This is a genomic window from Pseudomonas sp. SG-MS2 (assembly GCF_009933855.1).
Taxonomy (GTDB): domain Bacteria; phylum Pseudomonadota; class Gammaproteobacteria; order Pseudomonadales; family Pseudomonadaceae; genus Aquipseudomonas; species Aquipseudomonas putida_E.
The window spans coordinates 1-57,671 of record NZ_MOMO01000087.1 but is presented as its reverse complement, the minus strand read 5'-3'; the positions used below and the strand labels follow the sequence as shown (position 1 = coordinate 57,671).

Here is a 57,671-nt window from a genome sequence, read left to right as displayed (position 1 = left end):
TGAGCGATGCGAACTGCAGATTCTGCCGAGCGGTCATCGACCTGCGGCAGGCCCTTGGAGCGGGCGGGGTGCTCTGTGACGAATGCGCGCACCAATCTGATTTGGCGAAGCATTTGCGCCGACCACCTGTCTGGTTTTTGCAACGTTTCTATCAGGGATCACGGTTTCCAAGGTGCTTTTATAACACCTGACGCAGTGGGGGTATTCCACCAATTGCTCGGGAAAAGACTGATTAGCCTCCACAGCCGCACTGCCCGGAGCATTCGTGCAATGAGTTCTGCCTCCCTTACCAAACCCCCCGCCGAGAGGGTACGGGTCAATCGCGTGGTGTTTTTCACTTCCGCGCTGATGATCCTCGTTCTGACTGCCTTGCTTATCGCTGTTCCCGAAACCGCCGGTCAGGTACTGGGCGTGGCCCAGAAGTGGCTGACGCGCACCTTCGGCTGGTACTACATGCTGGTGATCTGCGGTTACCTGCTGTTTGTCGTTTACCTGGCGTTCTCCGATTACGGCAAGCTCAAGCTTGGCGGCAAGGATGACCAGCCCGACTTCAGTTACGGCGCCTGGGCCGGCATGCTGTTTTCCTCCGGTATCGGCATCTCGCTGCTGTACTTCGGCGCCTCCGAGCCGCTGGACCACTACTTCAATCCGCCCCAGGGCACCCCTGCCAGCCTCGAGGCCGCGCGCCAGGGCCTGCAACTGACCTTCCTGCACTGGGGCCTGCATGGCTGGGCGATCTACGCCCTGGTCGGGTTGGCCGTAGGCTACTTTGCCTACCGGCACAACCAGCCGCTGGCACTGCGCTCGGCACTGTATCCGCTGGTCGGCGAGCGTTGGGTCAAGGGCGCTGCCGGCAATGCCGTGGACATCTTCGGCATGTTCGTCACCCTGCTCGGTCTGGTGACCAACCTGGGGATCGGTGCGATGCAGGTGTCTTCGGGCCTTGAATACCTGTTCGGCATGGACCACAGCCAGACCAACCTGCTGGTGGTGATTCTGGTCATGGCCGGCGTGGCTACGGTGGCTGCGGTGTCAGGTGTGGAAAACGGCATCCGCCGCCTGTCCAACCTGAACATCATGCTGTTCAGTGGTTTGCTGATCTTCGTGCTGCTGGGCGGCGAGACCCTGCACCTGCTCAACGGCCTGGTGCAGAACATCGGTGACTACCTCAATGGCATCGTGCTGAAGACTTTCGACCTTTATGTCTACGAAGGCGAGGCCGGCAACTCTGAGCGCTGGTTGGGCCTGTGGACCGTGTTCTACTGGGCGTGGTGGATCTCCTGGGGCCCGTTCGTCGGTATGTTCATTGCCCGTATCTCCAAGGGCCGTACCGTGCGCCAGCTGGTCTGCGGCGTACTGCTGATCCCGCTGGGCTTCACCCTGGCCTGGTTGTCGATCTTCGGTAATACCGCCCTTGACCTGGTGATCAACCAGGGCGCCGTGGAGCTGGGCAAGACCGCGCTGGAGCAGCCGTCGATGTCGATCTACCAGCTGCTGGAGTATTTCCCAGCCGCCAAGATCGTGATCGGTGTGGCGGTGTTCGTGGGCTTCGTGCTGTTCCTCACCCCGGCCGACTCCGGTGCGGTGATGATGGCCAACCTGTCGTGCAAAGGCGGCAAGGTCGACGAAGATGCCCCGCACTGGATGGTGGTGTTCTGGTCGGTGATCATCACCCTGGTCACCATTGGCCTGCTGTTCGCCGGTAACTTCGAAGCCATGCAGACCATGGTGGTGCTGGCGGGCCTGCCGTTCTCGGTGGTGCTGGTGCTGTTCATGTTCGGCCTGTACAAGGCCATGAAGCAGGACGTTGCCGTGGAGCAGGAGCGTGCCGAGCTGGCCGCCCGTGGCCGTCGCGGTTTCACCGAGCGCCTGAGCCAGCTGGAGCTGCAGCCGACCCAGGCCGTGGTGCAGCGCTTCATGGACAAGCAGGTCACCCCGGCCCTGAAAGAAGCTGCCGAGCAACTGCGCACCCTGGGCTTTGATGTCGAGAGCCGTGTTGGCCAGTCGCGCAACATGATGGGCCTGCGGGTGATGATGGAAGAGGGCAACCCCTTCGTTTACGAGGTGAGCCTGGACGGTTACATGGCCGCACCGAGCGATGCGCCGGTCGAGGGCGAGCCGCAGGTGCGCCAGCGCTTCTATCGCGCCGAAGTGTACCTGCACGATGGCAGCCAGGAGTACGACCTGATGGGCTTCGCGCCTGAGCAGATCGTGCGTGATGTACTCGACCAGTTCGAGAGCCATCGCCAGTTGCTGGGCCGCGTCTACAGCTGATCCGGTTAGCCCTTGGGCGGCCGGATGCCGGCCGCCCAAGGGCTCCAGCTTTATGTAACGCAGCGAACTTTGCCCCTTGGCACATCCTTGCGCTCCATTTGTCGCGAGGAAGCCGCCCCATGCCCATTCAGCCAAGTCCTGTGCCTGACTTTCGTCGGGCAGTTGCTACCGAGTTTTTCAGTCGTCCAACCCTGCGTAGTGTTCTGAGCCAGCAGATTCTCGAATTGCTGGTCCCCTGTCATGCCGCTTTGGCCGGCGCCAGGCTGCCCGATGCCGAACCGCTCATACTCAACATCCCTGCCCGCATTGCGTCCGGCCCGCAGACCTACGACGCGTGGACGCCCCGGCCATTGCTGGAGGTCATGCTTGAGGCATTTCACGCCCGCCAGCCCCTGGCATCGCTGGGGGCTGACGGTGGGGATTTCCTGCTGGCAGTCCGGGAACCCTGGTTCCTGCGCGACCAGGAAGGTAATGCGTTGCCATCCGGGACGATTTCGATCCGCGCCCAATTGGCTGAGCTGGATGACCTTCTGCTAATGCTTGCGGACAACTTCTGCCAAGCTCAGGTCGATTACTGGAAGGCGCCAGGCAGCCAGGGCGTGAGCCGGGACCTGTGGCTGCAGCACCTGCTCAAATCGGCTTTGTTGCAAAATTTGCCGTTGCAGGGGCTGGATGATCAGCAGCGTCAATGCATGCTCAGTGTGCTCAGGAATAGTGGCTCCACCCCTTCGGTGTTTCTGGTCCAGGTGCAACTTGATGCTGATGATCAGTGGCTGCCCAACCTGCTGGTCAGGGGCGAGTGGGACGAGCGCGAGGTGATTCTGTGGTGCGCCCCGTCCAGCCTCGTGAGGGCATTTTCATCGTTGGATGATTTCGCCGAGGTACTACGCGACGAGCTTGCCGGGCACCAGCGCTTCGAATCCATGACATGGCATCGCTACGAGCTGGAAGGCGACGTGTTTGCTCAGCAAAGCACCTTGATGCTCGAGATCATGCTCGACTCCATTGCTCGATTACGTTACGCACAGGTGTCAGGCATCACGCAGCTTGAGCAGTGCTTCGCTGCGCTGAGCGACCCGTCGCGCTGGTTCATCGACGGCTATGGCCAAGCCAGCGAGGCGCGCATTGCCTTGCCGCCTGGCCTGCTAAATGCCAATGCTGCCTTTGGTTTTGCCTACCAGCGGGGCATGTTCGAACTGGCCCTGGCGCAGGCTCACTCCGAAGGTAGCGGGGCGCTGGAGGATGTGCTCGACCTGCGCAGCTATACCCGCCAGATGCTGCGTGCGCAAATGCTTGCCGATTTTCCGAGCGAGGCTAATTATTTTTCGGATGACCTGATTCTCCAGGTCACCGTCAGTGCAGGCTGGCCGGGTGGTGCAGGCGTCGGGCCAGGCGATGCTGCGGTGGAGCACCGCAGCATGACGTTGACCGAGTTCGCCATCGGTAACCTCAGTTCACTCAAGGGCATGCAGCTCACGGCCATAACGCACCGTGAGAACCAGCTGATCATGGCTTGGATGAACGGCGATTATCTCAAGTCGCTGGTGCAGCGGGTCGATATCGGCAAGCACTATCCAGCCTATGTCGCGCTGAAACTCGACGATCCGGCGACTCGGCCTGAGCGGACCAGGCGCTTTGGGCGTGAGTGGCGGTGTTCGCTGCTGTTCAGCGCGCTATACGCCCGCTTGCAGGGTGAACTCAGTGACGCCGGCCTGCAGTGCGTGACAGATTACTGCCAAGGTCATGACTGCCCTGAACAGCCGTCACTGATGCTGATGCCTCTGGCGTTCAGGCGCGAAGCAAGCGCCAACGAGCAGGATGAGGTCAGCGGCATGTATGTCCTGTCCGGCACTGAACCGGCCGGGGTGCTGCTATACAGGCCTTTATACAAAGCCAAGCCGCTGCTCGAGTTCCATAGCCTGACGGTGATGATGGAAGCGATCCGCAGGCCTGGGCCATTGCAGGAGAGCATCCTCGACTGGATGACGCCTGTCGCCCGTGCCGTCTATGCCTATGGCGGCTTCCATGAACCGCATCACCCAGGCCCCATACTCGATAGTCAACTACTGCCCGAGCGAGCGCGCCCAGCCACGTTCGCTGCGCAGTTCTGGCGCCGTGATGTTGATGCGAAGCTGTACAGGGCCAATCGCAACTTGTTGGTCGAACTGGCCGACCGTGAGTCGGTTTCCAACGCTGAAAGTCGCTGGGCAATTCTTGTTCAGGGAGCCTGGTTGCTGTTCGATGTCGTGACGCTGCTGCTGCGTGGGCCTGTGGCCAGCGTGGCTTGGCTGGTGCAGGTGATTTCCGGGTTGCACGATGACGTGACGGCACTGCGCGAAGGCAGCACGTTCGAGCGCTGCCGTGCCGTGGTCGAACTGCTGCTCAACGCGTCAATGGCCCTGATGCACCTGCGCCTGCCGCAGTTGCCGGTAGACGTGCCTGTACTACTGCCCGATCAGGCCAGTGCCTCGGCGCAATGGCGTGGTGCTCAGGCATTGGCGGCTCCCGTGCAAGGCAAGGTCGGGGTGCCAGGCGGGTTGGCCCAACATGGCGCGACCCGCCTGGACTTTGCCTGGCGCGGTGCGCAGGGCTTCAATGTGCTGTCGCCGCAGCAACGCAGGGCAGTGTCCGATATGCGCGTCGCGCAATCACTACGAGGCATTGACCCGATCGAGGCAGGGCCGTGGCGCGGTTTGTATCCGGTGGGTGAGCATCACTTCCTGTACCTGGGGGACGGGGTGTACCGGGCCGTATTGGTTGATGGCGGTGTGCGCATTGTTGGCCCTGATGAGGGCATGGGGCCCTGGGTGACATTCGAGTATGGCCAGTGGCGGGTTGACCGTGGTTTGCGCCTGCGTGGCGGCATGCCCAAGAGCAGGCGTGAGGCCTTGAAAGAGGAGAACCGCAAGAAAAGCGAGCAACTCAAGCGCGAAGAAGCTGCCTTGGCTCACCAGCACAATGCCATGGCCGAAACCCTGAACAGGCATCGCGACCTGCTCAACGAAAAAGACAAGCGCATCGCAGCGCTCAAAACGGTTGCTGATCCGGACGAGCTGACGATTCGCGAGCTTGAGTTGACCCAGCGTCTGCGCAAGCAGATCAACTTGAAAATCATCTACGAAGTCAAAAGCCTGGCCGAGAACTCACTCAAGCATGAGCAAGTGGTCAACAGCCTGTTCAACATGCGCCACGAGGATTACGCCTACAGTGTTGTCCTCAAAGAGCAACGCAGCCTGATCCGCCAGAGCCTGATCGAGAATATTTCAGTCTTCTACAACGAGATGGCCAAGATCATCAATGCAGAGGACCTGGAAAACCTCGCCGAGCAGATTGTCATCCACCCTGAGAGCGAAGACGAAATCAGCCAGTACAAGCACTTTCGTTCTGTACTGGAAGAGGTCATCAAATGGGAAGTGGATCTGGTCGACATGTCCCGGTTGCTTGACGCGCTGCTCGAAGAAACCCTCAAAGACGACAATTTCGTGTTCAAGGATGATGACACGCACGCGCGCATCAACAAAGACAACGAGCTCAAGAGCACCATCGAGGCGCGGCGGTTGTCGGCCATCGACCTTGATTTCCGTCTGCTTCAAGACCTGGCCGAAGCCAGCCTGGAAAGACTGGCCGATGTTGAGGAGCGGGTGTTATCGCAATACCTCGACTACCTGGCAGGCGACAGCCTGAAAAGTGCAGGCAACGCGCATGGCGATCTGGCGGGCAGTGAGCTGTCGCTGGCCGAGCGGATCGAGGTGTTGAGCGGCATCCTGGAAGGCTACGAGGAGGCTGCGGCAATGGCCGACTATCTGGGCAGTGTAGGGGGCGCGGCGATCAGGCAGGAGGCGCTGCAACTGTACAAGAAAACCTTGCACGGATTGCAGCGCGCAGCTCAAGGCGACCTCGCCCAGGCAGTGCGAGAGCAGGAGTTCTGTGAGCCCGCCCCACCGCGTCCCACGGTCTATGCCCCGCGCGGTGGGCGGCGCAAGCTGGTCAGGACTCAGCGCGGGCGCAAGGTTCTCGCTCAGGAAGTCGAGGTGGATGGTGTCGCCATCGTCCAGCAGCGTGATGAGCGAACCCAGCATGTACTGAAGACCTTCCATCAGCGCGGCGGCGAGTGGGTCGAGGATGTGCCGCAACCCGCTGAGTCAGAGCCGCCATTCTCCCCGCTGGAACCCCGCCTTGCGCGAAAGCGGGCACAGGCCCTGCTTGCGGAGGTCGAGCGGATCAACAAGCTGGCCAGAAGTTTCTTTCAGGCAGAGCAGCCCAATGGTCTGGCCACGGTTGTCGACGGGCACCTGGAAAAACTGCGTAATGCCCTGAGCACGTTGCCAAGGATGAGCCCCGAAGATGCCTTGTTCGAAAATCTGGGTGAGGCCATCGAGCGTTTGCAGGCTACCCGCCGCGACCTGTTGACCGGCATCTATCTGTCCACCGACCACCCCGACGCACGAAGCCTGCAATTTCTGCTCGACAACCACCAGGTCACTGTCCAGCGCGCGGGGCCCCGCAAGGCATTGGCAGCAGGTGATTACCTGGATGTCTACGAGGTCAGGCGCCTGCCGCGGGCCGGTCAGGGGCAGGGCGATGGGCTGTGGGAGGCACACTTTCACTACCCGGACATCGACACTCCGGCGCGGCAGTTCAGCAAAGGGCACCTGAAGCTGTGGGCGCAGCGCAAACTGGGGCGCCTGGCGCAACTGCGGGCTGCAACCAGCGGCGAAGACCTGGTCGCCATTTACCGGGGGGATTTACGCCTGAACCAGGTGGAGGGGCTGATCCCCTTTGACTGAATGGCTCAGCGATTGCTGTAGCGGCCGTGCTTGCCATGGGCAGGCATGGCCTGATTACCGCGTTCTGCAATCATCTGTGTCAGTGTCACCAATTCGATGCCCTGGCTTCGCAGCCGGGGCATCTCCTGCTCCAGCACCTGCAGGGTTTGCGGATAAGGATGCCCGATCAGCACCGCCGAGCCTTGCCTGTGTGCCAGTGCCACGCCTTGCTGCAGCTGTGTGGTGATGGCCTCTGTGGTGCGTACGTCGTCCAGAAACACGTCGCGCGACACATGCCCAAGGGCCTGTGCCTGGGCCTCGGCGGCGGCGACGGTGGCAGCACTGGTACGGCTGTCTACGAAAAACAGATGCCGCCGCTGGAGTTCCCCCATCAGCCAGGTCATGGCGCCACGCTGGGCGGTCATGCGGCTGCCCATGTGGTTGTTGATGCCGGCGGCGTAGGGCACTTTGGCCAAGGCCGCGTCCAGTCGCCTGGCGAGCTCCGGCAAGGCGATGTCCGGGTGCCAGGCATAGGGCCCGGTGGCGGGGTCCATGGGCATATGCAGGATTACCGTCTTGCCCGCCTTGTGCGCCTGGCGGGCGAACTCGCTGGCGTGGGGGGTATCCGGCATGATCGCCATCGTCACAGGGCCAGGCAGCGCAAGCGTTCTGCTGTCGCGCTCGGTGCTCTGGCCCAGGTCGTCGATGATGATGCTCATGTAGGCCTTGTTGGCCGGCGCTGCATGGGCGAACGCGGCCGACAGGCATAACAGCACGGGCAGCAGATACCGCAACGGATGAATCATTTGCCGGAGGTGATATTCAGCCCCTTGAGCAGGCTGAGCGCCTGGCTCAGCTGGAAGTCATCGTCCTGCGGACGCTCCTTGCGCTTGCTGCTGCCGGTCGGGCGGTCAGCGCCACCGTTGCCGTTGCCCAGGTGGCCTTGCAGGTCGGCTTCCTTGAAGTTCTCGGTATCGACCTCTGCTGTGAGTTTGGCCGGGCGCACCTCGATGTCCGGCACGATGCCCTGGGCCTGGATCGAGCGGCCATTGGGGGTGAAGTACAGTGCGGTCGTGAGCTTCAGGGCACGGTCGTTGGCCAGTGGCAGCACGGTCTGCACCGAACCTTTGCCGAAGCTGTCGGTGCCCATCAGTACGGCGCGTTTCTGGTCTTGCAGGGCGCCGGCGACGATTTCCGAGGCCGAGGCGCTGCCGCCGTTGATCAGCACGACCAGTGGCACGGCTTCGCTGGCGTCGGCCGGGTCGGCGGAGAAGCGCAGTTCGGAGTTGGCGATACGCCCCTTGGTGTACACGATCAGGCCCTTGGTCAGGAAGTGGTCGGCCACTTCCACCGCTGACTGCAGCACGCCACCGGGGTTGTTGCGCAGGTCCAGAACAACGCCGCGCAGTTTCTTGCCGTTGTCTTTGCGCATCTTGGCCAATGCCTTGCCCACTTCGTCGCCGGTCTTGACCTGGAACTGGGTGATGCGGATGTAGCCGTAGTCGTTTTCCAGCAACTGGCTCTTCACGCTCTTGACCTGGATCACCGCGCGGACCAGGTTCACGTCGAACGGGGTGCCGCCGTCACGTACCAGGGTCAGGGTGATCTTCTCGCCGACCTTGCCGCGCATCTTGTCCACGGCTTCGGTCATGCTCTGGCCGCGGGTGGGCGCACCGTTGATCTTGACGATCAGGTCGCCTGCCTGCACGCCGGCGCGCGAAGCGGGGGTGTCATCGATGGGCGAGACCACCTTGATGAAGCCGTCTTCCTGGCCGACTTCGATACCCAGGCCACCGAACTCGCCACTGGTGCTTTCCTGCAGTTCCTGGAAGTCCTCGGGGCCAAGGTAGGCCGAATGCGGGTCGAGGTTGCTGAGCATGCCTTTGATGGCATTCTCCAGCAGCGTCTTGTCGTCTACCGGCTCGACATAGGCGGCCTTGATGCGGTCCATGACCTCGGCGAAGGTGCGCAGCTCTTCCAGTGGCAGCGGCGCCCTGGCGGTCACCTCGGTGGCTGGCACCGCGGCGGGCTTGGCGGGCGCCGGCTCGGCAGCGATGGCCAAAGGCATACCAGTCGCCAGGGCGATGGTCAGGGCCAGCTGGGTGAGACGAGGCGAGTGCAGCATGTCGAACGAACTCCTGATCCTGTAGGCGCTCCCTGGGGAGCATCGGCCCAGCGTGGGGCGCCGGGCCGTAAAAAAGTGACTAGGCTTTAACCTTAACCTCTGCACCACTGCGAAGGGTCGGTTGGCCTGCCCTGCTGGCGGATGGCGAAGTACAAGCCGGCGGCATCCTGGCCGCCGCTGTCGCCAACGGTGGAAATGGCCTCGCCGGCCTTGACGATGTCCCCGGCGCTCTTGAGCAGGCTCTGGTTGTGGCCGTACAGGCTCAGGTAACCATTACCATGGTCGAGAATGACCAGAAGTCCAGCACCGCGCAACCAGTCGGCGAACACCACGCGCCCGCCGTGCACGGCACGTACCTGGGTGCCGGGGTTGGCGCTGATCATCACGCCGTCCCACTTGGCTCGGGCATCGCTGCCACGGGCTTCACCGAAACGTGCCAGCAATCGACCATTGACGGGCCAGGGAAGTTTGCCCCGTGCGGCAGAAAAAGCACCGCCGTAGGTTGAGCTGCTGCTGGAAACCAACGGGCCTAGGGTGGTGCGCGCCTTTTTTGGCGGTTCGCTGTCTTGCTGTGCGGCCAGCGCTTCCTGCTGTCGGCGCTTTTGGGCCTCCTGCTCGGCCAGCAGGGCCTTCTTGCGCGCTTCTTCGGCCTCACGGGCCTGACGGGCCAGGGTTTCCTCAATGGTCTTGAGCACCTTGGCAAGGTCGGCCTGGTCTTGTTCACGGGCCTGCAGCTTCTTGTCGCGGTCTTTCATGTCACTGTTGAGCTTGGCCAGCACCTGCTGACGTTTGCCACGTTCGGCTTCCAGGGCCTGGCGGCGGCTGTCGAGATCGGCGCGCTGGGCCAGCAACTGTTCTTGCTGGCGGGAAATGTCCTGTTCGACATTGGCCAGCTGGCGCAAGGTCTCGTTGAAGGCACGCAGCTGCTCCATACGCGCCTTGCTCAGGTAGTCGTAGTAGCTGAGGGTGCGGGCGAACTTTTCTGGGTTCTGCTGGTTGAGCAGCAGCTTGAGGTATTCCTCACGGCCATTGTTCTGGTAGGCGGACCGCGCCTGAATGGCGATCAGTCGCTGTTGTTCAATGCGCGAGCTCTGGAGTTTTTTTTTCTCGGTATCAAGGCGCTCCAGCTCGCCCTCGGTCTTTTTTAGTTCTTGCTGCAGAGCCTCCACCTGCTTTTCGAGGTTGCCGATGTCGGTCTCGGTGGCTTTGAGGTCTTTCTGCACGCCGGATTTTTCTTCCTGGAGCTTGCCCAGCGTTTTCTTGAGCTCGGCGATGTCCTGGCGGGTGGCGTCCAGTTGTTGCTGGGTCTGTGCGCGCTCGTCGGCGAAGGCCGGGCTGAGCAGGCAAGACAGGGCTAGGAGAATCAGGGCGCGAAGCATGAGGTTGGGCGTACCAAGGATGGAGACTGGCCTAGTATGCCCGCCCGGGGCTGCAAAAAAAACGCCTCACGGCGTCAGCGGCAAGCTTCAAGCTACAAGCGGCAAGCAAAAGCAGGCGCCAGGCCAGGTTTCGCTTGCCGCTTGACGCTTAATCCTCGACCAGAATCGAGGTACCGGTCATTTCCGCAGGTTTTTCCAGCCCAAGCAGCTTGAGCATGGTCGGCGCCACGTCGGCCAGTACGCCGCCCTCGCGAACCTTGACCTGGCGCTTGCCGACATAGATGAACGGTACCGGCTCGGTGGTGTGGGCCGTATGCGCCTGGCCGGTGCATTCGTCTTCCATCTGCTCGACGTTGCCGTGGTCTGCGGTGATCAACGCTTCGCCGCCCACCTTGTCCAGTGCCTCGACGATGCGACCGACACAGCCGTCCAGGGCTTCGACGGCCTTGACTGCGGCATCGAACACGCCGGTATGGCCGACCATGTCACCGTTGGCGTAATTGACCACGATCACGTCGTAGCGCTGCTGCTCGATGGCCTCGACGATGCGATCGGTGACCTCTGGGGCGCTCATTTCCGGCTGCATGTCGTAGGTGGCGACTTTCGGCGACGGGATCAGGATGCGCTCTTCGCCTTCGAACGGTTCTTCGCGCCCCCCGGAGAAGAAGAAGGTGACGTGTGCGTATTTCTCGGTCTCGGCGATGCGCAGCTGGGTCTTGCCGTTTTTGGCCAGGTATTCACCCAGCACGTTGTTCAGGCTGGCCGGGGCAAACGCCGCCGGGGCCGGGATTTTCGCCGAGTACTGGGTCAGGCCGATGTAGGCGGCCAGCTTTGGCAGGCGTGCCCGTGGGAACTCGTTGAAATCGGCTTCGACGAACACGCGCGACAGCTCACGTGCGCGGTCGGCGCGGAAGTTCATGAAGATCACGGCATCGCCATCTTCGACCTTCACCGCTTCGCCAATACGCGTGGCCTTGACGAATTCGTCGCTCTCATCGCGCGCATAGGCCGCTTCGAGCCCGGCAACAGCGCTGTCTGCAGTGTGTTCGGCAACGCTGTCGACGATCAGGTTGTAGGCGGCACTGACGCGGTCCCAGCGGTTGTCGCGGTCCATCGCGTAGTAACGGCCGATCAGGCTGGCGATTCGGCCTTTGCCAAGCTTGGCAAAGGCCGAATCGAGCAGCTCGATGGACGATTGTGCGCTGCGCGGCGGGGTGTCACGACCGTCGAGGAACGCATGCAGGTAGATCTTCTCGGCGCCACGCTGCGCGGCCAGTTCGGCCATGGCAATCAGGTGGTCCTGGTGGCTGTGTACGCCGCCGTCGGAGAGCAGGCCGAGGATATGCACGGCCTTGCCGGCACCTGCAGCCTGGTCCACCGCGCCTGTCAGCACCGGGTTCCTGAAGAACTCGCCGTCGCGAATGGCCTTGGTGACGCGGGTGAAGTCCTGGTAGACGACACGGCCGGCGCCGAGGTTCATGTGACCGACTTCGGAGTTGCCCATCTGCCCGTCCGGCAGGCCGACGTCCATCCCTGAACCGGAAATCAGGCCATGCGGCGCGGTGGCACGCAGGCGGTCATAGACCGGAGTGTTGGCGGCATAGATGGCGTTGTATTCGGGGCTTTCGCTGTGGCCGAAGCCATCCAGGATGATCAGGACCAGGGGTTTGGGCGTACTCGTCATCAATCAAACTCACGGTTGTTCAAAGATGATAAAGACACGCATTTTAGGGCAAATGCGCCACCTGCGGCGAATATTCGTCCTGTTCCCTGACCAGCGCGGCGCCCGCGGCAACATGAAGGTACTTTCCCGGCCGGCCCGTCGGGCTTTGGCGGTGTTGGGGGGCTGTGTATACTGGCCGGCATTTTCAATCGCCTGGAACACCGCTGATGGTTGCTCACCTGATTCAATTCGCGACAGATCACTACATCCTGGTTGCGATCTTCGTTGTTCTGCTGGTCCTGCTGCTGCTCAATGAAATCCGCCGTGGCGGCCAGAGCCTGAGCAATGGCCAACTGACCGCCCTGGTCAATGCCGAGAAGGGCCTTGTCATCGATATCCGCCCTGCCAAGGAATACTCCGCCGGCCACATCGTCGGTGCGGTGAACATCCCGCAGGACAAGGTCGCCACCCGCATGACCGAACTGGACAAGCACAAAGAGAAGACCCTGATCGTCGTCGACGCAATGGGCCAGCAGTCCGGCACCATCTGCCGCGAACTGCTCAAGGCTGGTTACACCGCCGCCAAGCTGAGCGGTGGCGTTTCCAGCTGGAAAGCCGATAACCTGCCCCTGGTGAAGTGATATGAACGACGTCATCGTCTACTCCAGCGACTACTGCCCCTACTGCATGCGTGCCAAGTACCTGCTCGATAGCAAGGGCGTGGCCTTCGAGGAAATCAAGGTCGACGGCAAGCCGCAGGTACGCGCCGAGATGAGCCAGAAGGCCGGCCGGACTTCGGTGCCGCAGATCTGGATCGGCAGTACCCATGTCGGTGGCTGCGATGACCTCTACGCCCTGGAGCGCGCCGGCAAGCTCGACGCGCTGCTCAAGGCCTGATTTGCACTGCATTCAAAAACATTAGGATAAGGATCTGCCATGACTGACCAACAGACCAACGGCGCAGCAGCCGAAGACAACAGCCCTCAGTTCTCCATGCAGCGTATCTACGTGCGCGACCTGTCGTTCGAGGCCCCGAAAAGCCCGCAGATCTTCCGTCAGACCTGGGAGCCGAGCGTTGCCCTGGACCTGAACACCAAGCAGAAGGCTCTGGAAGGCGACTTCCACGAGGTGGTGCTGACCCTGTCGGTGACCGTCAAGAATGGTGACGAAGTCGCGTTCATCGCTGAAGTTCAGCAGGCTGGTATCTTCCTGATCAAGAACCTCGACGCCTCTTCCATGAGCCACACCCTCGGCGCGTTCTGCCCGAACATCCTGTTCCCGTACGCCCGCGAGACTCTGGATAGCCTGGTGACCCGTGGTTCGTTCCCGGCCCTGATGCTGTCGCCGGTCAACTTCGACGCCCTGTACGCGCAAGAGATGCAGCGCATGCAGGAAGCGGGCGAAGCACCGACCGTGCAGTAATTTTGCCCGGTAGCAAAGAGGCGACCTTCGAGGTCGCCTTTTTATTACCCGGCTGCCTGCTTCGGGCTTGTCAGCTCCCGGCAAACCCCTGCTGCCGCCATGCCTCATACACCGTCACCGCCACGGTGTTGGACAGGTTCAGGCTGCGGCACCCCGGCCGCATCGGCAGGCGCAGGCGTTGCTCGGCCGGCAGGCTGTCCAGCACCTCGGCCGGCAGGCCACGGCTTTCCGGCCCGAACAGGAAGGCGTCGCCCGGTTGGTAGGCAACCTCATGAAACGGGTGCGAACCCTTTGTGGTAAAGGCGAACAAGCGTGGGTTGCCCAGGCTCTCCAGGCATCCGGCCAGGCTTTCGTGGCGCTTGAGCGTGGCATACTCGTGGTAATCCAGCCCTGCACGGCGCAGCCGCTTGTCGTCGAGCTCGAAGCTGATCGGTTCGATCAGGTGCAGCGCGCAGCCGCTGTTGGCGCAGAGGCGAATGATATTGCCGGTATTGGGCGGAATTTCAGGTTGAAAGAGGATGACGTGAAACATGCACGGCTCCAAGCGTGAAGATGGCGAGCATTCTACCCCCGAACCTGATGTGCGTTCGAAGGGCTTGCCGAAGGTTTTGCTCTCGTTGGCGATCGTCGGCTTGATGGTCGGTTTGATGATCGGCCGTCTGACTGCACCCGAAGCGCTCGTGCTTGAGCGGGTGGAGGTGGTGCAGGACGGGCTGGACCTGTGGTTCAACGATGAACCGAAGCTGCATGGCGAGAATGTCCAGGGTACGGTCGCGTTGCTGTTCCAGGCCGAAGGCAAAGCCCAGCGTGGGCAACTGACCCTGCAGGGCAAGCCGGTGAGCTGGCGTTTGCAGAAAAGTGAGGAAGGGTTGCTGCTGAGCGTGATTGCCGCGCGCCCTCTGCGTGGCGAATGGGCCGGTGCAGAGGACGCGGGGCGCTGGCGGGTGCAGGTGAGGCTGCACGAATAAAAGAGGGGATGTCCCGGCCTGCCTGTACCAGGGTCCCCAAAGCTTGCGCTACTGCGTGTAAAAGAGGGGATTCCCGGCCTGCCTGTACCGAGGTCCCCAAAGCTTGTGCAACTGCGTATAAAAGAGGGGTTCACCCGGCCTGCCTGTACCGAGGCCCCCGAAACTGGAGATACATTAGGTATTGCAGGTGGCGTGCCAGTTTTGAAAAACCCGGAAACATTGGGTTTCAGGGCGATCTGGCCGGTTTTTGAGGGGATTTGTGCCTTGGCGCGGTGCAGCTGGCACAGCTTCGGTGCATGGGCCGGAAATGGTTGGGGCCGCAAAGCGGCCCCAACGGTGTTACTGATTCAGCAGGAAGTCAGTGATCATCGCCCTCATCGTCATCCCCGCCATCCACGTTCATCCCCAGTTCCTTGATCTTGCGGGTCAGGGTATTGCGCCCCCACCCCAGCAGCACCGCTGCATCCCGGCGGCGCCCGGCAGTATGCTTGAGCGCCGTCTCGATCATGATCCGTTCAAAGCTGGGCACGGCGCTGTCCAGCAGGTTGGATTGCCCGCGTGCCAAGGCTTGGTCGGCCCATTGGCGCAGCGCCTGCTCCCAGTTGGTCACCGGTGCAGCGTCCTGCGGCAGGTTGAGCAATTCGGGCGGCAGATCGCCGACCAGCACTTCGCGGCTGGACGCCATGACGGTGATCCAGCGGCAGGTGTTTTCCAGCTGGCGGACGTTGCCAGGCCAAGGCAGGTTGCGGATGAATTCTTCGGTTTCCGGCTTGAGCAGCTTCGGTTCGACGGCCAGCTCCTGAGCGGCACGGCCAAGGAAGTGGCGTGCCAGCGCGGGGATGTCCTCGCGGCGGTCGGCCAGGCGCGGGATATGAATACGGATCACGTTCAGGCGATGGAACAAGTCTTCACGGAACTTGCCAGCCTGTACCAGTGACTCGAGGTTTTGATGGGTCGCAGCGATGATTCGCACATCGACCTTTACGGGCACATGGCCGCCCACACGATAGAACTCCCCATCGGCCAGCACCCGCAGCAGGCGGGTCTGCGTATCGGCAGGCATGTCACCGATTTCGTCGAGGAACAAGGTGCCGCCGTCCGCTTGCTCGAAGCGGCCGCGTCGCAGGTTGGCCGCGCCGGTGAAGGCGCCTTTTTCGTGGCCGAACAGCTCCGACTCCATCAGGTCCTTGGGTATGGCGGCCATGTTCAGGGCAATGAACGGTGAGGCCGCCCGCGGGCTGTGGCGGTGCAGGGCGTGGGCCACCAGCTCCTTGCCGGTACCGGACTCGCCATTGATCAGTACGGTGATGTTGGAGTGGCTCAGCCGGCCAATGGCGCGGAACACCTCCTGCATCGCCGGGGCTTCACCGATGATTTCCGGCGTACGGGCCAGGGCCTGGGGCACATCGAGGCCTTGCTGCTCCTGCGCATGCTGGTTGGCGCGCTTTACCAGCGAGACCGCCTCATCGACATCGAACGGTTTGGGCAGGTACTCGAAAGCGCCCCCCTGGTACGACGCCACTGCGCTGTCCAGGTCGGAATGGGCGGTCATGATGATGACCGGCAGGCGCGGGTGTTGGTCGCGAATCTGTGCCAGCAGGTCGAGGCCGCTGGCGCCGGGCATGCGAATGTCGGAAATGATCACGTCCGGCTGCTGCCGGGCCAAGCGGCCCATCACGCCATCGGCGCTGTCGAAGCTCTGGGTGGTCATGCCCTCCTGTTGCAGGGCTTTTTCCAGGACCCAGCGGATGGAGCGATCATCGTCGACGATCCATACGGTTTCACTTCGGCTCATGAGGCGGTGGCTCCTTGTTCCAGCGGCAGGAAGATCGAAAAGGCGGTGTGGCCAGCGTGGCTTTCACACTCGATCAGGCCTTGGTGCTGACTGATGATGTTCTGGGTAATGGCCAGGCCCAACCCGGTACCGTCCGGGCGGCCACTGACCATGGGATAGAAGAGGGTGTCTTGCAGTTCACTGGGGATGCCGGGGCCGTTGTCGATGATCTCGACGCGGGCCACCAGTCGGTGGCGCACATGGCCGATGGTGAACTGGCGCATCGCGCGGCTGCGCAGGGTGATGCGGCCCAGGCGCAACTCGTTCTGTGAGCTGATCGCCTGCATCGCGTTGCGCACGATATTCAGTACTGCCTGGATCATCTGTTCGCGGTCGATCAGCACGTCCGGCAGGCTCGGGTCATAATCACGCACCAAAGTGATGCATCCCTGGCTTTCTGCGTCGACCAGGCTGCAGACCCGCTCAAGGACTTCGTGAATGTTGGTCATGGCCAGCGATGGCAGCTTGTTCGAACCGAGCATGCGATCGACCAGGTTGCGCAGGCGATCGGCCTCTTCGATGATCACGTTGGTGTAGTCGCGCAGGCCATCTTCGGGCAACTCCCGGGCCAGCAGTTGCGCCGCGCCACGGATGCCTCCCAGTGGGTTCTTGATCTCGTGGGCGAGGCCGCGGACCAGCATCTTGGTGGTTTCCTGCTTGCTCAGCTGGGCTTCTTCCTTGGTGATGCGCAGCAGGCGGTCACGCGGGTGTACCTCCAGCAACAGCAGGGTGTTGCCCTGGTGCAGGATGGGCGTCACGGCATAGTCAACGGTGATGGTCTGGCCGGTCAGCGAGGTCAATTGGGCTTCGCGCTTGGTGAACGGGTGCGCCTGCTCGACCGCCTGGCGCAGGGAGTTGAGCGCCTCGGACGATTCGGTGAACAGTTCGCTGATGAACTGCCCGTGGCTGCGCTGCCCACTCACGGCCAGGAGCATTTCCGCAGCCGGGTTCATGTATTCCAGGCGCAGCTCGGCGTTAAGCAAGAGCGTGGCGGTGGTCAGGTTGTCCAGAAGCAGACGGTGCTGTGCATCGCTGATGGTCATAAGGCGTCGTTGACCTCTTTTGGCGCTTGCCGGGCATGGCGGTGAGCGTGGCCGGCGCACTATGGATCTGCTCATGCCAGGCTCTTTGCGTAGAAAATGCAAGAAACAAACCAAGGCTCCGAAAAGAAGCGGGATTGCTTTATAAACCCCCGAAATTGCGCCTATTCGGACCAGAAAGCACTGATTTACCGTTCAACGTGACCTGTTTTGGGGTGCGGGGCGGGGCATGCAACGTTGCATTGCACCAATATAGAGCATCGGTGCGCGTGGCGTATGGCGCCAAGGTGTTGGGGCGCTTCCGATCGGGACGGCTGGAAAAACAAAAACGGCCTTCATGAGAAGGCCGTTTCCGGGATTTCATCGGCGCAATGCGCCAATCAAATCAGCAGCTGTAGTACAGCTCGTATTCCAGCGGGTGCACGAAGGTACGGACCTTGATCTCTTCTTCGCTCTTCAGTTCGATGAAGGCATCGATGAAGTCGTCGGAGAACACGCCGCCCTTGGTCAGGAACGCACGGCCTTTATCCAGCTCTTCCAGAGCTTCTTTCAGGCTGCCGCAAACTTGCGGGATATCTTTCGCCTCTTCAGGCGGCAGGTCGTACAGGTTCTTGTCGGCAGCATCGCCTGGGTGGATCTTGTTCTGGATGCCGTCCAGGCCAGCCATCAGCAGGGCCGCGAAAGCCAGGTACGGGTTGGCCGATGGGTCCGGGAAGCGCGCTTCGATACGGCGGGCTTTAGGGCTGCCGACGTAAGGGATACGGATCGAGGCGGAACGGTTGCGTGCCGAGTAGGCCAGCATTACCGGGGCTTCGAAGCCTGGAACCAGGCGCTTGTAGGAGTTGGTCGACGGGTTGGTGAAGCCGTTCAGGGCCTTACCGTGCTTGATGATGCCGCCGATGAAGTACAGGGCGGTTTCGGACAGGCCGGCATAGCCTTCACCCGCGAAGGTGTTCTTGCCGTCTTTCCAGATCGACATGTGCACGTGCATGCCCGAGCCGTTGTCGCCGTACAGCGGCTTTGGCATGAAGGTGGCGGTACGGCCGTAGGCGTCGGCAACGTTGTGCACGACATATTTCAGGGCCTGTACTTCGTCAGCTTTCTTCACCAGGGTGTTGAACTTGACGCCGATTTCGTTCTGGCCGGCAGTCGCCACTTCGTGGTGGTGAACTTCGACGGTCTGGCCCATCTCTTCCAGTGCGTTGCACATGGCAGTACGGATTTCGTGGTCGTGGTCGAACGGCGGAACCGGGAAGTAGCCGCCTTTGACGCCAGGACGGTGGCCTTTGTTGCCGCCTTCCACGTCAGCGCCAGTCATCCACGAGCCTTGCTCGGAGAAGATCTTGAACATCGAGCCGGAGATGTCCGACTGGAACTTCACTTCGTCGAAGATGAAGAACTCAGGCTCTGGGCCGGCGAAGACGGTGTCACCGATGCCGGTGCTCTTGAGGTACTCTTCAGCGCGCTTGGCGATCGCACGCGGGTCGCGATCGTAGCCCTGCATGCTCGACGGGTCGACGATGTCACAGGTGATGATCAGGGTCGGCTCTTCGGTGAACGGGTCCAGTACGGCGGTATCGTCGACCGGCATCAGGATCATGTCGGAGGCTTCGATGCCTTTCCAGCCAGCGATGGAGGAGCCGTCGAACATCTTGCCGACTTCGAAGAAGTCTTCGTCCAGGCCATCACGCGCTGGCATGGTCACGTGATGCTGAGTGCCTTTGGTGTCCGTGAAACGCAGATCAATCCACTTGACGTCATGATCTTTGATGAGTTGAACCGACTTCGACATGTTGTCCTCCGGATGGTCTAGAGCGCGGTGGGCCGCTGCCCTGGAAAAAAGGGTGTTGCCGGGCGCGGATAGTCGGCCAAGCTTACCTGCCTCACAAGGGAGCAAATTGCATGCCAGTGCCCGAAAATGGCGAGGCCGGGATAAAAGGGGGCGTTTGCGGGCATTTGGCGGCGGTTTGGCGGCGAAAAACGCACCCTTACGAGGCGGCTTTTGCTGTTGGTGCACCAATAGCGTGCACAGATCGGGTTGTGTGCTTCCTTTAAGGGCCTCATCGCTGGCAAGCCAGCCCCCACATCCTAAGCGCAGTCTTGAGGCCTACCGACGTCCTGTAGATGCTGGCTTGCCGGCGATGAGGCCAGTACAGGCAATATAAATCCAACCTTCTGTACAAAAGTTGGTCAAATCCTGAGCAATTTCCGATATAATTCGCGCCCCTCATTTTTCGGCAGGCCCTGCGCGCGCTGTTAACCAATGAAACTTATCGTCAAAGTCTTCCCAGAAATCACCATCAAGAGCCGGCCGGTACGCAAGCGCTTCATCCGCCAGCTCGGCAAGAACATCCGCAACGTGCTCAAGGACCTCGACCCTGAGCTCGCGGTCGATGGTGTCTGGGACAACCTCGAAGTGGTCACCCGCGTCGAAGACGAAAAAGTCCAGCGCGAGATGATCGAGCGCCTCACCTGCACCCCGGGCATTACCCACTTCCTGCAGGTGGAGGAATACCCGCTCGGTGACTTCGACGATATCGTCGCCAAGTGCAAGCAGCACTTCGGCCACCTGCTGGCCGGCAAGTATTTCGCCGTGCGCTGCAAGCGCGGGGGCCACCATGACTTCACCTCGATGGACGTCGACCGCTACGTTGGCAGCCAGTTGCGCCAGCAGTGCGGCGCCGCTGGCATCGAGCTGAAGCAACCTGAAGTGACGGTGCGCATCGAAATCCGCAACCAGCGCCTGTACGTGATCCACAACCAGCACCAAGGCATTGGCGGCTACCCGCTGGGCGCCCTGGAGCAGACCTTGGTACTGATGTCCGGCGGTTTCGACTCCACCGTGGCGGCCTACCAAATGATGCGTCGCGGCCTGATGACCCATTTCTGCTTCTTCAACCTCGGCGGCCGTGCCCACGAACTGGGCGTGATGGAAGTGGCCCACTACCTGTGGAAAAAGTACGGCAGCAGCCAGCGCGTATTGTTCATCAGCGTGCCGTTCGAAGAAGTGGTCGGCGAGATCCTCAACAAGGTCGACAACAGCTACATGGGCGTGACCCTCAAGCGCATGATGCTGCGCGGCGCTGCGCGCATGGCCGATCGTCTGGAAATCGATGCGCTGGTCACCGGCGAGGCGATTTCCCAGGTGTCCAGCCAGACGCTGCCGAACCTGTCGATCATCGACTCGGCCACCGACAAGCTGGTGCTGCGCCCATTGCTGGCCAGCCACAAGCAGGACATCATCGACCAGGCGACCGAAATCGGCACCGCCGACTTCGCCAAGCACATGCCTGAATATTGCGGCGTGATCTCGGTGAACCCGACCACCCATGCCAAGCGTCACCGCATGGAGCATGAAGAGAAGCAGTTCGACATGGCCGTGCTGGAGCGCGCCCTCGAACGTGCCAAGTTCATCTCGATCGACCACGTGATCGACGAGCTGGGCAAGGACGTGGAAATCGAGGAAGTAAGCGAAGCGCTGCCAGGCCAGATCGTGATCGACATCCGTCACCCTGACGCCCAGGAAGACGAGCCTTTGGTGCTCGAGGGTATCGAAGTTCAGGTGATGCCGTTCTACGCGATCAACAGCAAGTTCAAGCAGCTGGATGAAACCCGCCAGTACTTGCTGTATTGCGACAAAGGTGTGATGAGCCGATTGCACGCACACCACCTGCTCAGTGAGGGACATGCCAATGTGCGTGTTTATCGTCCGGCATAAGACCCCAGGGCTGTATGGCGGCAGCATCCGCCATCGCCCTCCCGACCGCCGGGCCCGCTGAGCCTTTTACCTTCATATTGGCCGCCTAGACTGGCGGCAACCGAATCCTCTGATCGAGATACAGTTGTGATCGAAAATCTGCGTAACATCGCCATCATCGCCCACGTTGACCATGGTAAAACCACCCTGGTCGACAAACTCCTGCGTCAGTCCGGCACCCTGGAACGTAACGAGCTCAACGACGAGCGCGTAATGGACTCCAACGACCAGGAAAAAGAGCGCGGCATTACCATTCTGGCGAAAAACACCGCCATCAACTGGAACGGCTACCACATCAACATCGTCGACACCCCCGGCCACGCCGACTTCGGTGGCGAGGTTGAGCGTGTAATGTCCATGGTCGACTCCGTGCTGCTGCTGGTCGACGCCCAGGACGGCCCTATGCCGCAAACCCGCTTCGTGACCAAGAAGGCCTTCGAAGCCGGCCTGAAGCCGATCGTCGTGATCAACAAGGTCGACCGTCCGGGCGCCCGTCCTGACTGGGTTCTGGACCAGATCTTCGACCTGTTCGACAACCTCGGTGCTACCGACGAGCAGCTGGACTTCAAAGTGGTCTACGCCTCGGCCCTGAACGGCATCGCCGGTCTGGATCACACCGCCATGGCCGAAGACATGACCCCGCTGTACCAGTCGATCGTCGACAACGTACCTGCGCCGGACGTTGACCGTGAAGGCCCGTTCCAGATGCAGATATCGGCACTGGACTACAACAGCTTCCTGGGTGTTATCGGCGTTGGCCGTATCGCCCGTGGCCGCGTGAAGCCGAACACTCCGGTGGTCGCCATCGACACCAACGGCAAGAAGCGTAACGGCCGTATCCTCAAGCTGATGGGCCACCACGGCCTGCACCGTATCGACGTCGAAGAAGCCCAGGCTGGCGACATCGTCTGCATCAGCGGTTTCGACGAGCTGTTCATCTCCGACACCCTGTGCGACCCGACAGCCGTCGAAGCGATGAAGCCGCTGACCGTTGACGAGCCAACCGTTTCGATGACCTTCCAGGTCAACGACTCGCCGTTCTGCGGCAAGGAAGGCAAGTTCGTCACCAGCCGTAACATCAAGGACCGTCTGGACAAAGAGCTGCTGTACAACGTTGCTCTGCGCGTTCAGGAAACCGATTCCCCTGACAAGTTCAAGGTATCGGGCCGTGGTGAGCTGCACCTGTCGGTACTGATCGAAACCATGCGCCGTGAAGGCTTCGAGATGGCCGTAGGCCGTCCTGAAGTGATCATCCGCGAAGTCGGTGGCGTCAAGCAGGAACCGTTCGAGAACGTCACCATCGACATCCCTGAAGAATCCCAGGGCAAGGTCATGGAAGAAATGGGCCTGCGTAAAGGCGACCTGACCAACATGGTTCCGGATGGCAAGGGCCGTGTTCGCCTGGAGTACAACATTCCAGCCCGTGGCCTGATCGGCTTCCGTAACCAGTTCCTGACCCTGACCAACGGCGCAGGCATCCTGACCTCGATCTTCGATCGCTACGACACCATGAAGTCGGGCCAGATGTCCGGCCGCCTCAACGGCGTACTGGTTTCGGTCGAGACCGGCAAGGCACTGACCTACTCCCTGGAAACCCTGCAGGCGCGCGGCAAGCTGTTCGTCGAGCACGGCCAGGAGATCTACAACGGTCAGATCATCGGTCTGAACAGCCGTGACAACGACCTGGGCGTGAACCCGACCAAGGGCAAGAAGCTCGACAACATGCGTGCTTCGGGCAAAGACGAAGTCATCGCCCTGGTTCCGCCGGTTCGTCACACCCTCGAGCAGGCTCTGGAATTCATCCAGGACGACGAGCTGTGCGAAGTCACGCCGAAGTCGATCCGTCTGCGCAAGAAGATCCTGGACGAAGGCGAGCGTACCCGCGCTGCCAAGAAAGCCAAGAACTGAGTTAGCTCAGGCTGAATGAAAACGCCCCCGGTCCAAAGGCCGGGGGCGTTTTTTTGTCTGGGCTTTTTGTATCAGCTGTACCGGCCTCATCGCCGGCAAGCCGGCTTCCACAGGTCCTTGCGCAACGATTTTGGGGCGGTGAGGCCAATGATCAGCGCGTGGCCACCTTGGGCTTGTAAGCGCAATACCCCGGCCGCGGCCCTACCTTCGGGTGGTTCCGGCAAGTATCCGGGCGCTTGTCATAAATGGTGCACAGCCGGCTCTTGCGGTCCAAATACATGCAATCATCGTTGCTCATCCGGGTCAGGGTGAAGATCCCCGACTTCTGGTTGAAGCGTTCGATGATGCCTTCCTTCTGCAGGCGTTTGGCCACGTTCTTCGGCGGTTCGTCCTTTTCGAACTCATCCACCACGCCGATGCGGATCAGGTCTTTGATCTTCACTTCCACAGGCAGGGTGCAGCAGGTCGAATGGCAGCCCCCGCACATGTGGCTGGCATAGCGCTGCCAGGTTTCCAGGCGGTCGACTTCGGCTGCGGCAATCAGGGTCGTTTTCATCGTTATAGGTGGCGGATCACGGTCTTGGGGCGCGCGATCATACCGGAGTTGTTCAATTTGTGAACAACCTTTTGCCGGATTGGCCAAGCCGGCATGAAAACTGCGAACCGAGGCTGTCACTCCCTGTCGAAGGGTCTAGTCTCAACACTCTCCCGCCGCTTTTGCCAATTTGCCCGAGGATGCCGCATGTCCCAGGAACCCAAAGCACGTGACGCCGAGGTGGCCGACTTTCGCGCCGCTGTACTGGACAAGCTGACCTACGCGGTCGGCAAGGACCCGGAGCACGCCTTTGACCACGACTGGTTCGAGGCCATTGCCCTGGCTGCCCGTGATCACATGGTCGATCACTGGATGGATCACACCCGTCAGGCCTACCGGCGCAGCCAGAAACGGGTCTACTACCTCTCTCTGGAGTTTCTCATCGGGCGCCTGCTCTACGACAGCCTGAGCAACCTTGGCCTGCTGGACATCGCCCGTGATGCGCTGGAGGGGTTGGACGTGGACCTGGAGCGCATCCGCCTGCTGGAACCGGACGCCGCACTGGGCAATGGTGGCCTGGGCCGTCTGGCCGCCTGTTTCATGGAGAGCATGTCGACGCTGGGCATCGCCGCCCACGGCTACGGCATCCGCTATGAGCACGGGCTGTTCCGCCAGGCCATGGTCGACGGATGGCAGCAGGAACAGACCGAAAATTGGCTGGATTTCGGCAACCCTTGGGAGTTCGAGCGCGCCGAGGTGATCTACCCGATCAGTTTCGGCGGCAGCGTCGAAACGGTGCAAGATACCCATGGTCAGCAACGTCAGGTGTGGTGGCCGGGCGAGACGGTACGTGCGGTGGCCTACGACACGCCAGTGGTCGGCTGGCGGGGCTCCAGCGTCAACACCTTGCGCCTGTGGCGTGCGCGGGCGCTGGAAGAGCTGCACCTGGAGCGCTTCAATGCCGGCGACCACCTTGGCGCGGTGGCCGAAGTGGCTCGCGCCGAGAGCATCTCGCGGGTGCTGTACCCGGCCGACAGCACAGAAGCGGGGCAGGAACTGCGCCTGCGCCAGGAATACTTCTTCGTCTCGGCGTCGCTGCAGGACCTGCTGCGACGCCACCTGAACATGCACAAGGACTTGCTCAACCTGCCGGATGCTGCGGCCATCCAGCTCAACGACACGCACCCGTCGATTGCCGTGGCCGAATTGATGCGGCTGTTGGTCGACCAGCATGAAATCCCGTGGGAAAAAGCCTGGGAGCTGACCGTCGGCACCCTGGCCTACACCAACCACACGCTGCTGCCAGAAGCGCTGGAGACGTGGCCGGTGGCCCTGATGGAGCGCATGCTGCCGCGGCACATGCAGATCATCTACCTGATCAATGCCTACCATATCGATGCCCTGCGCGCGAAAGGCCTGCATGACTTCGACGTGCTGCGGGCGGTGTCGCTGATCGAGGAAGACAACGGCCGCCGGGTGCGTATGGGCAACCTTGCGTTCCTCGGCTCGCACAGCGTCAACGGGGTATCGGCGCTGCACAGCAAGCTGATGAAAAGCACGGTGTTCTCCGAGTTGCACAAGCTCTACCCCGAGCGAATCAACAACAAGACCAACGGCATTACCTTCCGCCGCTGGCTGTACCAGTCCAACCCGCAGTTGACGGCGATGCTGGTGGATGCCCTGGGGCCAGAGTTGCTTGACGACCCGCAAGGGCGCCTGGCCAACCTGGTGCCGTTCGCCGACAAGGGCGGCTTCCTCAAGCAGTTCGCCGCGCAGCGCCTGCACAGCAAGCGCGCGTTGGCCAGCATCATCCAGGAGCGGGTGGGCGTTACGGTCAACCCTGAGGCGCTGTTCGATGTGCAGGTCAAGCGCATCCACGAGTACAAGCGCCAGCTGCTCAATCTGCTGCACACCGTGGCGCTGTACCAGGCCATCCGTAACGACCCGGGCACCAACTGGGTGCCGCGGGTGAAGATCTTTGCCGGCAAGGCCGCAGCCAGCTACCACCAGGCCAAGCTGATCATCAAGCTGGCCAATGACATCGCCCGGGTGGTCAACAACGACCCTACCGTGCGCGGCCTGCTAAAGGTGGTGTTCCTGCCCAACTACAACGTCAGCCTGGCCGAGAGCATCATCCCGGCGGCGGACCTGTCGGAGCAGATTTCCACGGCCGGCTACGAGGCGTCGGGCACCAGCAACATGAAGTTCGGGCTCAATGGTGCACTCACCATTGGTACCCTCGATGGCGCCAACGTCGAGATGTGCGAACAGGTGGGTGCCGACAACATGTTCATTTTCGGCCTGACCGCGCAGCAGGTGGAGGCGCGCAAGCGTGACGGTGATTTTGGTGCCGTGGCCGCGATAGCCGCCTCCCACCGCTTGAACGATGTGCTGCAGGCGATCCGCAGTGGCGTGTTCTCCCCCGATGATCCGTCGCGCTATGCCGGGCTGATCGACGGGCTGGTGGCTTACGACCGCTTCCTGGTCTGTGCCGACTTCGATGCTTACTGGGATGCCCAGCGGCGGGTGGAGGAGTTGTGGCATACGCCGCAGGCGTGGTGGCGGATGGCGGTGCTCAACACCGCGCGAATGGGGTGGTTCTCTTCGGACCGGACCATTCGCGAGTATGCGACCGAGATCTGGAAGGTGCTGGATTGAGGCTTGGGGCCGCACAGCGGCCCCACCTGACCATCGGCCTGGTGAGCGCTGAACTACCGACCTGTTGTGCCGTCTGACTGCCCAGGCGTGTCTCTTTACTCGCTAGCATTGAACTCTCCCTGTAAACTGCGGGGGTTTTTCTCCCCCATCCTTTCGGAGCCATACATGTCCCGCGTTACCTTGAGTCGCTATCTGATTGAGCAGACCCGCAGCAACAATACCCCTGCCGATCTGCGCTTCCTGATCGAAGTGGTGGCGCGTGCGTGCAAGGAAATCAGCCATCACGTGTCCAAGGGCGCCCTTGGCGGCGTGCTGGGCAGCATGGGCACTGAAAACGTGCAGGGCGAAGTGCAGAAGAAGCTCGACGTGATTTCCAACGATATCCTGCTCGAGGCCAACGAGTGGGGCGGCCACCTGGCCGGCATGGCGTCCGAGGAAATGGACAACGCCTACCAGATCCCGGGCCGATACCCCAAAGGTGCCTACCTGCTGGTCTTCGACCCGCTGGACGGCTCGTCGAACATCGACGTCAACGTTTCGGTCGGCACCATCTTCTCGGTACTGCGTTGCCCTAACGAATACCTGAGCCAGAACGAAACCCTGAACGAAAACGCCTTCCTGCAGCCAGGTACCGAGCAGGTCGCCGCCGGTTATGCCATCTATGGCCCGCAGACCATGCTGATCCTGACCCTGGGCAACGGCGTCAAGGGCTTCACCCTGGACCGTGAGCTGGGCAGCTTCGTCCTGACCCACGAAAACATCCAGGTCCCGGCAACCACCGCCGAGTTCGCCATCAACATGTCCAACCAGCGCCACTGGGAAGCCCCGGTCCAGCGCTACGTGGGCGAGCTGCTGGCCGGTGAGACCGGGCCGCTGAAAAAGAACTACAACATGCGCTGGATCGCCTCGATGGTGGCCGACGTGCACCGTATCCTGACCCGTGGCGGTCTGTTCATGTACCCGCGCGACGCCCGCGAGCCGAGCAAGCCGGGCAAGCTGCGCCTGATGTACGAAGCCAACCCGATGTCGTTCATCATCGAGCAGGCCGGCGGCGCTTCCACCAACGGTTACGAACGCATCCTCGACATCAAGCCAGAGAGCCTGCACCAGCGTGTATCGGTGATTCTCGGCTCGAAGGAAGAGGTCGAGCGCGTCACCGCCTATCACAAGGAGTAAATCATGCTCGCACCTTGGCAGCCGTTGCTGGAGTGGTGGTTCGGTTGGGGCACCAGTCCCCAGGCCGTGGCTGACGAGAAGAGCACGCTGTGGTTCGGCAAGCATCACGATGCCGAAGCCCAGGCGCTGTTTGGCGAGCTCGTCGAGCATGCCCTGGCGGGCGGGCTCGAGGAGTGGCAGCAAAGCCCTCAGGGCTGGCTCGGCCTGTTGATACTGCTGGACCAGCTGCCGCGCATGATCTACCGCGACACGCCGCGCGCTTTCGAGGGCGACCGGCGTGCCCAGGTGGTGGCCATGCAGGGGCTGCAGAAGGGCTGGGATTACCAGCTGCTGCCGATCCAGCGGGTATTCGTGCTGCTGGTGCTGGAGCATGCCGAGGTGCTGGACTGGCAGAACCTGTGCGTTGAGCGGTACCAGGTGCTGCTGGATGAGCAGCCCGAGGCCAACCGTCGGTTGTTCGAAGGGTTCCTCGACTATGCCGAGCAGCACCAGCGGGTGATTGCCCGGTTCGGGCGCTTCCCGCATCGCAATCTGTTGCTGGAGCGGCCGAGCACCAGTGAAGAGATGGACTTTTTGCTGGAGCCTGGCTCCAGGTTTTGAGTGATGAATGGGGCCGCAAAGCGGCCCCGTTCGTTTCAGATCCTGAAACTCCCTACCAGGTGCTTCAGCCGTTCGACCTGGTGTTCAAGGTCGGTGCAGGCACGCAAGGTGCTCTGCAGGTTCTGCACCCCTTCCTGGTTCAGCGTATTGATCTCGGTGATGTCGACATTGATCGACTCGACCACCGCCGTCTGCTCCTCGGTAGCGGTAGCCACTGACTGGTTCATGCCATCGATTTCGCCAATACGCTGGGTCACGCTGCCCAGGCGCTCACCGGCCTGGTTGGCAATCCCGACGCTCTGGTCGCTGTGCTCACGGCTCTGGTTCATGGTGCTGACGGCCATCTGGGCACCGGCCTGCAATTCCTCGATCAGGCGCTGGACCTGCTGCGCCGACTCCTGAGTGCGGTGCGCCAGGTTGCGGACTTCGTCGGCGACCACGGCAAAACCGCGCCCGGCTTCACCGGCACGAGCCGCCTCGATCGCGGCATTCAGGGCCAGCAGGTTGGTCTGCTGGGAAATGCCGCTGATCACATCGAGAATCTGCCCGATGTTGGCGGTGTGGGCATTGAGCGTTTCGATGTTGCCGCATGAATCGCTGATGCGCGCCGACAGCTGGTTCATCACATCGATGGTGCGCCCGACCACCTGCTGGCCGTCTTCGGCCAGGCCGCGTGCCTCACTGGAGTGTTGCGAAGCCAGCGCTGCGTTCTGGGCGATCTCCTGGGCTGCGGCACCCAGCTGGTTGATGGCCGCGGCCACGCTGTTGGTGCGGCTGGACTGCTGGTCGGCATTGTGGATCGAGGCATTCGAGGCGCTCACCACCTGCGTGGCCACCGCATTGACTTGGCCAGTGGCCGAGGCCACTTCGCGGATCGATTCGTGAATACGCTCGACGAAACGGTTGAACGACTGGCCAAGGCTGCCGAACTCGTCCTGCGCGTGGATGGCCACGCGCCGGGTCAGGTCACCTTCGCCTTCGGCAATGTCGTGCATGGCGCGACCCATCAGGTGCAAGGGCTCCATCAATACGCGGATCAGCAGGCCGAGCAGGGCGATGATGACCAGTATCGCGATCAGCGTCGCGACGATGGCCGAGGTACGCAGCTCGCTGAGCATGGCGAAGGCCGCGTCCTGGTCGACCACAAGGGCCACGTACCAGTCCGCTGAGGGCACGCCGTCGACGTGGGTGAAACTGATGAACTGCTTGCGCCCATCCAGCTCGACTTCCTTGAGGCCGCTGCTGATGTGCGGCGTGTTGCCTGGGTAGACATCCGCCAAGGTCTTGAGCGCCAGGTCGGCCTTGGGGTGGATCAGGATCTTGCCTTCGCCGTTGACGATGAAGGCGTGGCCGTGGCCATCGAAGTCGAGCGTGTTGATCAGATTGCTGATGGTTTGCAGGTCGGTGTCCACGCCGCTGACGCCAATCAGCCGGCCCCCTTGTTGCACCGGAGTGGCCAGGGTGATGACCAGCTTGCCGGCAGAAGCCGAAATGTACGGTTCGGTCACGATGGTCTGGCTGGCTGCGCTGGCTGCCTTGTACCAGTCGCGTGCACGAGGATCATAGTCGGCGGCGCGGTTGCCGACCGGCACCGACTGCATGCTGCCGTCCTGGCCGCCGAAATAGGTGAGCTGGAAATTGCTGGCGTATACCGGCAGTGCCAGGCTTCTGTCGAGGCTGGCCTTGCCCGGCCCATCGACGGCAATCTGCTGGGCCAGCGAGGCCAGCAACTGCTTGCGGCTGTCGAGCCAGGTGCGGATGTTGCCTGCAGTGAGGCGGCCGAGGTCCTGCAGGTTGGTCTGTGTATCGCTGCGCAGGGACTGGCGCTGGCGGTAGTCGTTGAACAGCACGAAACAGGTAAAGGCGACAGCCACCACCAGGGCGGCGGCCAGCAGGATCTTGTGGCTGAACTTGAGATTCTTGGTCATTTTTTTGTGGTCTGCACAAGGCAAGGCGGAGGAGGGCTGCGATCACGCGTCACAGCGTGTCCGCTGTGTCGACTCGGCACGGCAAAACATTAATCGTTTGCGCAGCGCCTGCCGACCAACGGTGTAGAACGAAAAAGGCCTGCCAGGGAACCAGGGACCGTTTTTCCCGTCGAAGGTCCCTGCAGGCCTCTCGCCTGCATCCACCTTTCAGGAGTGTTCCTTCATGTCGTTGCGTTCCCTCGCCCTGTTGTCCCTGTGCGTCATCCTGACTGCGTGCAGCAAGATCAATCAGGAAAACTATTCCAAGCTCAAGGCCGGCATGAACAAGGCCGAGGTCGAGCAACTGCTCGGCACGCCCACCGAGTGCTCCGGCGCACTGGGCATGAGCAGCTGTACCTGGGGGGACGAAAAGAGCTTCATCAGCGTGCAGTATGCGGCTGACAAAGTACTGATGTATTCAGGGCAGGGCCTCAAATGACGCGTCTGCACCTGCTGCTGGGGTTGTGCCTGGTGATGCTGCTGGGTGGCTGCGCCACGTCGGCCAACGACCCGTTGGCACCCAAGACCGCCGGCGATATCGACCTCAAGCGCTACCAGGGCAAATGGTACGAGCTGGCGCGCTTGCCCATGCCTTACCAGAGCGAATGCGCCCAGTCCGAGGCGCATTACAACCTCAAGCCTGATGGTTCGTACGGGGTGCTGAGCCGCTGCCGCACCATGGGTGACGAATGGCTGCGCGCCGAGGGGCATGCCAACATCCAGCAGCCGGGGCATACCGACAGGTTGTGGGTTGAGTTCGACAACTGGTTCACCCGCCTGGTACCGGGCCTGACCAAGGGCGAATACTGGATCCTGTACGTGGACGACCACTACCGCACGGCCATTGTCGGCAGCCCCGACCGCAAGTACCTGTGGATACTGTCGCGTACGCCGACCCTGCCGGCATGGGAGCGCGAGAGCCTGCTGGCCAAGGCCCGGCAGCAGGGCTACGACACCAGCCGCTTGATCTGGCGCATGGCGGACAAGCAGATCGTGCAGATGCATTGAGACCGTAGGGGGCCGCTTTGCGGCCCTTTTGTTGTCAGCCCAATAACTGTCGCAACACCTCGACATACGCCCGAGCGCTTTCCTCTTCTTGCCCGTGGCGCCCCTGGCGCACCACCCACTGCCCGTTGACCATCACATCGCGTACCTGCCGGTCGCTTCCGGCAAACAGCCAGCGGTTGAGAATTGCATCTTCGTCGGCCGTGGCGATATACGGGTCTTGCCCATCCAGCACCAGCCAGTCGGCACGTTTGCCCACGGCCAGCTCACCCACGGGCTGCCCCAATGCCTGAGCCCCACCCATCAGTGCCGCGTCATACAGGGTGCGGCCAACCATCGGCTGATCTTCGCGATAAAGCCGGTTGCGCCGCTGGTCACGAAGGCGCTGGCCATACTCGAGCCAACGCAGCTCTTCGACCACGCTCAGCGATACATGGCTGTCAGAGCCGATACCTATCCGGCCACCCTGGCTCAGGTAGTCCACTGCCGGGAAAATCCCGTCACCCAGGTTGGCTTCGGTGGTCAGGCACAAACCGGCCACCGCGCCACTGCCGGCCATTGCCGCCACTTCGTCAGCCTGCGCGTGGGTGGCATGCACCAAGCACCAGCGCGCATCCACCTGCACATGCTCATACAGCCACTGCAACGGGCGCAGGCCGCTCCAGGCCAGGCAGTCGTCCACTTCCTTCTGTTGCTCGGCGATATGAATATGGATCGGACATTGCTGATTGCCCGCTGCCAATACCTGGGCAATCTGCGCCGGCGTGACCGCCCGCAGCGAGTGGAAGCACAAACCCACCTGCTGCGCGGGTTGCGCGGCGATTGTCGCAGCGAGTTGTGCGTGCAGTTGCAGGTACTGCTCGGTGGAATTGATGAAGCGCCGCTGCCCCTCGTTGGGTGGCTGGCCACCGAAGCCGGCATGGCTGTACAGCACCGGCAGCAGGGTCAGGCCGATACCGCTGCTGGCCGCCGCCGCGCTGATGCGGCGGGACAGCTCGGCTGGGTCGGCATAGGCCTTGCCCGCCTGGTCATGGTGCACGTAGTGGAACTCGGCCACCGAGGTGTAACCGGCCTTGAGCATCTCGATGTACAGCTGGCGGGCGATGACCTGCAGTTGTTCCGGGGTGATCTTGCCGACCAGGCGATACATCAGTTCGCGCCAGGTCCAGAAACTGTCGTTGGGGTTGCCCGCCACTTCTGCCAGGCCGGCCATTGCGCGTTGAAAGGCATGCGAGTGCAGGTTGGGCATGCCGGGCAGAAGTGGCCCGGCCAGCCGTTCGGCGCCGTCGGCCGAAGCGCCGGAGTCGATATGGGTCATTGTGCCATCGCTGGCGACCTCGATTCGGACATCGCTGGCCCAACCATCGGGCAGCAGGGCGCATTCGGCGAAGTAGGCGGACATCTGTGAAATCCTGTTATGGCTGACTTGTATATACATATACAGTTGTTTGCCTGCCGGGTAAACTGCGGCAAGCTACCGCCCATTCAATCGCACAAGGATCCAACGCCGTGCCGACACCTCCTGTCTCCGCGCTGGTTGCCCAGATGGGCGAGGGCCCGGCGCCGCTGTACGCGCGGGTCAAACAGATGATCATCCAGCAGATCGACAACGGCAGCTGGCCGCCCCATCACCGGGTCCCTTCGGAGAGCGAACTGGTCAGCCAGCTGGGATTCAGCCGCATGACCATCAACCGCGCCCTGCGTGAGCTCACTGCCGAAGGCCTGCTGGTGCGCATGCAGGGGGTAGGGACATTCGTGGCCGAACCCAAGAGCCGCTCGGCGTTGTTCGAAGTCAACAACATCGCCGACGAGATTGCCGCGCGTGGCCACCAGCATAGCTGCCAGGTGATCACCCTTGCTGAAGAAGCGGCCGGTTCCGAGCGCGCTCTGGCACTGGACATGCGCGAAGGCCAGCGGGTGTTCCATTCGCTTATCGTGCATTACGAAAACGGCATCCCGGTGCAAATCGAGGACCGCTACGTCAACGCGGCGATCGCGCCCGACTACCTCAAGCAGGATTTCACTCGGCAGACGCCTTACGCCTACTTGTCCCAGGTCGCACCGCTGACCGAGGGTGAGCACGTGGTCGAGGCGATCCTGGCCGAGCCCCACGAGTGCCAACTGCTGCAGATCGAGCGGGGCGAGCCTTGCCTGCTGATTCGCCGCCGTACCTGGTCCGGTCGCCAGCCGGTGACGGCCGCGCGGTTGATCCACCCCGGCTCCCGTCATCGCCTGGAAGGACGTTTCAGCAAATGAACCCGTTGCAGTTGTTGCGTGCGCAGGACTACCCGCGGATGCCGTGGAAGAACGGCGGCGGCTTCACCGAGGAAATCACCCGCGACAGTGGCGAGGGCCTGGAGGGGTTCGGCTGGCGCCTGTCGATTGCGGATATCGAAGCGTCTGGTGGTTTCTCGATGTTTGCGGGCTACCAGCGGATCATCACGGTCTTGCAGGGGGATGGCATGCGCCTGCTGGTCGACGGGCAGGCCAGCCGGCCGCTGTTACCGTTCGACGCCTTCGCTTTCGCTGGCGAGAGCCAGGTCAGTTGCAAGCTGCTGGGTGAGAGGATTCGTGATTTCAACCTGATCTACTCGCCGCAGCGCTATCGCGCGCGCTTGCAGTGGTTCGATGGTACCAGCCGGTTGTTCAGTTCGGCGTCGACTGTGCTGCTGTTTTCGGGCAGTAACCAGGTTGAGGTGCAGTTGGCCGGGCATGGTTTGGAGCGGCTGGGCTTGTATGACTGCCTGCGGCTCGAGGGGAACGACACGCTGCTGGAGTTGCAGGTTCAGGGGCGGTTCTGCCTGATCGAGCTGATTCCAACCTGAGCTGGCTGAGGCTGCTGTGCAGCCCTTTCGCGACACAAGGCCGCTCCTGCACAGATCGCGTTTGCCCAGACGGGCGCAGCTCAGCCTTGTGTCGCGAAAGGGCCGCGCAGCGGCCCCGGTTTTCTCCAGGCTGTTCAAAAGCGGTCCCACTATTTTGGTTGTCCATGCTTGTACATACAAGTAAAGGTGTGTTTGTATATCCAACACGACACACCTGCCCGCGGACGACCGCAGAGGACCCTTCCCGTGACCGACAACAATAAATACCGTGACGTTGAAATCCGTGCCCCACGTGGCAACACGCTGACCGCCAAAAGCTGGCTGACCGAAGCGCCACTGCGCATGCTGATGAACAACCTCGACCCGCAGGTCGCGGAAAACCCCAAGGAACTGGTGGTTTACGGTGGTATCGGTCGCGCCGCCCGCAACTGGGCCTGCTACGACAAGATCGTCGAAACCCTGACCCGCCTGGAAGATGACGAAACCTTGCTGGTGCAGTCGGGCAAACCGGTCGGGGTATTCAAAACCCACAGCAACGCTCCACGCGTTCTGATCGCCAACTCCAACCTGGTGCCGCACTGGGCCAACTGGGAACACTTCAACGAACTGGACGCCAAGGGCCTGGCCATGTACGGCCAGATGACCGCCGGCAGCTGGATCTACATCGGCAGCCAAGGCATCGTCCAAGGCACCTATGAAACCTTCGTCGAGGCCGGCCGCCAGCACTACGGTGGCAGCCTCAAAGGCAAGTGGGTACTGACTGCAGGCCTCGGCGGCATGGGCGGCGCCCAGCCCCTGGCCGCGACCTTGGCCGGCGCCTGCTCGCTGAACATCGAATGCCAGCAGAGCCGTATCGATTTCCGCCTCGAAACCCGCTACGTCGACGAGCAGGCCAAAGACCTCGATGACGCCCTGGCGCGCATCGCCAAGTACACCGCCGAAGGCAAGGCCATCTCCATTGCCCTGCATGGCAACGCCGCAGAAGTCCTGCCGGAGCTGGTCAAGCGTGGCGTGCGCCCGGACATGGTCACCGATCAGACCAGCGCCCACGACCCGCTCAACGGCTACCTGCCGGCCGGCTGGACCTGGGAGCAGTACCGTGACCGCGCGCAGACCGAGCCGGCTGCCGTGGTCAAGGCTGCCAAGCAGTCCATGGCCGTGCACGTACAAGCCATGCTCGACTTCCAGAAGCAGGGCATTCCGACCTTCGACTACGGTAACAACATCCGCCAGATGGCCAAGGAAGAGGGCGTAGCCAACGCGTTCGATTTCCCAGGCTTCGTACCGGCATACATCCGCCCGCTGTTCTGCCGCGGTGTGGGGCCGTTCCGCTGGGCTGCGCTGTCCGGCGAAGCCGAGGATATCTACAAGACCGATGCCAAGGTCAAGGAACTGATCCCCGACGACGCCCACTTGCACCGCTGGCTGGACATGGCCCGTGAGCGCATCAGCTTCCAGGGCCTGCCAGCGCGCATCTGCTGGGTTGGCCTGGGCCTTCGCGCCAAGCTGGGCCTGGCCTTCAACGAAATGGTACGCAGCGGCGAGCTGTCGGCGCCGATCGTCATCGGCCGTGACCACCTGGACTCAGGCTCCGTATCGAGCCCCAACCGTGAAACCGAATCGATGCGTGACGGTTCTGACGCCGTCTCCGACTGGCCGCTGCTCAACGCCTTGCTCAACACTGCCAGCGGCGCTACCTGGGTTTCGCTGCACCACGGTGGGGGGGTAGGCATGGGCTTCTCGCAGCACTCGGGCATGGTCATCGTCTGCGACGGTACCGATGAAGCCGCCGCACGCATCGCCCGCGTGCTGACCAACGACCCGGGCACCGGTGTCATGCGCCACGCCGACGCCGGCTACGACATCGCCGTGGACTGCGCCAAGGAACAAGGCCTCGACCTGCCAATGATCACAGGCTGATCGCTGCACTTTGACCGATACTGAACAACAAGAAAGGGCCTGCGGGCCCTGACAGAATGGAGTAGCGAAGTGACCGAACTGACCCTCAAGCCTGGCACCCTGACCCTGGCCCAGCTGCGCGCAATCCACGCCGCACCCGTGCGCCTGCGCCTGGACGCCAGCGCCGATCAGCCGATCAACGACAGCGTCGCCTGCGTCGAACAGATCCTTGCCGAAGACCGCACGGCCTACGGTATCAACACCGGCTTCGGCCTGCTGGCTTCGACCCGTATTGCCAGCCATGACCTGGAAAACCTGCAGCGCTCGCTGGTGCTGTCCCACGCCGCCGGTATCGGCGCGCCGCTGGACGACGACCTGGTGCGGCTGATCATGGTGCTCAAGATAAACAGCCTCAGCCGTGGTTTCTCCGGCATCCGGCGCAGGGTGATCGATGCGCTGATCGCCTTGGTCAACGCTGAAGTCTATCCGCATATACCGCTTAAAGGCTCTGTCGGCGCCTCCGGCGACCTGGCACCGCTGGCGCACATGTCGCTGGTGCTGCTCGGCGAAGGCAAGGCACGGTACAAGGGCCAGTGGCTGTCGGCCACTGAAGCCCTGGCCGTCGCTGGCCTGGAGCCACTGACCCTGGCCGCCAAAGAGGGCCTGGCGCTGCTCAATGGCACCCAGGCGTCCTCGGCTTACGCCTTGCGCGGCCTGTTCTACGCCGAAGACCTGTACGCCGCCGCCATCGCCTGCGGTGGTCTGACCGTGGAAGCGGCACTGGGCTCGCGTGCGCCATTCGATGCACGGGTGCATGCCGTGCGTGGTCAGCGGGGCCAGATCGATACCGCCGCCTGTTTCCGCGACCTGCTGGGTGATACCAGCGAGATTTCCCAATCGCACAAGAACTGCGACAAGGTTCAGGACCCGTACTCGCTGCGTTGCCAGCCGCAGGTCATGGGCGCCTGCCTCACCCAGTTGCGCCAGGCCGCCGAAGTGCTCGGCATCGAGGCCAACGCGGTGTCGGACAACCCGCTGGTGTTCGCTGCCGAGGGCGATGTGATCTCGGGTGGCAACTTCCACGCAGAGCCTGTAGCCATGGCCGCTGACAACCTGGCCCTGGCCATCGCCGAAATCGGTTCGCTGAGCGAGCGCCGCATTTCGCTGATGATGGATAAGCACATGTCGCAGCTGCCGCCGTTCCTGGTGGAAAACGGTGGGGTCAACTCCGGCTTCATGATCGCTCAGGTCACGGCTGCGGCCCTGGCCAGCGAGAACAAGGCCCTGTCGCACCCCCACAGCGTCGACAGCCTGCCCACCTCGGCCAACCAGGAAGACCACGTGTCGATGGCCCCGGCTGCGGGCAAGCGCCTGTGGGAAATGGCCGAGAACACCCGCGGCGTGCTGGCCATCGAATGGCTGGGCGCCTGCCAGGGGCTGGACCTGCGCAAGGGGCTCAAGACCTCGGCCAAGCTGGAGCAGGCGCGCCAGGCGCTGCGCAGCGAAGTGCCGCACTACGACCGTGACCGTTTCTTTGCGCCGGATATCGAAAAGGCCGTCGAGCTGTTGGCCAAGGGCAGCCTGACCGGCCTGCTGCCGGCAGGCGTTCTGCCCAGCCTGTGATGCCTTTGGGGCCGCCATGCGGCCCATTCGATCTCACGACCACAAAAACAAGATCAGGACGTGACATGCAACAAGCTCAAGGTCTCAAGCGTGGGCTATCGGCCCGCCACATCCGTTTCATGGCGCTCGGTTCCGCAATCGGTACCGGGCTTTTCTACGGTTCGGCCTCTGCCATCCAGATGGCCGGGCCGGCCGTGCTGCTGGCCTACCTGATTGGCGGCGCCGCCGTGTTCATGGTCATGCGCGCCCTCGGCGAGATGGCCGTGCACAACCCGGTCGCCGGCTCCTTCGGCCATTACGCCACCACCTACCTCGGCCCCATGGCCGGCTTCATCCTCGGTTGGACCTACGCCTTCGAAATGGTCATCGTCGCCATCGCCGATGTCACCGCCTTTGGTATCTACATGGGCTTCTGGTTTCCTGAAGTGGCCCGCTGGATCTGGGTGCTGGGCATCGTCTTCCTGATCGGCGGCCTGAACCTGTGCAACGTCAAGGTGTTCGGCGAGATGGAGTTCTGGCTGTCGCTGCTCAAGGTCGGTGCCATCGTCGCGATGATCCTTGCCGGCCTTGGCATCATGGCCTTCGGCTTCAGCCAGGTTGGCACCGGGCATGCGGTCGGTTTGAGCAACCTGGTCGAGCACGGCGGCTTCATGCCCAATGGCGTCGGCGGCTTGATCGCGTCCTTCGCGGTGGTCATGTTCGCCTTCGGCGGCATCGAAATCATCGGCGTCACTGCCGGTGAGGCCAAGGACCCGCAACGGGTCATCCCCAGGGCCATCAATGCCGTGCCGTTGCGTATCCTGCTGTTCTACGTACTGACCCTGTTCGTGCTGATGTGCCTTTACCCGTGGCCGCAGATCGGCAGCGAAGGTAGCCCCTTCGTGCAGATATTCAGCAACCTGGGCATCGGATCGGCGGCGGCAGTGCTCAACGTCGTGGTGATTTCCGCTGCGGTTTCTGCCATCAACAGTGACATCTTCGGCGCGGGTCGCATGATGTACGGCCTGGCCCAGCAAGGCCATGCGCCACGCGGCTTCAGCCAGCTGTCCAGGCACGGAGTGCCGTGGATGACCGTGGTGGTGATGGGGGCTGCGCTGTTGATTGGCGTGGTGCTCAACTACCTGATCCCCGAGAACGTGTTTCTGCTGATCGCGTCCATCGCCACGTTCGCCACCGTGTGGGTGTGGTTGATGATCCTGGTTACCCAGGTTGCCATGCGCCGCAGCATGAGCCGCGAGGAAGCGGCCCGGCTCAAGTTTCCGGTACCGTTCTGGCCCTACGGCCCGGCCATGGCCATTGCGTTCATGGTGTTCATCTTTGGCGTGCTCGGTTACTTCCCCGATACACAGGCAGCGTTGCTTGTCGGTGTGATCTGGGTGGTGTTCCTGGTTGCGTCCTACCTGTTGTGGTGCAAGCCGCGAGCAGGGCAGGGCGAGGTGGCCCAGGCGGCGGCCGAGCTGCATCGCTAGTTCAGGAGATTGCATATGAGAACCCTCTGGCAGCACTGCCATGTGGCAACCATGGTGGACGGCCGTTACTCGATCATCGAGGACGCAGCGATCGTTACCAGCGGCGGCGTGATCGAATGGCTCGGCCCACGTGGCGAAATGCGGCCGGTCGAGGCGCAACGTACGGTTGACCTGGGCAATGCCTGGGTCACCCCCGGGCTGATCGACTGCCACACCCACGCCGTGTTCGGTGGCAACCGCAGTGGCGAGTTCGAGCAGCGCTTGCAGGGTGTGAGTTATGCCCAAATCGCTGCGCAAGGCGGGGGCATCGCCAGTACCGTGCGGGCCACCCGCGCGGCCAGCGAGGATGAGCTGTTCGCCAGTGCCCGCCAGCGGGTACAGGCGCTGATGCGCGATGGTGTAACCACAATCGAAATCAAGTCCGGCTACGGCCTGGACCTGGCCAACGAGCGCAAGATGCTCCGTGTGGCCAGGCGCCTGGCCGACGAATTGCCGGTTGCTGTGCGCGCTACCTGCCTGGCCGCCCACGCCTTGCCGCCGGAATATGCCGGTCGCGCCGACGACTACATTGCGCATATCTGCGACCAGATGCTGCCTGCACTCGCCGCCGAGGGGTTGGTGGACGCCGTGGACGCGTTCTGCGAGCACCTGGCGTTTTCCCCGGCGCAGGTCGAGCGGGTGTTCATCAAAGCCCGCGAACTGGGCTTGCCGGTCAAGCTGCACGCCGAGCAGCTCTCGTCGCTGCACGGCTCCAGCCTGGCAGCGCGCTACCAGGCGCTGTCGGCCGACCACCTGGAATTCATGACCGAGGAAGACGCCGTGGCCATGGCCGAGGCTGGCACTGTCGCCGTGCTGCTGCCCGGCGCGTTCTACTTCCTGCGCGAAACCCAACTGCCTCCAATGGACGCCTTGCGCCGCCACGGCGTGAGGATTGCCCTTGCCAGCGACCTCAACCCTGGCACATCGCCAGGTCTGTCGCTGCGGCTGATGCTGAACATGGGGTGCACGCTGTTTCGCATGACGCCGGAAGAAGCCCTGGCTGGCGTTACCATCCATGCCGCCACGGCGCTGGGCATGGGCGACACCCATGGTTCGCTGGAAGTCGGCAAGGTGGCGGACTTTGTCGCCTGGCAGATCGAGCGCCCCGCCGACCTGGCCTATTGGCTGGGCGGCGACCTGCCAAAGCGCGTGGTGCGCAAAGGCCATGAAATATCCCACTGAGCGAGGCGAGATGGACAAGGTACTGAGTTTCCACCAGGGCCGTTTGCCCCTGCTGATCAGCATGCCCCATGCGGGGCTCAAGCTGACCCCGGCCGTGCGCGACGGCCTGGTCGACGAGGCGCGCAGCCTGCCGGACACCGACTGGCATATCCCGCGCCTCTACGATTTCGCCCATGAGCTGGGGGCCAGTGTGGTGGCGGCAGAGTATTCGCGCTTCGTCATCGACCTTAACCGGCCGGATGACGACACGCCTTTGTACGCAGGTGCAACCACGGGCCTGTATCCGGCCACACTGTTCGACGGTGCGCCGCTGTTCAAGCAGGGGCAGGCACCCTCTGCCGACGAACGGGCCACTTACCTGGAGCAGATCTGGCGGCCATACCACGCCACCATCGAGCGCGAACTGGCCCGCCTGCGTGAGCAGTTCGGCTACGCCCTTTTATGGGACGCACACTCGATCCGTTCGCTGATCCCGCACCTGTTCGACGGCAAGCTGCCGGACTTCAACCTGGGGACCTTCAACGGTGCCAGTTGTGATCCTGAGCTGGCGCAGTGGCTGTCGGGCGTGTGTGCCGAGGCGCCGGGCTACAGCCATGTACTCAACGGGCGTTTCAAGGGCGGGCACATCACCCGCCACTATGGCGACCCTGCCCGGCAGATTCATGCTGTGCAGCTGGAGTTGGCGCAAAGCACGTACATGAATGAAACCGAGCCCTTCGCCTATCGTGAGGATCTGGCGCAACCGACCCGTCAGGTGCTTCAGCGCCTGCTGGAACAGGCGCTTGCCTGGGGCGAGCTACGCTACGGCAAGTAGCAAGCCCACCGGGCCTGTTTCAATGCAGGGCTCACGCTGTAGCGGCAGAGCATGCTCAAAGCGCAATTCAGGTTTATGATGCCCAACGGCAGACTAAATCCTCACACGGAGTGCGCAATGCAGACCCTCTACCCGCAGATCAAACCCTACGCCCGGCACGATCTGGCCGTGGAAGCGCCGCATGTGCTGTATGTCGATGAAAGCGGCTCGCCTGAAGGTCTGCCGGTGGTGTTCATCCACGGTGGCCCGGGCGCGGGTTGCGATGCCCAGAGCCGTTGCTATTTCGACCCCAACCTGTACCGCATCATCACGTTCGATCAGCGCGGTTGTGGCCGTTCCACCCCGCACGCAAGCCTGGAGAACAACACCACCTGGCACCTGGTCGAGGATCTGGAGCGCATTCGCGAGCACCTGGGCATCGACAAGTGGGTGCTGTTCGGCGGCTCCTGGGGCTCGACCCTGGCCCTGGCTTATGCCCAGACCCACCCCGAGCGGGTTCACGGCCTGATCCTGCGCGGCATCTTCCTGTGCCGCCCGCAAGAGATCGAGTGGTTCTATCAGGAGGGCGCCAGCCGCCTGTTCCCCGATTACTGGCAGGACTACATCGCGCCGATTCCGCCGGATGAGCGTAATGACCTGGTCAAGGCATTCCACAAGCGCCTGACCGGCAACGATCAGATCGCCCAGATGCATGCCGCCAAGGCCTGGTCCACCTGGGAGGGCCGCACTGCCACCCTGCGCCCCAATCCGCTGGTGATCGACCGCTTCTCCGAGCCGCAGCGGGCCTTGTCCATCGCTCGCATCGAATGCCACTACTTCATGAACAACGCGTTCCTTGCACCCGACCAGTTGATCCGCGACATGCCCAAGATCGCCCACCTGCCGGCCGTGATCGTGCATGGCCGCTATGATGTGATCTGCCCGCTGGATAACGCCTGGGCATTGCATCAGGCATGGCCCAACAGTGAGCTGAAGGTGATCCGCGACGCGGGCCATGCGGCGTCCGAGCCTGGGATCACCGATGCGCTGGTACGGGCAGCCGATCAGATGGCCCGTCGCCTGCTCGATTTGCCGCTGGAAGAAGCATGAAGGGGCTGCTGCAGCGTGTGCGCGGCGCGCGGGTAGAGGTGGCGGGTGAAATTGTCGGCGCCATCGACCAAGGCTTGTTGGTGCTGGTGGCGGTAGAGCCTGAAGATACCCGTGAACAGGCCGATAAGCTGTTGCACAAGTTGCTCAACTACCGCGTTTTCAGCGATGAGCAGGGCAAGATGAACCTGTCCCTCAAGGATGTGGGCGGCGGTTTGCTGCTGGTGTCCCAGTTCACCTTGGCTGCGGACACCCGCAGTGGCATGCGTCCGAGCTTTTCGACGGCTGCGCCGCCAGCGCTCGGTGCCGAACTGTTCGACTATCTTTTGCAGCAAGCCCAGGGCCAGCATGCAGATGTGGCAAGCGGCCGATTCGGTGCTGACATGCAGGTGCACCTGGTCAATGATGGCCCTGTGACTTTTCTGTTACAAATATGAAGGAAAAAACGGCCTTGGTTGCGCGAAACAAGGTGTTTTGTACGATAAATAGTTGATCCAGCCTGATGCGTTGTAACGCATCCTGCTGGATAATCGCGCGCTGTTAGGGCCTGCGTTCGCAGGTTCGTTTTACTCTGACTCGAGCATTGTCTGGAACCGTTTGGGGAATCATTACGCCCTCACGGGGTCCGAACAGTGCTCGCCAACCCGGCATTTGTCGCTGGCCGTTGGTTTCATGATCTGTTTTCGGCGAGGGTTGCTCGTGATTGTTAGTCCCCATAAAGCATCTAGAATCCCCGGCAATCGGCTGCGCAAGGCCCTGATGGCCAGTGCCGCACTGGTCGGCCTGATGAGCGCGGGCCAGCTGTGGGCATTCAATCTTGACGATGTTGCAGCCAAGGCAAAGGATCTCGCCGGCCAGAAGTACGAAGCACCGAAAAGCAATCTGCCGGCAGTCTTCCGCGACATGAAGTTCGCCGACTACCAGAAGATTCGCTTCCTGCAGGAAAAGGCCGAGTGGGCCAAGGACAAGACGCCGTTCAAGCTGTCCTTCTACCACCAGGGCATGCACTTCGACACGCCGGTGAAAATCAACGAAGTCACCGCCACCACCGTCGAGGAAATCAAGTACGACCCGAGCCGTTTCGAGTTCGGCGACGTGCCCCACGACCCGGATACCACCAAGAACCTGGGCTACGCCGGTTTCCGCGTGCTTTACCCGATCAACAAGGCCGACAAGCAGGATGAAATCATGACCCTGCTGGGGGCCAGTTATTTCCGTGTGGTCGGCAAAGGGCATGTGTACGGCCTGTCGGCCCGTGGCCTGGCCATCGACACCGCGCTGCCGTCGGGCGAAGAGTTCCCGCGGTTCACCGAATTCTGGGTCGAGAAACCCAAGCCGGCCGACAAGCACCTGGTGATCTACGCCCTGCTGGATTCGCCGCGCTCCACCGGCGCCTACAAGCTGATCCTGCGCCCGGGCAACGATACCGTGGTCGATGTGCAGTCCCGCGTGTTCCTGCGTGACCACGTCAGCCGTCTGGGCATCGCGCCGCTGACCAGCATGTACCTGTTCGGCCCTAACCAGCCCTCCAAGGTCATGAACTATCGCCCGGCCCTGCATGACTCCGAAGGCCTGTCGATCCACGCCGGTAACGGCGAGTGGCTGTGGCGCCCGCTGAACAACCCCAAACACCTGTCGGTGAGCAACTTCAGCGTCGAGAACCCGCGCGGTTTCGGCCTGATGCAGCGTCATCGCGATTTCAAGGATTACGAAGACCTCGATGACAACTACCAGAAGCGTCCGAGCGCCTGGATCGAGCCTAAGGGCGACTGGGGCAAAGGCACCGTCGATCTGGTCGAGATCCCGACTGCCGACGAAACCAACGACAATATCGTTGCCTTCTGGAGCCCGGAAACCCTGCCGGAGCCGGGCAAGCCGTTCGAATACGACTACCGCATGCACTGGACCATCGACGAGTCGCGTTTCCAGGCCCAGGAGCTGGGTTCGGTTACCCAGACCATGCGTTCCACCGGTGACGTCAAGCAGTCCAACCTGATCCGTCAACCAGACGGTAGCGTAGCGTTCCTGGTCGACTTCGCCGGCCCGGCCTTGGCAGCCCTGCCGGAAGACGCCGCGGTACGCAGCCAGATCAGCGTCGGCGACAACGCAGAAGTGGTCGAGAACAATCTGCGCTATAACCCAGAGACCAAGGGCTGGCGCCTGACTTTGCGGTTGAAGATCAAGGAGGCCAAAAAGGCTACCGAGATGCGGGCCGCACTGGTCAGCGATGTTCCGGTCGAAGCAGCCAAGCCTGCCGAAGACACCAAACACGACAAGACCGCAGCCAAGCATGGCAAGGCTGAAAAAGCCGCCAAGGCCGAGCAACCTGCCAAGGCCGAACAACCTGCCGCCGATGCGGCATCCACCAACGGGACCCCGGCCACCACCGAAAAAGTGCTGACCGAGACCTGGAGCTATCAGTTGCCTGCCGATGAGTAACTCAAGCGCAAGGCCGGAATCGCTTGGCGAGTACCTGGCCCACCTCCCACTGAGCGATGAGCAGCGCGCGGAACTCGCCAGTTGCACCTCGTTCAGTGAGTTGCACCAACGCCTGGCGGGCAATGCGACCGCCACCACCACTGAGGCCGTGCAGGCCTCGGTGGGCCCGCGCCTGACTGTAGGCAGCGCGGCCGAACTGGAAGATGCCCAGATGCTTGGCGTCGACGGCAGCGGCCGGCTTTGCCTGAAGATCGCACCGCCGATCAAGCGTACCCGGGTCGTGCCCGAGCCATGGCGCACCAATGTGCTGATCCGCATGTGGCGGCGCATGACCGGCCGCCCCAACGCGCCGCAGCCGCCAAAGCGCGAGTTGCCGCTGGCGCGCTGGCGCACGGTCGGCTCGATTCGCCGCTATATCCTGCTGACCCTCATGATCGGCCAGACGCTCGTCGCCGGCTGGTACATGAAGGGCATCCTGCCTTACCAGGGCTGGTCGTTCGTCGACCTCGACGAAGTGGTCAACCAGCCGTTGTGGGACACCGTAGTGCAGGTCTGGCCGTACGCGTTGCAAACGTCCATCCTGATCCTCTTCGGCATCCTCTTCTGCTGGGTGTCGGCGGGCTTCTGGACGGCGCTGATGGGCTTCCTCGAGCTGCTCACCGGCCGCGACAAATACCGTATCTCCGGCAGCAGTGCCGGCAGCGAGCCGATCGCTCCTGAAGCACGTACCGCGCTGGTGATGCCTATTTGCAACGAAGACGTGCCGCGCGTGTTCGCAGGGCTGCGGGCGACCTTCGAGTCGGTCGCCGCCAGCGGCAACCTCGACCGTTTCGATTTCTTCGTGCTCAGCGATACCAACGACACTGACATTGCCGTGGCCGAGCAACAGGCCTGGCTGGACGTGTGCCGCGAGACCAAAGGCTTCGGCCGCATCTTCTATCGCCGCCGCCGCCGCCGCGTGAAGCGCAAGAGCGGCAACCTCGACGACTTCTGCCGTCGCTGGGGTGGCGAATACAAGTACATGGTCGTGCTCGACGCCGACAGCGTCATGAGTGGCGAGTGCCTGAGCAGCCTGGTACGCCTGATGGAGGCCAATCCGGACGCTGGCATCATCCAGACCGCGCCCAAAGCCTCGGGTATGGACACGCTGTATGCGCGCATGCAGCAGTTCGCCACCCGCGTGTACGGCCCGCTGTTCACCGCCGGCCTGCACTTCTGGCAACTGGGCGAGTCGCACTACTGGGGCCACAACGCGATCATTCGCATGAAGCCTTTCATCGAGCACTGCGCCCTGGCGCCGTTGCCTGGCAAGGGCGCTTTCGCCGGCGCGATCCTTTCCCACGACTTCGTCGAAGCGGCGCTGATGCGCCGTGCCGGCTGGGGCGTGTGGATTGCCTATGACCTGCCGGGCAGCTATGAAGAGCTGCCGCCGAACCTGCTCGACGAGCTCAAGCGCGACCGCCGCTGGTGCCACGGCAACCTGATGAACTTCCGCCTGTTCCTGGTCAAGGGCATGCACCCGGTGCACCGTGCGGTGTTCCTCACGGGCGTGATGTCTTACCTGTCGGCGCCGCTGTGGTTCTTCTTCCTGGTGCTGTCGACCGCGCTGCTGGCAACCAACACGCTGATGGAGCCGCAATACTTCATCGAGCCGTACCAGCTCTACCCGCTGTGGCCGCAGTGGCACCCGGAGAAGGCCGTCGCGCTGTTCTCCACCACCATCGTGCTGCTGTTCTTGCCCAAGCTGCTCAGTATCATCCTGATCTGGGCCAAGGGCGCGGTCGAGTTCGGCGGGCGGTTCAAGGTCACCTTGTCGATGCTGATGGAGATGCTGTTCTCCATGCTGCTGGCGCCAGTGCGGATGATCTTCCACACCCGCTTCGTGCTGGCCGCATTCCTCGGCTGGGCTGCGACCTGGAACTCGCCGCAGCGTGACGACGACTCCACCCCGTGGAGCGAGGCGGTACGTCGCCACGGCCCGCAAACCCTGTTGGGTATTGCCTGGGCTGCGCTGGTGGCGTGGCTGAACCCGAGCTTCCTGTGGTGGCTGGCGCCGATCGTTGGTTCGCTGGTGCTGTCGATCCCCGTTTCGGTGATCTCCAGCCGCACACGCCTGGGCCTGGCGGCCAAGGACGAGAAGCTGTTCCTGATCCCTGAGGAGTACGCAACGCCCCAGGAGCTGCTCGCCACCGACCAGTACACCCACGAGAACCGCTGGCACGCCCTGCACGACGGCTTTGTCCGCGCTGTGGTCGACCCTCGGCAGAACGCCTTGGCCTGTGCCATGGCCACTGCCCGTCATGGCCAGGCAGCACCGATCGAGGCGATGCGCGCCGAGCGCCTTGCCAAAGCGATCGAGGTCGGGCCCGAGGGGCTGGACCTGGGTACTCGCCTTGCCTTGCTGAGCGACCCGGTAGCCTTGGCGCGCCTGCATGCGCAGGTATGGGCCGAGCACAATGCCGCCTGGATCGACGTGTGGCGTGCATCGATCAACAACGACCCACATTCGCCGTTGTTGCCGTTGCACCCGGCGGACGAGGCACAACCTAGCCTGGTTGGCGCCTGATCTACCCTAGGGGCCGCTATGCGGCCCTTTCGCCGGCTTGCCGGCGACAGGGTTTTCCAATCTTTCTCATCCCCTCGGATTTTGGCCAACAAAGTCCCCCCCGGCTCTAGGTCCCAGGGCCGCCATGCGTTAGCATCCCTCTCCGATAAGCCATGCCGGCCGGTACGGCCGTGCCAACAATAAGATTCGCTACTTTTCTTGCTAGGGGACTTGGTGATGATGAAGAAATACCTTTCGCGGCTGCTGGTCGGCGTCACGGCGCTGGTCGCGGTGGCCTCGGCCCAGGCCGGTGCCATCGACGACGCGGTCAAGCGCGGTACCTTGCGGGTGGGCATGGACCCGACCTACATGCCGTTCCAGATGACCAACAAGCGCGGCGAAATCATCGGCTTCGAAGTCGATATCCTCAAAGCCATGGCCAAATCCATGGGCGTCAAGCTGGAGACCGTCTCCACCGCCTATGACGGCATCATCCCGGCCCTGCTGACCGACAAGTTCGACATGATCGGCAGCGGCATGACCCTGACCCAGGAACGCAACCTGCGCCTGAACTTCAGCGAACCGTTCATCGTGGTTGGCCAGACCCTGCTGATCCGCAAGGATCTGGCTGGCGAGATCAAGTCGTACAAAGACCTGAACAACGAGAAGTACCGCATCACCTCCAAGCTCGGTACCACCGGCGAGATGGTCGCCAAGAAGCTGATCGCCAAGGCCACGTACCATGGCTACGACAATGAGCAGGAAGCGGTGATGGACGTGGTCAACGGCAAGGCTGATGCCTTTGTCTACGATGCGCCGTACAACGTGGTGGCGGTCGACAAGGCCGGTGCCGGCAAGCTGCTGTTCCTCGACGAGCCCTTCACCTACGAGCCGCTGGCATTCGGCTTGAAGAAGGGCGATTACGACAGCATCAACTTCATCAACAACTTCCTGCACCAGATCAAGCATGACGGGACCTACGATCGTATCCACGACAAGTGGTTCAAGAACAAGGACTGGCTGAAGGAAATGGAATAAGAAGTAGCTTCAAGCCGCAAGCTGCAAGCTGCAAGAGGAGGCGGGCCAATACGCGGTCTGCTTTTCCTTGCAGCTTGTGGCTTGCGGCTTGCCGCTTTCTGGAGTAACCCCGTGATCAAACACAAGAAAGCCCAATGGCCCTGGCATGCGCTGACGGCCCTGGTCCTGGTGGGCCTGGCGATCAGCCTGTACCTGGCCACCTCGATGATCTCCTACGAGTGGCGCTGGAACCGCGTACCACAATACTTTGCCTACAAGGCCGAGGACGTGCAGCGTGCCAGCGATTACGGCACGGTGCAGGACATCGTCGTCTCAGGCGATAACGCCCGCGTTACGCTCAAGGATGAGAACGGCGGTGAGCAGGTGCTCGATGTGGCCAAGGACAGCCTGCAACTGAGCCGCGGTGACGATGTGGCCGAAGGTGATCAGGTCGGCGTCATCCGTCACTGGGCTGCTGGCCCACTGGCCTGGGGCCTGTGGACCACCTTGTGGATCTCGGTGGTGTCCGGGGCGCTGGGCCTGGTGATCGGCCTGTTTGCCGGGTTGTGCCGGTTGTCTAACAACCCGACCCTGCGCGACCTGTCGACCGTCTATGTCGAACTGGTGCGCGGCACGCCGCTGCTGGTGCAGATATTCATCTTCTACTTCTTCATCGGTACCGTGCTCAACCTGTCCCGTGAGTTCGCCGGGGTGGCGGCGCTGGCGCTGTTCACCGGTGCTTACGTGGCCGAGATCGTGCGGGCCGGCGTGCAGTCGATCGCCAAGGGGCAGAATGAGGCGGCCCGCTCGCTCGGCCTTAACGCCAGCCAGTCGATGCGCCACGTGATCCTGCCGCAGGCGTTCAAACGCGTACTGCCTCCGCTGGCCGGGCAGTTCATCAGCCTGGTCAAGGACACCTCGCTGGTCTCGGTGATCGCCATCACCGAACTGACCAAGAGCGGCCGTGAGGCCATCACCACTTCGTTCTCGACATTCGAGATCTGGTTCTGCGTGGCAGGCCTGTACCTGCTGATCAACCTGCCGCTGTCGCATCTGGCCAGCCGGCTCGAGCGGAGGCTTGCGCAAAGTGATTGAAGTCCGTGACCTTTTGAAAGTGTTCGACACCCGAGGCCAGGTAGTGCGTGCGGTGGACAACGTCACCACCCAGGTGGCCAAGGGTGAAGTGGTCGTGGTGCTTGGCCCGTCGGGGTCCGGCAAGTCGACCTTCCTGCGCTGCCTCAACGGCCTGGAGCATTTCGACGAGGGCCATGTGGCCATCAACGGGCTGCGGTTGGAAGACCCGAAAACCGACATCAACGCCTACCGCCGCGAAGTCGGCATGGTGTTCCAGCATTTCAACCTGTTCCCGCACATGACGGTGCTGGAAAACCTTTGCCTGGCGCAGAAGGTCGTGCGCAAGCGTGGCAAGGCAGAGCGTGAGGCCAAGGCGCGGGCGTTGCTGGAAAAGGTGGGTATCTCGGAGAAGGCCAATGAGTACCCCTCGCGGCTTTCCGGTGGTCAGCAGCAACGGGTGGCGATTGCCCGTGCGCTGGCGATGGAACCCAAGGTGATGCTGTTCGACGAGCCGACCTCCGCGCTCGACCCGGAAATGGTCGGTGAAGTGCTGGACGTGATGAAGACACTGGCCCAGGAAGGCATGACCATGGTCTGCGTGACCCATGAAATGGGTTTTGCCCGCGAAGTGGCCGACCGCGTGCTGTTCTTCGATCACGGCAAGCTGCTGGAGGATTCGGCGCCTGCGGCGTTCTTTACCTCGCCGAAAGATCCGCGGGCGCAAGCGTTCCTGCGCCAAGTGCTCTGAAAGCAGCTGCAAGCTAAAGCCGGGCGGTGATGGGCGGTCCATAGCGTTCGGCTTTAGCTTGTGGCTTGAAGCTTTCAGAGGCTGAAACGCCCGACCATACCTCGCAGCTGCTGGCCCAGCTGCTCCAGCTCGCCGCTTGAAGCTGCCGTTTGTTCACTGGCCGCACTGGTCTGGTCCGAGGCATCGCGCACGCTGATCACACTGCGGTTTATCTGTTCGGCCACTACACTCTGTTGCTCGCTGGCCGTGGCAATCTGCTGGTTCATGCCTTGGATGCTCGACACCGTATCGGTGATCTGGCTCAAGGCATCCCCGGCCTTGCGGCTCAGCTCGACACTTTGCTCGGTCAGGCGTTTGCTGTTGTCGAGCAGGCTGGTCACCTCGTCGGTGCCGTTGTGCAAGCTTTCGATCAATTGCTCGATCTCCTCCGTGGACTGCTGTGTACGCTGCGCCAAGCCGCGCACTTCGTCAGCCACCACGGCAAAACCACGGCCCGCCTCACCTGCTCGGGCAGCCTCGATGGCAGCGTTGAGCGCCAACAGGTTGGTTTGCTCGGAGACCGACTTGATCACATCGAGAATGCTGCCGATACGCTGGCTTTCGCCCGCCAGATGCTGCATAGCTGCCAGGCAATCATCCATCTGCCTGGCCAGTTGCTCGATACGGCCAATGGCTTCAGTCACCACCTGATCGCCCTGCTGGGCCTGCTGGTCGGCGTTGGTTGCCGCCAATGAAGCTTGTTCGGCGTTTTGCGCGACTTCCTGGACCGTGGCGCTCATCTGGTTCATGGCAGTGGCGACCTGATCGGTTTCCTCGCGCTGCTGGCTGATGCGCAGCTTGGTGTCCTCGCTGCTGGCTGCCAGTTGTGTGGCGGCCTGAGACAAATGGCCAACACCTTGATCGATACCGCCGATCAGCTTGCGCAGGCTCAGGGTCATTTCCTGCATGCTGGCCTGCAGCTGGCCCATTTCGTCACGACGACCCACAGGCTCCACCTGGCTCAGGTCACCCCGGGCGATGCGCGCTGCCACCGCCAGGGTCTGGCGTAGCGGCTGGGTGATCTGCAAGGTGATCAGCCAGCCGGCTGCTACGCCCACCAGCAAGGCCAGCACCGCAACGCTGGTCAACAGCGAGCGGGCGGCCAGTGCTTCGCTGTCGCGCTGCTCGACCTTCCTTTTACCCAGCTCCAGGCTCACAGCACGCAGTTCGTTGCCCATCTGCTCCATGTCGTTCTGCAACTGCTCGACACTCAAGGCGGCGCGTCGGTACTGCTCGAGGCTGGCGCGGTATTTCCCCAGTTCCACGCCAGGCTGTTCCATCACTGCTCGCGAAAGGCCCAAGGGGGCAAGTGCCTGGATCAACTGCCCGAGGCTTTTGTCGGCAGCATCCAGCGCCGCCTCGCCAACCTTGGCGAAGTCCTCCAGCGGCGAGAAGGTGTACGCCGGCACCAGGCTCTGCTGGTTGGCGCCGTCCACATGCCGGGTGAGGCTGTCCATCAGGCCCAGCAGGCCGCTTTGTTGGCTGTCGGCGGGCATCTTCAGCAGGGCCTGGGTTTCCAGTTCGTCGATGACGCCGTTGAGCTTCTGCTCTTGCGCCTGCATTGCCTCGCGCAACCCACGCCGGCTTTCAACGGTGCGCTGCAAGGTGGCGAAATTTTCGTGAAGGCGCTGCAGCAATTGCAGCTTCTGGGCCAGCATCTGGCGTGATTCATCGACACTGCTGCGTTGCTGCAGCGCGGTCAGCATGGCGTCGAGTTGTTGCAGGATGCGGGTGATCTGCGCCTTGCTGGCATCATCGGCCAACACCCTGTAGGTGATGCGCTCGGCGCGCAGGTCCTTGACCAGATCATTGATCTGGCCAATCTCGCTGAGCTGCTCCGAGCGCGTAATGGCGTCGCCCAGGGCGCGCCAGCCGCTGGCGGCAGTGGCCACGGTGAGCAGCAGTACCACGGCAAAACCCAGAGCGAGCTTGGCGCCGACGCTGATGTTGCCAATCCTGCGGTTGAGGTAGCCGAACATGGCAAGTCTCCATCCAGTTGAGTAGGGGAGCCATGCCGGCGTTTTGCTGGCATGACACCCCTGCCCATCGGCGGAAGGCTTGTAGGACTTGACCTGAGAATTGGGTAGGAAATTTCAGCAGCGCGTGTGGGAATTCACACTGGCCCCATTGCTGGCTCGCCAGCGATGGGGCCAGTACGGGCTTACAGCCTGAAGCGCCTTACCAGGTCCTGCAGGTGCGTGCCCAGCCGCGCAAGCTCGACACTGGAACTGGCCGTCTCCTCACTCGCCGCCGAAGTCTGGTCGGAGATATCCCGCACATTGATCACGCTGCGGTTGATCTCCTCGGCAGTCGCACTCTGCTGTTCGGCGGCCGTGGCGATCTGCTGGTTCATCGCCTGGATCGACGACACGGTTCGGGTGATGGTCTCCAGCGAAGTGCCGGCGCGGCGGGTAAGCTCGACGCTGCTGTCGGTGAGCTGGCGGCTGGCGTCCATCACGCTGGCCACTCGCTGGGTTCCGCTTTGCAAACCGGCAATCAGCTCTTCGATCTCTTCGGTGGACTGCTGGGTACGCTGCGCCAGGCTGCGCACTTCGTCGGCGACCACGGCAAAGCCACGGCCGGCCTCACCGGCCCGCGCCGCTTCGATGGCCGCATTGAGGGCCAGCAGGTTGGTTTGCTGGGCCACCGACTTGATCACATCCAGCACGCTGCCGATCTTGTCGCTTTCGGCCTTGAGCTGGTTCATCGCCTCGCTGGAGTTGACCACTTCACCGGCCAGGCGCTCGATTTGCGCCACCGCTTCGCTGACAACCCGATCACCTTCACGCGCCTGCTGGTCCGCCATGAGGGCCGCCTCTGAGGCTTGCTCAGCATTGCGTGCCACTTCATGCACGGTGGCCGCCATTTCGTTCATCGCGGTGGCCACCTGATCGGTTTCGACCTTTTGGTTGTTGACCCCGGCGCTGGTCTGCTCGGTTACCGCCGAAAGCTCTTCGGCGGCGCTGGCGATCTGCGTGACACCGTCACCGATACCACCGATCAGTTCGCGCAGGCCTTGGGTCATGCGCTGCATGCTGGCCTGCAACTGCCCCAGCTCGTCGCGGCGGGTTGCCAGAAGGTCCTGGCGCAGGTCGCCGTTGGCCACGCGCTCGGCGGCGGCCAGTGTCTGGCGCAGCGGGACGATGATCTGCCGAGTGATGGCCCAGGCCGCGAGCAGGCCCAGTACCAACGCCAGTGCCGTGGCTGAGGCAAGCAAGGTTTTTGCCTTGCGCGAGCCTGCATCGCGGACTTCGGTCTGTGAAACCGTCATCTTCTGGCTGTTATCCATCAGCACGGTGCCTTGATCAGTCATCACCTGCAGGGCCTGATCACTGGCCGATTGCGCGCTACCGAACTGGTTGACCGCATCGCGGTAAGCGGCGAGGGCCGACATCGAGTCATCGAGGCTGGCGGCATATTCGGCGGGCAGCTTGGCCGGTAGCGCCTTGAGGTTGGTCATGGCCTGGTCGATGGCGTTGAGCGCAGTCTGCTGGTAGTTCGCTTCGCCACTGTAGGTGTAGCCGCGCACCTGGAAGCGTGCTTGCTGTAGCAGGGCACTGACCTCTACCGTGCTCTGGTAGGGCGTGATATCGCCGGCTTGCAGCAGGCGCTCCTGCACCCTGCTGATAAGCTCGGCTGCCTTGTCGGCACTGTCACCCAGTGCGCTTCGGCTGGCTTCGCGTCGTTGCCCGGCCTGCTTGAGGTCGGCGAAAGCTTGCTGATATTTGCGCACCGCCTCCTGCTGTTGCTGCAGGCGCTGATGATCGATGGGTTGCTCGATCTGGCCGAGCATGAGGCTGATCTGGCGGTCGAGGCCAGCGAGGGCTTTTTCCAGTTCGCCGATCGCCGCTTCGTTGCGATCGCGCTGGTAATGCTGACGCGCGATGCGCAGTTCCTGGGTGCCCTGGCTGATGACCGAGATATTGCCCAGCTTGTCACCACGGTCGATGATGCTGTTCATGCCTTGCCAGCCAGTGAAGGTGATGGCCAAAGTCAGTAACAGTACCAGGCCAAAGCCCAGCCCCAGTTTGCGATTGACGCTCACATTTCCCAGCGTTTCGGTAACCCATCGGAACATGTTCGACTCCCCGGTAAACTTGGCAGCACGGATTATTGTTGTGTTGCCTAGGCATCGGCCTGCGCCGGGGAAACTTGATGGGAAAATCCTGACCCGTTTGTCAGAAAATCCTTGAAAGCAAGGCTGTTACGGCGGTTTCCACACGCAGGATGCGGTCACCCAACTGCACTGGCGCGAGCCCTGCTTTGCCCAGCAGCTCGACTTCGTAGGGGATCCAGCCGCCCTCGGGGCCAATGGCCAGTGTCACCGGGCCTTCGACGGCGCGCGGGCACGCGGGGTAGGGGCCGGGGTGGCCAACCAGGCCCAGGGTGCCGTCGGCGATGGCAGGCAGGCGGTCTTCGACGAACGGTTTGAAGCGTTTTTCGATGACCACCTCGGGCAGCACCGTGTCGCGGGCCTGTTCCAGGCCCAGTATCAGGTTGTCGCGGATGCTCTCGGGGTTGAGGAACGGCGTCTGCCAGAAGCTTTTTTCGACCTTGTAGCTGTTGACCAGGATCAACCGCTGTACGCCCAGCGTGGCGACAGTCTGGAACAGCCTGCGCAGCATTTTCGGCCGCGGCACGGCCAGCACCAGGGTCAGCGGCAGCTTGGCCGGCGGCGGCTGGTCGAAGCCGACTTCAAGCTCGGCTTCGTGCTGTGCCAGGCGTACCACGGTGGCGGTGCCCATCAGGCCATTGATGCGGCCCACGCGCAGGCTGTCGCCCACCACCACGCGGTGAATCTCCTGCATATGGGTGAAGCGCCGATCGGCAAGGACGACGCGGTCGGCCGACACGAAGTCGGCCTCTTCAAGAAGCAACAGATTCACGGCTGGGTCGCTGGTGGCTGGTCGTTGGGGTCGTTTGCCGTGTCATCTTCGGCGTGGCTGCGCTTGCGGATCAGGCTGCCACACAGCACGCCGATCTCGAACAGCAGCCACATGGGCACGGCGAGCAAGGTCTGCGAGAAGATGTCGGGCGGGGTCAGGATCATGCCGACCACGAAGCAGCCGATGATCACGTAGGGGCGGATTTTCTTCAGGTATTGCACGTCTACCACGCCGATCCACACCAGCAGCACCACCGCTACCGGGATCTCGAAGGCAACACCGAAGGCGAAGAACAGCGTCATGACGAAGTCCAGATAACTGGAAATGTCGGTCATCATCGACACGCCTTCCGGCGTGGCGCTGGCGAAGAAGCCGAAGATCAGCGGGAACACCAGAAAGTAGGCGAAGGCCATGCCGGCATAGAACAGGAAGATGCTCGACACCAGCAGCGGAATGGCGATGCGCTTTTCGTGGCGATACAGGCCAGGCGCGATAAAACCCCAGATCTGCTGCAGGATGAACGGGATCGCCAGGAACAGCGAAACGATCATGGTCAGCTTGAACGGCGTCAGGAACGGCGAGGCCACGTCGGTGGCGATCATCGTGGCGTTGGCCGGCAGGTGTTCGCGCAGTGGCGCCGAGACCAGGGTGTAGATCTGCTGGGCGAAGGAGAACAGCCCGGCAAAAATCAGGAAGATGGCAGCCACGCAGCGCAGCAGGCGGGTGCGCAGTTCGGTCAGGTGCGAGACCAGCGGCATGGGCTGGTCGTCTTGCGGTTTTTCGCTCATGGGGCTCGCGGCGGTTGAGGCTGTTCGGGCTGTTCGGGCTGCTCAGGTGCAGGCGCCGGCGCTACCGGTGCCGATGTTGGCGTGGCGGCGGGCTGCTCGGTGGCCACAGCGGCGGGTGGCTGGGCAGGCGGCGTCAGCGGGTTGAGGATGCGCTTGGCTTCCTGTTCCATTTGCAGGATGTGCTCGTTGTGCAACTGTCGGCGGATGTCATCGGCACCGATTTCGCGCTCGACTTCCATCTTGATCGAATTGAAGCTGCGCTTGAGCCGGCCGATCCACAGCCCTGCAGTGCGCGCGGCGCCGGGCAGGCGCTCGGGGCCGAGCACCAGCAGCGCGACGAGGCCGACGAGCAGTAACTCGCTGAAACTCATGCCGAACATGGTTCAGTCTTTCCGCTGCGGCTCTTGGACCGGCTGGGCCTGGCCCTCGATGGTGTGGCCCTGTGGCTGTTGTGCGGTGTTCTGCACCGGCGGTACGGGCTGGGCAGGCGGTGGGGTCTGCTCGGCGGGTTTGCTTTCTTCTTCGTTCATGGCTTTGCGGAAGCCCTTGATCGATTCGCCAAGGTCACTGCCGAAGTTCTTCAGCTTCTTGGTGCCGAACACCAGGACGACGACGACCAGCAGGACGATCCAGTGTTTCCAGTCAAAAATACCCATGGTGCTCTCCTAGAATGCTGTTTGGTCAGGCCGAGGGCTCGCGAGCGGCCTTTTCATCGTGCCCGGACAGGCCGAAGCGGCGTTCCAGTTCATCGAGCACGGCTTGTGGGTGCTGGCCCAGTGCACTGAGCATGACCAGGCTATGAAACCACAGGTCGGCGGTTTCATAGATGACATCACTGCAATCCTTGCTGACCTCTGCGTCCTTGGCAGCAATGATGGTCTCGACGGACTCTTCGCCGAGCTTTTCGAGGATCTTGTTCAGGCCCTTGTGGTACAGGCTGGCCACGTAGGAGCTGTCGGGGGCCGCGTGCTTGCGTTCTTCGAGCACTTCGGCCAGGCGGTTGAGGGTGTCGCTCATGTCAGTGTCCTGCGTTGTAGATGGCATGCGGGTCTTTCAACACCGGATCGACGGTTTTCCACTGGCCGTCTTCGAAGACGCGGTAGAAGCAGCTTTCACGGCCGGTATGGCAGGCGATATGGCCCAGTTGCTCGACCATCAGGATGATCACGTCGGCATCACAGTCCAGGCGCATTTCGTGCAGCTTCTGCACATGCCCCGATTCCTCGCCCTTGCGCCACAGCTTGCCACGCGAGCGCGACCAGTAGATGGCGCGTTGCTCGGCGGCAGTGAGGGCCAGCGATTCGCGGTTCATCCAGGCCATCATCAGCACGCGTCCGGTCTTGTGGTCCTGGGCGATCGCCGGTACCAGGCCGTCGCTGTTCCACTTGATCTCGTCCAGCCACTCTTTCATCGTCGACTCCAAAACCGGGCCCGCTTCTGTACCGGGCCCTTTGCGCTAGTGTGCCAGCCAGCAGCGCGGCTGGCTATTGGCGCACGATCAGGTAAAGGCCTGCGGCCAGCATCAGCCAAGCCGGCCAGGCGGCCGGGGCGGCGAGGCTGGCGGCCTCGGCGGCGCCGGCGGCCAGCACCGCACCGCCACCCAGCAGGCCGGCACCGAGCAGGCGCAGTGCCCAGCGGTCGCCCTGGCGGCGCCGCTCCGGCAGTTGCGGGTCGTGCAGGTGCGGCTGGGAAAGACGTTCGAGCAGGTCGCGGGTCATGCCGGCCAGGTGCGGCAGCTGTTCGGCCTGGCTGTACAGGTTGCCGAACATGGCCTTGGGGCTGTAACGCTCGCGCATCCAGCGTTCCAGGAACGGTTTGGCGGTACTCCACAGGTCAAGGTCGGGGTACAGCTGGCGGCCCAGGCCCTCGATGTTGAGCAGGGTCTTCTGCAGCAGCACCAACTGCGGCTGGACTTCCATGTTGAAGCGCCGGGCAGTCTGGAACAGGCGCATCAGCACTTGGCCGAAGGAAATGTCCTTGAGCGGTTTTTCGAAGATCGGCTCGCACACGGTACGGATGGCCGCTTCGAATTCATTGACCTTGGTGTGCGCCGGTACCCACCCCGAGTCGATGTGCAGCTCGGCGACACGGCGGTAGTCGCGCTTGAAGAAGGCGATCAGG

At 62.4% G+C, this 57,671-nt stretch carries 47 protein-coding genes and 2 pseudogenes (1 of these 49 running past the window's edge); 27 read left to right on the top strand and 22 right to left on the bottom strand.

From position 1 onward, the window contains the following. On the bottom strand, positions 1–113 hold the beginning of the coding sequence (locus tag BLX42_RS06980; protein ID WP_161871444.1) for a hypothetical protein. 121 nt of this gene lie to the left of the window's left edge; the window shows 113 of its 234 coding nt (coding positions 1–113); it begins with the start codon at positions 111–113; its stop codon lies beyond the left edge, outside the window. 214 nt (positions 114–327) lie between these two features. On the opposite strand from BLX42_RS06980, the gene BLX42_RS06975 reads away from it, so the two are divergent. Both BLX42_RS06975 and BLX42_RS06970 read left to right on the top strand, forming a co-directional pair. Continuing rightward, complete coding sequence (locus BLX42_RS06975) at positions 328–2,274, top strand: BCCT family transporter (protein WP_256671927.1); 1,947 nt, start codon at positions 328–330, stop codon at positions 2,272–2,274. Between the two features lie 119 nt (positions 2,275–2,393). Further along, complete coding sequence (locus BLX42_RS06970; protein WP_161871442.1) at positions 2,394–7,061, top strand: dermonecrotic toxin domain-containing protein; 4,668 nt, start codon at positions 2,394–2,396, stop codon at positions 7,059–7,061. Between the two features lie 5 nt (positions 7,062–7,066). Here BLX42_RS06970 and BLX42_RS06965 read toward each other — a convergent pair whose 3' ends face one another. The 4 genes from BLX42_RS06965 to gpmI form a co-directional block, all read right to left on the bottom strand. Continuing rightward, entirely contained in the window at positions 7,067–7,834 is a 768-nt protein-coding gene (locus BLX42_RS06965; RefSeq protein ID WP_046784984.1) for a divergent polysaccharide deacetylase family protein, read from the bottom strand. Positions 7,835–7,842: 8 nt separating this feature from the next. Then, positions 7,843–9,165, bottom strand: a complete 1,323-nt coding sequence (locus BLX42_RS06960) for a S41 family peptidase (RefSeq protein ID WP_046784985.1) — start codon at positions 9,163–9,165, stop codon at positions 7,843–7,845. A 92-nt stretch (positions 9,166–9,257) separates the two neighbouring features. Then, a complete protein-coding gene (locus BLX42_RS06955) occupies positions 9,258–10,544 on the bottom strand; it encodes a murein hydrolase activator EnvC (protein WP_161871441.1) in 1,287 nt (428 codons plus the stop codon). Positions 10,545–10,692: 148 nt separating this feature from the next. After that, positions 10,693–12,228 carry a 2,3-bisphosphoglycerate-independent phosphoglycerate mutase gene (gpmI, locus tag BLX42_RS06950; RefSeq protein WP_046784987.1) on the bottom strand — a complete coding sequence of 512 codons (1,536 nt, stop codon included), beginning with the start codon at positions 12,226–12,228 and terminating at the stop codon, positions 10,693–10,695. A gap of 206 nt (positions 12,229–12,434) precedes the next feature. Here gpmI and BLX42_RS06945 point away from each other — a divergent pair, with 206 nt between their 5' ends. Genes BLX42_RS06945 through secB form a run of 3 tightly spaced genes read left to right on the top strand, consistent with a single transcriptional unit; the run spans position 12,435 to position 13,629 of the window. Next, positions 12,435–12,848, top strand: coding sequence for a rhodanese-like domain-containing protein (locus tag BLX42_RS06945; protein ID WP_046784988.1), 414 nt, complete (start codon positions 12,435–12,437; stop codon positions 12,846–12,848). 1 nt (position 12,849) lies between these two features. Further along, positions 12,850–13,104, top strand: a complete 255-nt coding sequence (grxC, locus tag BLX42_RS06940; RefSeq protein ID WP_161871440.1) for a glutaredoxin 3 — start codon at positions 12,850–12,852, stop codon at positions 13,102–13,104. 39 nt (positions 13,105–13,143) lie between these two features. Beyond that, the gene (gene secB, locus BLX42_RS06935; protein ID WP_012312355.1) at positions 13,144–13,629 is read left to right on the top strand and encodes a protein-export chaperone SecB; all 486 of its coding nucleotides are present in this window, start codon (positions 13,144–13,146) and stop codon (positions 13,627–13,629) included. A gap of 70 nt (positions 13,630–13,699) precedes the next feature. On the opposite strand, the gene trmL is transcribed toward secB, so the two are convergent. After that, on the bottom strand, positions 13,700–14,161 hold the full coding sequence (gene trmL / locus BLX42_RS06930; protein WP_011531803.1) for a tRNA (uridine(34)/cytosine(34)/5-carboxymethylaminomethyluridine(34)-2'-O)-methyltransferase TrmL: 462 nt from the start codon (positions 14,159–14,161) through the stop codon (positions 13,700–13,702). Here trmL and BLX42_RS06925 point away from each other — a divergent pair. Then, complete coding sequence (locus BLX42_RS06925; protein WP_046784990.1) at positions 14,160–14,597, top strand: hypothetical protein; 438 nt, start codon at positions 14,160–14,162, stop codon at positions 14,595–14,597. The genes trmL and BLX42_RS06925 overlap by 2 nt on opposite strands. 358 nt (positions 14,598–14,955) lie before the next feature. Here the strand turns inward: BLX42_RS06925 and ntrC are convergent, their stop codons facing one another. The 3 genes from ntrC to glnA all read right to left on the bottom strand — a co-directional run bounded on the left by ntrC (position 14,956) and on the right by glnA (position 19,263). Then, positions 14,956–16,392, bottom strand: coding sequence for a nitrogen regulation protein NR(I) (ntrC, locus tag BLX42_RS06920; protein ID WP_039603934.1), 1,437 nt, complete (start codon positions 16,390–16,392; stop codon positions 14,956–14,958). Then, positions 16,389–17,474, bottom strand: a complete 1,086-nt coding sequence (gene glnL / locus BLX42_RS06915) for a nitrogen regulation protein NR(II) (protein ID WP_046784991.1) — start codon at positions 17,472–17,474, stop codon at positions 16,389–16,391. Before glnL ends, ntrC begins: the two co-directional genes overlap by 4 nt. A 382-nt stretch (positions 17,475–17,856) precedes the next feature. Continuing rightward, a complete protein-coding gene (gene glnA, locus BLX42_RS06910; protein ID WP_012312360.1) occupies positions 17,857–19,263 on the bottom strand; it encodes a type I glutamate--ammonia ligase in 1,407 nt (468 codons plus the stop codon). 471 nt (positions 19,264–19,734) lie between these two features. Between glnA and thiI the strand changes: the two genes are divergently transcribed. After that, entirely contained in the window at positions 19,735–21,189 is a 1,455-nt protein-coding gene (thiI, locus tag BLX42_RS06905) for a tRNA uracil 4-sulfurtransferase ThiI (protein WP_039604090.1), read from the top strand. A 126-nt stretch (positions 21,190–21,315) separates the two neighbouring features. Next, positions 21,316–23,136, top strand: a complete 1,821-nt coding sequence (gene typA, locus BLX42_RS06900) for a translational GTPase TypA (protein WP_046784993.1) — start codon at positions 21,316–21,318, stop codon at positions 23,134–23,136. Between the two features lie 151 nt (positions 23,137–23,287). Here the strand turns inward: typA and BLX42_RS06895 are convergent, their stop codons facing one another. Then, positions 23,288–23,692: a YkgJ family cysteine cluster protein gene (locus tag BLX42_RS06895; RefSeq protein WP_115273392.1), complete on the bottom strand. Its 405-nt coding sequence runs from the start codon at positions 23,690–23,692 to the stop codon at positions 23,288–23,290. A gap of 186 nt (positions 23,693–23,878) precedes the next feature. Between BLX42_RS06895 and BLX42_RS06890 the strand changes: the two genes are divergently transcribed. The 3 genes from BLX42_RS06890 to BLX42_RS06880 all read left to right on the top strand — a co-directional run bounded on the left by BLX42_RS06890 (position 23,879) and on the right by BLX42_RS06880 (position 28,105). Then, a complete protein-coding gene (locus tag BLX42_RS06890; protein ID WP_119688142.1) occupies positions 23,879–26,329 on the top strand; it encodes a glycogen/starch/alpha-glucan phosphorylase in 2,451 nt (816 codons plus the stop codon). 165 nt (positions 26,330–26,494) lie between these two features. Then, positions 26,495–27,505 carry a class 1 fructose-bisphosphatase gene (locus tag BLX42_RS06885; RefSeq protein WP_012312365.1) on the top strand — a complete coding sequence of 337 codons (1,011 nt, stop codon included), beginning with the start codon at positions 26,495–26,497 and terminating at the stop codon, positions 27,503–27,505. A 3-nt stretch (positions 27,506–27,508) separates the two neighbouring features. Next, on the top strand, positions 27,509–28,105 hold the full coding sequence (locus BLX42_RS06880; protein ID WP_012312366.1) for a DUF924 family protein: 597 nt from the start codon (positions 27,509–27,511) through the stop codon (positions 28,103–28,105). A 35-nt stretch (positions 28,106–28,140) separates the two neighbouring features. Here the strand turns inward: BLX42_RS06880 and BLX42_RS27165 are convergent, their stop codons facing one another. Continuing rightward, positions 28,141–28,866: a methyl-accepting chemotaxis protein gene (locus BLX42_RS27165; protein ID WP_371926628.1), complete on the bottom strand. Its 726-nt coding sequence runs from the start codon at positions 28,864–28,866 to the stop codon at positions 28,141–28,143. A gap of 129 nt (positions 28,867–28,995) precedes the next feature. Continuing rightward, positions 28,996–30,033: pseudogene (locus BLX42_RS27160) on the bottom strand (cache domain-containing protein); the annotation flags it as partial. A 223-nt stretch (positions 30,034–30,256) separates the two neighbouring features. Here BLX42_RS27160 and bamE point away from each other — a divergent pair. Together bamE and BLX42_RS06865 are read left to right on the top strand one after the other, a co-directional pair. Continuing rightward, positions 30,257–30,511: an outer membrane protein assembly factor BamE gene (gene bamE, locus BLX42_RS06870; RefSeq protein ID WP_012312368.1), complete on the top strand. Its 255-nt coding sequence runs from the start codon at positions 30,257–30,259 to the stop codon at positions 30,509–30,511. Continuing rightward, positions 30,508–31,080 (top strand): lipocalin family protein, encoded by a 573-nt coding sequence (locus tag BLX42_RS06865; RefSeq protein ID WP_046784997.1) that lies wholly within the window; start codon positions 30,508–30,510, stop codon positions 31,078–31,080. Before bamE ends, BLX42_RS06865 begins: the two co-directional genes overlap by 4 nt. 34 nt (positions 31,081–31,114) lie before the next feature. Here BLX42_RS06865 and BLX42_RS06860 read toward each other — a convergent pair whose 3' ends face one another. Beyond that, positions 31,115–32,479: a formimidoylglutamate deiminase gene (locus BLX42_RS06860; RefSeq protein ID WP_046784998.1), complete on the bottom strand. Its 1,365-nt coding sequence runs from the start codon at positions 32,477–32,479 to the stop codon at positions 31,115–31,117. A gap of 143 nt (positions 32,480–32,622) precedes the next feature. Here BLX42_RS06860 and hutC point away from each other — a divergent pair, with 143 nt between their 5' ends. The 14 genes from hutC to BLX42_RS06790 all read left to right on the top strand — a co-directional run bounded on the left by hutC (position 32,623) and on the right by BLX42_RS06790 (position 49,837). Further along, complete coding sequence (gene hutC / locus BLX42_RS06855) at positions 32,623–33,333, top strand: histidine utilization repressor (RefSeq protein WP_174141112.1); 711 nt, start codon at positions 32,623–32,625, stop codon at positions 33,331–33,333. Further along, positions 33,330–33,902 carry a HutD family protein gene (locus BLX42_RS06850; protein ID WP_046784999.1) on the top strand — a complete coding sequence of 191 codons (573 nt, stop codon included), beginning with the start codon at positions 33,330–33,332 and terminating at the stop codon, positions 33,900–33,902. The genes hutC and BLX42_RS06850 overlap by 4 nt, the downstream gene beginning before the upstream one ends. A gap of 246 nt (positions 33,903–34,148) precedes the next feature. Beyond that, positions 34,149–35,822, top strand: coding sequence for a urocanate hydratase (gene hutU, locus BLX42_RS06845; protein WP_161871438.1), 1,674 nt, complete (start codon positions 34,149–34,151; stop codon positions 35,820–35,822). 69 nt (positions 35,823–35,891) lie between these two features. After that, positions 35,892–37,424 (top strand): histidine ammonia-lyase, encoded by a 1,533-nt coding sequence (hutH, locus tag BLX42_RS06840; RefSeq protein ID WP_161871437.1) that lies wholly within the window; start codon positions 35,892–35,894, stop codon positions 37,422–37,424. A 65-nt stretch (positions 37,425–37,489) separates the two neighbouring features. Further along, on the top strand, positions 37,490–38,893 hold the full coding sequence (locus BLX42_RS06835; RefSeq protein ID WP_161871436.1) for an amino acid permease: 1,404 nt from the start codon (positions 37,490–37,492) through the stop codon (positions 38,891–38,893). A 15-nt stretch (positions 38,894–38,908) separates the two neighbouring features. Next, positions 38,909–40,114 carry an imidazolonepropionase gene (hutI, locus tag BLX42_RS06830; RefSeq protein ID WP_161871435.1) on the top strand — a complete coding sequence of 402 codons (1,206 nt, stop codon included), beginning with the start codon at positions 38,909–38,911 and terminating at the stop codon, positions 40,112–40,114. Positions 40,115–40,124: 10 nt separating this feature from the next. After that, positions 40,125–40,928 carry an N-formylglutamate deformylase gene (hutG, locus tag BLX42_RS06825; RefSeq protein WP_161871447.1) on the top strand — a complete coding sequence of 268 codons (804 nt, stop codon included), beginning with the start codon at positions 40,125–40,127 and terminating at the stop codon, positions 40,926–40,928. A 117-nt stretch (positions 40,929–41,045) separates the two neighbouring features. Next, positions 41,046–42,017, top strand: coding sequence for a prolyl aminopeptidase (gene pip / locus BLX42_RS06820; RefSeq protein ID WP_012312379.1), 972 nt, complete (start codon positions 41,046–41,048; stop codon positions 42,015–42,017). Continuing rightward, positions 42,014–42,451 (top strand): D-aminoacyl-tRNA deacylase, encoded by a 438-nt coding sequence (gene dtd, locus BLX42_RS06815; protein WP_012312380.1) that lies wholly within the window; start codon positions 42,014–42,016, stop codon positions 42,449–42,451. The genes pip and dtd overlap by 4 nt, the downstream gene beginning before the upstream one ends. Positions 42,452–42,773: 322 nt before the next feature. Beyond that, positions 42,774–44,453 carry a glucan biosynthesis protein G gene (locus BLX42_RS06810; protein ID WP_161871434.1) on the top strand — a complete coding sequence of 560 codons (1,680 nt, stop codon included), beginning with the start codon at positions 42,774–42,776 and terminating at the stop codon, positions 44,451–44,453. Then, on the top strand, positions 44,446–47,019 hold the full coding sequence (gene mdoH, locus BLX42_RS06805; protein ID WP_119688149.1) for a glucans biosynthesis glucosyltransferase MdoH: 2,574 nt from the start codon (positions 44,446–44,448) through the stop codon (positions 47,017–47,019). Before BLX42_RS06810 ends, mdoH begins: the two co-directional genes overlap by 8 nt. Before the next feature lie 219 nt (positions 47,020–47,238). Continuing rightward, positions 47,239–48,036: a transporter substrate-binding domain-containing protein gene (locus BLX42_RS06800; RefSeq protein ID WP_046785173.1), complete on the top strand. Its 798-nt coding sequence runs from the start codon at positions 47,239–47,241 to the stop codon at positions 48,034–48,036. 111 nt (positions 48,037–48,147) lie between these two features. Beyond that, complete coding sequence (locus tag BLX42_RS06795) at positions 48,148–49,110, top strand: amino acid ABC transporter permease (protein WP_161871433.1); 963 nt, start codon at positions 48,148–48,150, stop codon at positions 49,108–49,110. Beyond that, positions 49,103–49,837: an amino acid ABC transporter ATP-binding protein gene (locus BLX42_RS06790; RefSeq protein WP_161871446.1), complete on the top strand. Its 735-nt coding sequence runs from the start codon at positions 49,103–49,105 to the stop codon at positions 49,835–49,837. Before BLX42_RS06795 ends, BLX42_RS06790 begins: the two co-directional genes overlap by 8 nt. A 74-nt stretch (positions 49,838–49,911) precedes the next feature. On the opposite strand, the gene BLX42_RS06785 is transcribed toward BLX42_RS06790, so the two are convergent. The 9 genes and pseudogenes from BLX42_RS06785 to BLX42_RS06745 form a co-directional block, all read right to left on the bottom strand. Next, a complete protein-coding gene (locus BLX42_RS06785; protein WP_161871432.1) occupies positions 49,912–51,855 on the bottom strand; it encodes a methyl-accepting chemotaxis protein in 1,944 nt (647 codons plus the stop codon). 182 nt (positions 51,856–52,037) lie between these two features. Continuing rightward, complete coding sequence (locus BLX42_RS06780; RefSeq protein WP_161871431.1) at positions 52,038–53,954, bottom strand: methyl-accepting chemotaxis protein; 1,917 nt, start codon at positions 53,952–53,954, stop codon at positions 52,038–52,040. 100 nt (positions 53,955–54,054) lie between these two features. Continuing rightward, positions 54,055–54,762 (bottom strand): 16S rRNA (uracil(1498)-N(3))-methyltransferase, encoded by a 708-nt coding sequence (locus BLX42_RS06775; RefSeq protein WP_115273408.1) that lies wholly within the window; start codon positions 54,760–54,762, stop codon positions 54,055–54,057. Further along, positions 54,759–55,550, bottom strand: a complete 792-nt coding sequence (gene tatC / locus BLX42_RS06770) for a twin-arginine translocase subunit TatC (RefSeq protein ID WP_012312389.1) — start codon at positions 55,548–55,550, stop codon at positions 54,759–54,761. The genes BLX42_RS06775 and tatC overlap by 4 nt, the downstream gene beginning before the upstream one ends. Further along, entirely contained in the window at positions 55,547–55,930 is a 384-nt protein-coding gene (gene tatB / locus BLX42_RS06765; protein WP_161871430.1) for a Sec-independent protein translocase protein TatB, read from the bottom strand. Before tatB ends, tatC begins: the two co-directional genes overlap by 4 nt. A gap of 3 nt (positions 55,931–55,933) precedes the next feature. Next, complete coding sequence (locus BLX42_RS06760; RefSeq protein ID WP_012312391.1) at positions 55,934–56,206, bottom strand: twin-arginine translocase TatA/TatE family subunit; 273 nt, start codon at positions 56,204–56,206, stop codon at positions 55,934–55,936. A gap of 25 nt (positions 56,207–56,231) precedes the next feature. Beyond that, complete coding sequence (locus BLX42_RS06755) at positions 56,232–56,567, bottom strand: phosphoribosyl-ATP diphosphatase (protein ID WP_046785010.1); 336 nt, start codon at positions 56,565–56,567, stop codon at positions 56,232–56,234. A 1-nt stretch (position 56,568) separates the two neighbouring features. Further along, a complete protein-coding gene (gene hisI / locus BLX42_RS06750; protein ID WP_046785011.1) occupies positions 56,569–56,961 on the bottom strand; it encodes a phosphoribosyl-AMP cyclohydrolase in 393 nt (130 codons plus the stop codon). Positions 56,962–57,034: 73 nt separating this feature from the next. Next, positions 57,035–57,671, bottom strand: a pseudogene (locus BLX42_RS06745) (ubiquinone biosynthesis regulatory protein kinase UbiB); the annotation flags it as partial.

What these genes read in the sequence shown, in the direction of transcription:
- BLX42_RS06970 (WP_161871442.1), top strand. Translation starts at nt 2,394, where the DNA reads ATGCCCATTCAGCCAAGTCCTGTGCCTGACTTTCGTCGGGCAGTTGCT.
- BLX42_RS06960 (WP_046784985.1), bottom strand. Translation starts at nt 9,165, where the DNA reads ATGCTGCACTCGCCTCGTCTCACCCAGCTGGCCCTGACCATCGCCCTG.
- BLX42_RS06955 (WP_161871441.1), bottom strand. Translation starts at nt 10,544, where the DNA reads ATGCTTCGCGCCCTGATTCTCCTAGCCCTGTCTTGCCTGCTCAGCCCG.
- gpmI (WP_046784987.1), bottom strand. Translation starts at nt 12,228, where the DNA reads ATGACGAGTACGCCCAAACCCCTGGTCCTGATCATCCTGGATGGCTTC.
- BLX42_RS06945 (WP_046784988.1), top strand. Translation starts at nt 12,435, where the DNA reads ATGGTTGCTCACCTGATTCAATTCGCGACAGATCACTACATCCTGGTT.
- grxC (WP_161871440.1), top strand. Translation starts at nt 12,850, where the DNA reads ATGAACGACGTCATCGTCTACTCCAGCGACTACTGCCCCTACTGCATG.
- secB (WP_012312355.1), top strand. Translation starts at nt 13,144, where the DNA reads ATGACTGACCAACAGACCAACGGCGCAGCAGCCGAAGACAACAGCCCT.
- BLX42_RS06925 (WP_046784990.1), top strand. Translation starts at nt 14,160, where the DNA reads ATGCACGGCTCCAAGCGTGAAGATGGCGAGCATTCTACCCCCGAACCT.
- trmL (WP_011531803.1), bottom strand. Translation starts at nt 14,161, where the DNA reads ATGTTTCACGTCATCCTCTTTCAACCTGAAATTCCGCCCAATACCGGC.
- ntrC (WP_039603934.1), bottom strand. Translation starts at nt 16,392, where the DNA reads ATGAGCCGAAGTGAAACCGTATGGATCGTCGACGATGATCGCTCCATC.
- glnL (WP_046784991.1), bottom strand. Translation starts at nt 17,474, where the DNA reads ATGACCATCAGCGATGCACAGCACCGTCTGCTTCTGGACAACCTGACC.
- glnA (WP_012312360.1), bottom strand. Translation starts at nt 19,263, where the DNA reads ATGTCGAAGTCGGTTCAACTCATCAAAGATCATGACGTCAAGTGGATT.
- thiI (WP_039604090.1), top strand. Translation starts at nt 19,735, where the DNA reads ATGAAACTTATCGTCAAAGTCTTCCCAGAAATCACCATCAAGAGCCGG.
- BLX42_RS06895 (WP_115273392.1), bottom strand. Translation starts at nt 23,692, where the DNA reads ATGAAAACGACCCTGATTGCCGCAGCCGAAGTCGACCGCCTGGAAACC.
- BLX42_RS06890 (WP_119688142.1), top strand. Translation starts at nt 23,879, where the DNA reads ATGTCCCAGGAACCCAAAGCACGTGACGCCGAGGTGGCCGACTTTCGC.
- BLX42_RS06885 (WP_012312365.1), top strand. Translation starts at nt 26,495, where the DNA reads ATGTCCCGCGTTACCTTGAGTCGCTATCTGATTGAGCAGACCCGCAGC.
- BLX42_RS06880 (WP_012312366.1), top strand. Translation starts at nt 27,509, where the DNA reads ATGCTCGCACCTTGGCAGCCGTTGCTGGAGTGGTGGTTCGGTTGGGGC.
- bamE (WP_012312368.1), top strand. Translation starts at nt 30,257, where the DNA reads ATGTCGTTGCGTTCCCTCGCCCTGTTGTCCCTGTGCGTCATCCTGACT.
- BLX42_RS06865 (WP_046784997.1), top strand. Translation starts at nt 30,508, where the DNA reads ATGACGCGTCTGCACCTGCTGCTGGGGTTGTGCCTGGTGATGCTGCTG.
- BLX42_RS06860 (WP_046784998.1), bottom strand. Translation starts at nt 32,479, where the DNA reads ATGTCCGCCTACTTCGCCGAATGCGCCCTGCTGCCCGATGGTTGGGCC.
- hutC (WP_174141112.1), top strand. Translation starts at nt 32,623, where the DNA reads ATGGGCGAGGGCCCGGCGCCGCTGTACGCGCGGGTCAAACAGATGATC.
- BLX42_RS06850 (WP_046784999.1), top strand. Translation starts at nt 33,330, where the DNA reads ATGAACCCGTTGCAGTTGTTGCGTGCGCAGGACTACCCGCGGATGCCG.
- BLX42_RS06835 (WP_161871436.1), top strand. Translation starts at nt 37,490, where the DNA reads ATGCAACAAGCTCAAGGTCTCAAGCGTGGGCTATCGGCCCGCCACATC.
- hutI (WP_161871435.1), top strand. Translation starts at nt 38,909, where the DNA reads ATGAGAACCCTCTGGCAGCACTGCCATGTGGCAACCATGGTGGACGGC.
- hutG (WP_161871447.1), top strand. Translation starts at nt 40,125, where the DNA reads ATGGACAAGGTACTGAGTTTCCACCAGGGCCGTTTGCCCCTGCTGATC.
- pip (WP_012312379.1), top strand. Translation starts at nt 41,046, where the DNA reads ATGCAGACCCTCTACCCGCAGATCAAACCCTACGCCCGGCACGATCTG.
- dtd (WP_012312380.1), top strand. Translation starts at nt 42,014, where the DNA reads ATGAAGGGGCTGCTGCAGCGTGTGCGCGGCGCGCGGGTAGAGGTGGCG.
- BLX42_RS06810 (WP_161871434.1), top strand. Translation starts at nt 42,774, where the DNA reads ATGGCCAGTGCCGCACTGGTCGGCCTGATGAGCGCGGGCCAGCTGTGG.
- mdoH (WP_119688149.1), top strand. Translation starts at nt 44,446, where the DNA reads ATGAGTAACTCAAGCGCAAGGCCGGAATCGCTTGGCGAGTACCTGGCC.
- BLX42_RS06800 (WP_046785173.1), top strand. Translation starts at nt 47,239, where the DNA reads ATGAAGAAATACCTTTCGCGGCTGCTGGTCGGCGTCACGGCGCTGGTC.
- BLX42_RS06785 (WP_161871432.1), bottom strand. Translation starts at nt 51,855, where the DNA reads ATGTTCGGCTACCTCAACCGCAGGATTGGCAACATCAGCGTCGGCGCC.
- BLX42_RS06780 (WP_161871431.1), bottom strand. Translation starts at nt 53,954, where the DNA reads ATGTTCCGATGGGTTACCGAAACGCTGGGAAATGTGAGCGTCAATCGC.
- tatC (WP_012312389.1), bottom strand. Translation starts at nt 55,550, where the DNA reads ATGAGCGAAAAACCGCAAGACGACCAGCCCATGCCGCTGGTCTCGCAC.
- tatB (WP_161871430.1), bottom strand. Translation starts at nt 55,930, where the DNA reads ATGTTCGGCATGAGTTTCAGCGAGTTACTGCTCGTCGGCCTCGTCGCG.
- BLX42_RS06760 (WP_012312391.1), bottom strand. Translation starts at nt 56,206, where the DNA reads ATGGGTATTTTTGACTGGAAACACTGGATCGTCCTGCTGGTCGTCGTC.
- BLX42_RS06755 (WP_046785010.1), bottom strand. Translation starts at nt 56,567, where the DNA reads ATGAGCGACACCCTCAACCGCCTGGCCGAAGTGCTCGAAGAACGCAAG.
- hisI (WP_046785011.1), bottom strand. Translation starts at nt 56,961, where the DNA reads ATGAAAGAGTGGCTGGACGAGATCAAGTGGAACAGCGACGGCCTGGTA.